General features: G+C 32.9%; 59 protein-coding genes and 2 tRNA genes (2 of these 61 cut by a window edge). 21 read left to right on the plus strand and 40 right to left on the minus strand.

What is annotated here, in order from left to right; translation table 11 throughout:
• The 5 genes from M9B42_04455 to M9B42_04475 form a co-directional block, all read right to left on the minus strand.
• Nucleotides 1–914 carry the 5' portion of a hypothetical protein gene (locus tag M9B42_04455; GenBank protein ID URQ64024.1) on the minus strand. 256 nt of this gene lie to the left of the window's left edge, so only the first 914 of its 1,170 coding nucleotides appear in the window; it begins with the start codon at nt 912–914; its stop codon lies off the left edge, out of view.
• Entirely contained in the window at nt 915–1,805 is an 891-nt protein-coding gene (locus M9B42_04460) for a Wzz/FepE/Etk N-terminal domain-containing protein (GenBank protein ID URQ64025.1), read from the minus strand.
• A 25-nt stretch (nt 1,806–1,830) separates the two neighbouring features.
• Nucleotides 1,831–2,910 (minus strand): glycosyltransferase, encoded by a 1,080-nt coding sequence (locus M9B42_04465; protein URQ64026.1) that lies wholly within the window; start codon nt 2,908–2,910, stop codon nt 1,831–1,833.
• Nucleotides 2,911–2,921: 11 nt separating this feature from the next.
• Nucleotides 2,922–3,008 (minus strand) — tRNA-Leu (locus M9B42_04470).
• 19 nt (nt 3,009–3,027) lie between these two features.
• The gene (locus tag M9B42_04475) at nt 3,028–3,897 is read right to left on the minus strand and encodes a hypothetical protein (GenBank protein ID URQ64027.1); all 870 of its coding nucleotides are present in this window, start codon (nt 3,895–3,897) and stop codon (nt 3,028–3,030) included.
• Nucleotides 3,898–3,969: 72 nt separating this feature from the next.
• On the opposite strand from M9B42_04475, the gene M9B42_04480 reads away from it, so the two are divergent.
• Nucleotides 3,970–5,724 carry a PQQ-dependent sugar dehydrogenase gene (locus M9B42_04480; protein ID URQ64028.1) on the plus strand — a complete coding sequence of 585 codons (1,755 nt, stop codon included), beginning with the start codon at nt 3,970–3,972 and terminating at the stop codon, nt 5,722–5,724.
• Here M9B42_04480 and M9B42_04485 read toward each other — a convergent pair.
• The 23 genes from M9B42_04485 to M9B42_04595 form a co-directional block, all read right to left on the minus strand.
• Nucleotides 5,715–5,788: transfer RNA gene (locus M9B42_04485), tRNA-Cys, on the minus strand. The genes M9B42_04480 and M9B42_04485 overlap by 10 nt on opposite strands.
• Nucleotides 5,789–5,808: 20 nt before the next feature.
• A complete protein-coding gene (gene ahcY, locus M9B42_04490) occupies nt 5,809–7,167 on the minus strand; it encodes an adenosylhomocysteinase (GenBank protein ID URQ64029.1) in 1,359 nt (452 codons plus the stop codon).
• Nucleotides 7,160–7,936, minus strand: coding sequence for an adenylyltransferase/cytidyltransferase family protein (locus M9B42_04495; GenBank protein ID URQ64030.1), 777 nt, complete (start codon nt 7,934–7,936; stop codon nt 7,160–7,162). The genes ahcY and M9B42_04495 overlap by 8 nt, the downstream gene beginning before the upstream one ends.
• Nucleotides 7,933–9,054, minus strand: a complete 1,122-nt coding sequence (gene metK, locus M9B42_04500; protein ID URQ64031.1) for a methionine adenosyltransferase — start codon at nt 9,052–9,054, stop codon at nt 7,933–7,935. The genes M9B42_04495 and metK overlap by 4 nt, the downstream gene beginning before the upstream one ends.
• Nucleotides 9,054–10,991, minus strand: coding sequence for a phenylalanine--tRNA ligase subunit beta (gene pheT / locus M9B42_04505; protein URQ64032.1), 1,938 nt, complete (start codon nt 10,989–10,991; stop codon nt 9,054–9,056). The genes metK and pheT overlap by 1 nt, the downstream gene beginning before the upstream one ends.
• Nucleotides 10,988–11,710 (minus strand): phenylalanine--tRNA ligase subunit alpha, encoded by a 723-nt coding sequence (gene pheS / locus M9B42_04510; GenBank protein ID URQ64033.1) that lies wholly within the window; start codon nt 11,708–11,710, stop codon nt 10,988–10,990. Before pheS ends, pheT begins: the two co-directional genes overlap by 4 nt.
• Nucleotides 11,710–12,057 (minus strand): 50S ribosomal protein L20, encoded by a 348-nt coding sequence (gene rplT, locus M9B42_04515; protein ID URQ64034.1) that lies wholly within the window; start codon nt 12,055–12,057, stop codon nt 11,710–11,712. The genes pheS and rplT overlap by 1 nt, the downstream gene beginning before the upstream one ends.
• A complete protein-coding gene (gene rpmI / locus M9B42_04520) occupies nt 12,057–12,248 on the minus strand; it encodes a 50S ribosomal protein L35 (GenBank protein ID URQ64035.1) in 192 nt (63 codons plus the stop codon). The genes rplT and rpmI overlap by 1 nt, the downstream gene beginning before the upstream one ends.
• Nucleotides 12,245–12,781 carry a translation initiation factor IF-3 gene (infC, locus tag M9B42_04525; protein ID URQ64036.1) on the minus strand — a complete coding sequence of 179 codons (537 nt, stop codon included), beginning with the start codon at nt 12,779–12,781 and terminating at the stop codon, nt 12,245–12,247. The genes rpmI and infC overlap by 4 nt, the downstream gene beginning before the upstream one ends.
• Before the next feature lie 103 nt (nt 12,782–12,884).
• Nucleotides 12,885–13,319, minus strand: coding sequence for a glyoxalase (locus M9B42_04530; protein ID URQ64037.1), 435 nt, complete (start codon nt 13,317–13,319; stop codon nt 12,885–12,887).
• Between the two features lie 2 nt (nt 13,320–13,321).
• A complete protein-coding gene (gene uvrC, locus M9B42_04535) occupies nt 13,322–15,073 on the minus strand; it encodes an excinuclease ABC subunit UvrC (protein URQ64038.1) in 1,752 nt (583 codons plus the stop codon).
• Nucleotides 15,073–16,335: a hypothetical protein gene (locus M9B42_04540; protein URQ64039.1), complete on the minus strand. Its 1,263-nt coding sequence runs from the start codon at nt 16,333–16,335 to the stop codon at nt 15,073–15,075. Before M9B42_04540 ends, uvrC begins: the two co-directional genes overlap by 1 nt.
• Nucleotides 16,332–16,985 carry an orotidine-5'-phosphate decarboxylase gene (gene pyrF / locus M9B42_04545; GenBank protein URQ64040.1) on the minus strand — a complete coding sequence of 218 codons (654 nt, stop codon included), beginning with the start codon at nt 16,983–16,985 and terminating at the stop codon, nt 16,332–16,334. Before pyrF ends, M9B42_04540 begins: the two co-directional genes overlap by 4 nt.
• 33 nt (nt 16,986–17,018) lie before the next feature.
• On the minus strand, nt 17,019–18,332 hold the full coding sequence (locus M9B42_04550) for a S1 RNA-binding domain-containing protein (protein URQ64041.1): 1,314 nt from the start codon (nt 18,330–18,332) through the stop codon (nt 17,019–17,021).
• Complete coding sequence (gene cmk, locus M9B42_04555; protein URQ64042.1) at nt 18,319–18,960, minus strand: (d)CMP kinase; 642 nt, start codon at nt 18,958–18,960, stop codon at nt 18,319–18,321. The genes M9B42_04550 and cmk overlap by 14 nt, the downstream gene beginning before the upstream one ends.
• Nucleotides 18,948–20,129, minus strand: a complete 1,182-nt coding sequence (gene aroA / locus M9B42_04560) for a 3-phosphoshikimate 1-carboxyvinyltransferase (GenBank protein URQ64043.1) — start codon at nt 20,127–20,129, stop codon at nt 18,948–18,950. Before aroA ends, cmk begins: the two co-directional genes overlap by 13 nt.
• The gene (locus M9B42_04565; protein ID URQ64044.1) at nt 20,126–20,848 is read right to left on the minus strand and encodes a prephenate dehydrogenase/arogenate dehydrogenase family protein; all 723 of its coding nucleotides are present in this window, start codon (nt 20,846–20,848) and stop codon (nt 20,126–20,128) included. The genes aroA and M9B42_04565 overlap by 4 nt, the downstream gene beginning before the upstream one ends.
• Nucleotides 20,845–21,108, minus strand: coding sequence for a chorismate mutase (locus M9B42_04570; protein ID URQ64045.1), 264 nt, complete (start codon nt 21,106–21,108; stop codon nt 20,845–20,847). Before M9B42_04570 ends, M9B42_04565 begins: the two co-directional genes overlap by 4 nt.
• The gene (serC, locus tag M9B42_04575) at nt 21,101–22,183 is read right to left on the minus strand and encodes a 3-phosphoserine/phosphohydroxythreonine transaminase (protein ID URQ64046.1); all 1,083 of its coding nucleotides are present in this window, start codon (nt 22,181–22,183) and stop codon (nt 21,101–21,103) included. The genes M9B42_04570 and serC overlap by 8 nt, the downstream gene beginning before the upstream one ends.
• A complete protein-coding gene (gene gyrA / locus M9B42_04580) occupies nt 22,173–24,713 on the minus strand; it encodes a DNA gyrase subunit A (protein URQ64047.1) in 2,541 nt (846 codons plus the stop codon). The genes serC and gyrA overlap by 11 nt, the downstream gene beginning before the upstream one ends.
• A 27-nt stretch (nt 24,714–24,740) precedes the next feature.
• On the minus strand, nt 24,741–26,132 hold the full coding sequence (locus M9B42_04585) for an NAD(P)(+) transhydrogenase (Re/Si-specific) subunit beta (protein URQ64798.1): 1,392 nt from the start codon (nt 26,130–26,132) through the stop codon (nt 24,741–24,743).
• On the minus strand, nt 26,132–26,404 hold the full coding sequence (locus tag M9B42_04590; GenBank protein URQ64048.1) for an NAD(P) transhydrogenase subunit alpha: 273 nt from the start codon (nt 26,402–26,404) through the stop codon (nt 26,132–26,134). The genes M9B42_04585 and M9B42_04590 overlap by 1 nt, the downstream gene beginning before the upstream one ends.
• Nucleotides 26,404–27,522 (minus strand): NAD(P) transhydrogenase subunit alpha, encoded by a 1,119-nt coding sequence (locus tag M9B42_04595; GenBank protein URQ64049.1) that lies wholly within the window; start codon nt 27,520–27,522, stop codon nt 26,404–26,406. The genes M9B42_04590 and M9B42_04595 overlap by 1 nt, the downstream gene beginning before the upstream one ends.
• Nucleotides 27,523–27,568: 46 nt before the next feature.
• On the opposite strand from M9B42_04595, the gene ubiG reads away from it, so the two are divergent.
• The 4 genes from ubiG to M9B42_04615 are packed head-to-tail and all read left to right on the plus strand — an operon-like array spanning nt 27,569 to nt 29,855.
• Complete coding sequence (gene ubiG / locus M9B42_04600) at nt 27,569–28,261, plus strand: bifunctional 2-polyprenyl-6-hydroxyphenol methylase/3-demethylubiquinol 3-O-methyltransferase UbiG (protein URQ64050.1); 693 nt, start codon at nt 27,569–27,571, stop codon at nt 28,259–28,261.
• Complete coding sequence (locus M9B42_04605) at nt 28,245–28,895, plus strand: HAD-IA family hydrolase (protein ID URQ64051.1); 651 nt, start codon at nt 28,245–28,247, stop codon at nt 28,893–28,895. The genes ubiG and M9B42_04605 overlap by 17 nt, the downstream gene beginning before the upstream one ends.
• On the plus strand, nt 28,892–29,626 hold the full coding sequence (locus M9B42_04610) for a YciK family oxidoreductase (GenBank protein ID URQ64052.1): 735 nt from the start codon (nt 28,892–28,894) through the stop codon (nt 29,624–29,626). The genes M9B42_04605 and M9B42_04610 overlap by 4 nt, the downstream gene beginning before the upstream one ends.
• Entirely contained in the window at nt 29,616–29,855 is a 240-nt protein-coding gene (locus tag M9B42_04615; GenBank protein ID URQ64053.1) for an SH3 beta-barrel fold-containing protein, read from the plus strand. Before M9B42_04610 ends, M9B42_04615 begins: the two co-directional genes overlap by 11 nt.
• Here the strand turns inward: M9B42_04615 and M9B42_04620 are convergent.
• From M9B42_04620 to M9B42_04630, 3 genes are read right to left on the minus strand one after another with little or no spacing between them, the layout of a single operon-like run.
• On the minus strand, nt 29,830–30,594 hold the full coding sequence (locus tag M9B42_04620; protein ID URQ64054.1) for an rRNA pseudouridine synthase: 765 nt from the start codon (nt 30,592–30,594) through the stop codon (nt 29,830–29,832). The genes M9B42_04615 and M9B42_04620 overlap by 26 nt on opposite strands.
• Nucleotides 30,578–31,159 (minus strand): SMC-Scp complex subunit ScpB, encoded by a 582-nt coding sequence (gene scpB, locus M9B42_04625; protein URQ64055.1) that lies wholly within the window; start codon nt 31,157–31,159, stop codon nt 30,578–30,580. Before scpB ends, M9B42_04620 begins: the two co-directional genes overlap by 17 nt.
• A complete protein-coding gene (locus tag M9B42_04630; protein URQ64056.1) occupies nt 31,149–31,628 on the minus strand; it encodes a segregation/condensation protein A in 480 nt (159 codons plus the stop codon). The genes scpB and M9B42_04630 overlap by 11 nt, the downstream gene beginning before the upstream one ends.
• A gap of 135 nt (nt 31,629–31,763) precedes the next feature.
• Here M9B42_04630 and M9B42_04635 point away from each other — a divergent pair, with 135 nt between their 5' ends.
• The 7 genes from M9B42_04635 to dxs are packed head-to-tail and all read left to right on the plus strand — an operon-like array spanning nt 31,764 to nt 40,739.
• Nucleotides 31,764–32,816: a 3-deoxy-7-phosphoheptulonate synthase gene (locus M9B42_04635; GenBank protein ID URQ64057.1), complete on the plus strand. Its 1,053-nt coding sequence runs from the start codon at nt 31,764–31,766 to the stop codon at nt 32,814–32,816.
• A complete protein-coding gene (locus tag M9B42_04640; protein URQ64058.1) occupies nt 32,809–33,612 on the plus strand; it encodes a DnaT-like ssDNA-binding domain-containing protein in 804 nt (267 codons plus the stop codon). Before M9B42_04635 ends, M9B42_04640 begins: the two co-directional genes overlap by 8 nt.
• 54 nt (nt 33,613–33,666) lie before the next feature.
• Nucleotides 33,667–34,644 carry an efflux RND transporter periplasmic adaptor subunit gene (locus tag M9B42_04645; GenBank protein ID URQ64059.1) on the plus strand — a complete coding sequence of 326 codons (978 nt, stop codon included), beginning with the start codon at nt 33,667–33,669 and terminating at the stop codon, nt 34,642–34,644.
• A complete protein-coding gene (locus tag M9B42_04650) occupies nt 34,644–37,760 on the plus strand; it encodes an efflux RND transporter permease subunit (GenBank protein ID URQ64060.1) in 3,117 nt (1,038 codons plus the stop codon). Before M9B42_04645 ends, M9B42_04650 begins: the two co-directional genes overlap by 1 nt.
• Nucleotides 37,761–37,804: 44 nt before the next feature.
• On the plus strand, nt 37,805–38,017 hold the full coding sequence (locus M9B42_04655) for an exodeoxyribonuclease VII small subunit (protein ID URQ64061.1): 213 nt from the start codon (nt 37,805–37,807) through the stop codon (nt 38,015–38,017).
• Nucleotides 37,980–38,873, plus strand: a complete 894-nt coding sequence (locus M9B42_04660; GenBank protein URQ64062.1) for a polyprenyl synthetase family protein — start codon at nt 37,980–37,982, stop codon at nt 38,871–38,873. Before M9B42_04655 ends, M9B42_04660 begins: the two co-directional genes overlap by 38 nt.
• On the plus strand, nt 38,874–40,739 hold the full coding sequence (gene dxs / locus M9B42_04665; GenBank protein URQ64063.1) for a 1-deoxy-D-xylulose-5-phosphate synthase: 1,866 nt from the start codon (nt 38,874–38,876) through the stop codon (nt 40,737–40,739). It abuts the gene before it with no gap.
• Here dxs and thiL read toward each other — a convergent pair.
• From thiL to M9B42_04685, 4 genes are read right to left on the minus strand one after another with little or no spacing between them, the layout of a single operon-like run.
• A complete protein-coding gene (gene thiL, locus M9B42_04670; GenBank protein URQ64064.1) occupies nt 40,736–41,632 on the minus strand; it encodes a thiamine-phosphate kinase in 897 nt (298 codons plus the stop codon). The two genes, dxs and thiL, sit on opposite strands and share 4 nt — an antisense overlap.
• Nucleotides 41,613–42,806, minus strand: coding sequence for a thiolase family protein (locus M9B42_04675; protein URQ64065.1), 1,194 nt, complete (start codon nt 42,804–42,806; stop codon nt 41,613–41,615). The genes thiL and M9B42_04675 overlap by 20 nt, the downstream gene beginning before the upstream one ends.
• 21 nt (nt 42,807–42,827) lie before the next feature.
• Nucleotides 42,828–43,139 (minus strand): hypothetical protein, encoded by a 312-nt coding sequence (locus tag M9B42_04680; GenBank protein URQ64066.1) that lies wholly within the window; start codon nt 43,137–43,139, stop codon nt 42,828–42,830.
• A 46-nt stretch (nt 43,140–43,185) separates the two neighbouring features.
• The gene (locus tag M9B42_04685; GenBank protein ID URQ64067.1) at nt 43,186–46,227 is read right to left on the minus strand and encodes a TonB-dependent receptor plug domain-containing protein; all 3,042 of its coding nucleotides are present in this window, start codon (nt 46,225–46,227) and stop codon (nt 43,186–43,188) included.
• 77 nt (nt 46,228–46,304) lie between these two features.
• Here M9B42_04685 and nth point away from each other — a divergent pair, with 77 nt between their 5' ends.
• The 8 genes from nth (at nt 46,305) to M9B42_04725 (ending at nt 52,350) form a co-directional block, all read left to right on the plus strand.
• The gene (nth, locus tag M9B42_04690) at nt 46,305–46,958 is read left to right on the plus strand and encodes an endonuclease III (GenBank protein URQ64068.1); all 654 of its coding nucleotides are present in this window, start codon (nt 46,305–46,307) and stop codon (nt 46,956–46,958) included.
• A gap of 62 nt (nt 46,959–47,020) precedes the next feature.
• Nucleotides 47,021–48,220 (plus strand): serine hydroxymethyltransferase, encoded by a 1,200-nt coding sequence (locus tag M9B42_04695; protein URQ64799.1) that lies wholly within the window; start codon nt 47,021–47,023, stop codon nt 48,218–48,220.
• Entirely contained in the window at nt 48,220–48,672 is a 453-nt protein-coding gene (gene nrdR, locus M9B42_04700) for a transcriptional regulator NrdR (GenBank protein ID URQ64069.1), read from the plus strand. The genes M9B42_04695 and nrdR overlap by 1 nt, the downstream gene beginning before the upstream one ends.
• Nucleotides 48,672–49,667 carry a bifunctional diaminohydroxyphosphoribosylaminopyrimidine deaminase/5-amino-6-(5-phosphoribosylamino)uracil reductase RibD gene (ribD, locus tag M9B42_04705; GenBank protein ID URQ64070.1) on the plus strand — a complete coding sequence of 332 codons (996 nt, stop codon included), beginning with the start codon at nt 48,672–48,674 and terminating at the stop codon, nt 49,665–49,667. The genes nrdR and ribD overlap by 1 nt, the downstream gene beginning before the upstream one ends.
• A complete protein-coding gene (ribB, locus tag M9B42_04710; protein URQ64071.1) occupies nt 49,660–50,739 on the plus strand; it encodes a 3,4-dihydroxy-2-butanone-4-phosphate synthase in 1,080 nt (359 codons plus the stop codon). Before ribD ends, ribB begins: the two co-directional genes overlap by 8 nt.
• Complete coding sequence (locus M9B42_04715; GenBank protein URQ64072.1) at nt 50,732–51,178, plus strand: 6,7-dimethyl-8-ribityllumazine synthase; 447 nt, start codon at nt 50,732–50,734, stop codon at nt 51,176–51,178. The genes ribB and M9B42_04715 overlap by 8 nt, the downstream gene beginning before the upstream one ends.
• Nucleotides 51,156–51,572, plus strand: coding sequence for a transcription antitermination protein NusB (locus M9B42_04720; protein URQ64073.1), 417 nt, complete (start codon nt 51,156–51,158; stop codon nt 51,570–51,572). Before M9B42_04715 ends, M9B42_04720 begins: the two co-directional genes overlap by 23 nt.
• Nucleotides 51,573–51,576: 4 nt before the next feature.
• The gene (locus tag M9B42_04725) at nt 51,577–52,350 is read left to right on the plus strand and encodes a pyrroline-5-carboxylate reductase (protein ID URQ64074.1); all 774 of its coding nucleotides are present in this window, start codon (nt 51,577–51,579) and stop codon (nt 52,348–52,350) included.
• Here M9B42_04725 and M9B42_04730 read toward each other — a convergent pair.
• Genes M9B42_04730 through M9B42_04750 form a run of 5 tightly spaced genes read right to left on the minus strand, consistent with a single transcriptional unit; the run spans nt 52,336 to nt 57,592 of the window.
• Entirely contained in the window at nt 52,336–53,598 is a 1,263-nt protein-coding gene (locus M9B42_04730) for an adenylosuccinate synthase (protein ID URQ64075.1), read from the minus strand. The two genes, M9B42_04725 and M9B42_04730, sit on opposite strands and share 15 nt — an antisense overlap.
• Before the next feature lie 3 nt (nt 53,599–53,601).
• Nucleotides 53,602–54,468 (minus strand): protease modulator HflC, encoded by an 867-nt coding sequence (hflC, locus tag M9B42_04735; protein URQ64076.1) that lies wholly within the window; start codon nt 54,466–54,468, stop codon nt 53,602–53,604.
• Nucleotides 54,461–55,477: an FtsH protease activity modulator HflK gene (gene hflK, locus M9B42_04740; GenBank protein URQ64077.1), complete on the minus strand. Its 1,017-nt coding sequence runs from the start codon at nt 55,475–55,477 to the stop codon at nt 54,461–54,463. Before hflK ends, hflC begins: the two co-directional genes overlap by 8 nt.
• Complete coding sequence (miaA, locus tag M9B42_04745) at nt 55,474–56,424, minus strand: tRNA (adenosine(37)-N6)-dimethylallyltransferase MiaA (GenBank protein URQ64078.1); 951 nt, start codon at nt 56,422–56,424, stop codon at nt 55,474–55,476. The genes hflK and miaA overlap by 4 nt, the downstream gene beginning before the upstream one ends.
• Entirely contained in the window at nt 56,414–57,592 is a 1,179-nt protein-coding gene (locus M9B42_04750) for a hypothetical protein (GenBank protein ID URQ64079.1), read from the minus strand. The genes miaA and M9B42_04750 overlap by 11 nt, the downstream gene beginning before the upstream one ends.
• Nucleotides 57,593–57,595: 3 nt before the next feature.
• Here M9B42_04750 and M9B42_04755 point away from each other — a divergent pair, with 3 nt between their 5' ends.
• On the plus strand, nt 57,596–57,671 hold the start of the coding sequence (locus M9B42_04755; GenBank protein URQ64080.1) for a hypothetical protein. The gene runs 785 nt beyond the window's last position; 76 of the gene's 861 nt are visible here — the first part of the coding sequence; the start codon lies at nt 57,596–57,598; its stop codon lies off the right edge, out of view.

Consider the following 57,671-nt stretch of genomic DNA (forward strand, 5'->3'; position numbering starts at 1 on the left):
ATTATTATGCCTAAGCCTCCTGTTTGCCATGGAAATGGCCTTACTAGTGAACCAACAAGTGCTTTGGCGGTTGTCCAAACAAAATCAAGATATTCTGTTGCCACAATGCCCCTATTGACTATAAATCGATCTATTCCAGCCTCTAAAGCAAACGCATTTCTGTAAAGATTTAAAAATGGTATGTATTCATCAAAAAAGATAAAGCTTCCTAAAAGTATTAAAGATATTAAAACAAGTAAACCTGTAATTGATTTATCTATTCGAAAAACTAAAACGCCGAAAAACATTATTAGAAGTGCAATACTATTTTGAATTTTGAAAATAAAAATTAAAAAAATACATAATAGTGAAACTAAATATTTCTTTTCAATTAGTGATATAAGAGAAATTACTGTAAAAAATATTATAAGAACCTCTCTTAAAGAAACCGAGCTATAAAGGATAAAACTTGGCAAAAGAAGTAATGCCAAAATTTCCCATGATTTAATCTTATTTCTTAAATATATATAAATTAAAAGAGTGTATATCTGATTTGCAAAAGCTACAGATGTTATAGTCAGATTTGAAAATAATGGAACAAATGAAAAAAATATTGATGATAGATTTGTAACTGAATTTCTAACAGCATCATAATTACTTAAACCAATCTCTGGAAGTCCGTCAGCTCTAATTTCATTTACAGTATTCGTGTAAATGTATTGATCTGGCATATATAGTGGATCAAATAAGACATAATTGCCAAAGAAAGGTGTTAGAAAATATAAACACCAAAAAATGAAGTATTTCTCTTCAACTAATTTAAACCTTGTAAGAATAATTAAAATTCCCACAACACAAAGATAATTTGCTATTTCCGAAATAAAAAAAAGGCTTGAAAATTCGTTTATAAATTCTGAATTTCCTGTATTGAACATTTAAGAGACTAGAATTCTCTTTCTAATGTACAGAACAAGCACTGAAAGCATAAAACCTATAAAAGTAAAGCCTAAATAAATGAACTGCAAGTTAATGAAGTCTGGATTTTTCGATCTTCTTGGCTGTTCAAGTACTTCTATAGAGTAATAATTATCTTGCTCCACAAGACTCTCATTAAGGAGTTGTTCTTTAAGGAGACCTATCATTGCATTCTTAATTTCAACATCTGAAACACTTGCAATTTTATCTGATAAAAAAACAATTTTGTTTGTATTTTTACTTCGCTCTCTCTGTTTGATGCTGTCATCAGTTACTCTTATTAAATCTGTTAACAAGGTCTCATATAAGTCAGGATTTCCGGTAGAAATTGTGAATCGCAATAAATTTTGCTCCTCGGTTAGATCCTCTAAATCTACTTCTGATTTTATATGGTTTCTTAAATCTACAAAGTTAATCTCATTGTTTAAATCATATCCAATGATCCATGATTTAATAACATCCCATAATTTTGGATTTCTTTTGAATGTCTCAGATTTTGTATCGAAGTTTGAAGAAAAAATTTTCTGATCGTATCCTTTCTCCCATAATTTCTCTGCAACTTCAGTTGAAAAAACAATATTATAAAAATCCCAGAAATTATTACCTGCTCCTCCACCAGTTATAAGACTAAGAACTGAACTGCTACTTGGCAAAGAGGCGTTTCCACTTTCATCTTTAAGTTTTACGTCAGCAATGATTTGATATTTTGGTGAAAGAGAAAAAGAATAAATAAGAGAAATAAATAAAAAACCAGCTGTTGAATATAAAACAAATTTGTAGTTTTCTTTAATAAGATTCAGTAAATTACTTAATATTTTCCCAATCTGGGTATTGCTTAGAAAGTTATCCATTTCCATAACTGATTATAGTAAGTAATTATTTAAATTCTTCCAAATATAATTTTGCACACTTTTCAATGGAGAATTCGTTTGCTCTCTTCATTAATACCTCTTTATCAATAGGGTTCAGAATTTTTTCAATAACTGCATTCGCCATTTGTTCCTCATCGCCCATTGGAATAAGATTACCAAATTCTCCATTATTTAAGATTTCTTTTGGGCCATGGGGGGTGTCTGTAGAAACAACATTTGTACCACAAGATAAGGCTTCTGCTATAACAAGTGCAAATCCCTCAACCTCCGATGAATGGACGAACAAGTCTGATGATGCCATGTATGGGTAAACATCTTTTTTGAAACCTAATAGTTCAACATCATTTTCCATATCGAGTTTTTTAATTACATCATTAATTTCTTCTCTCATTGGTCCGTCTCCCAAAATAAATAATTTAAGATCTTTATAGTTCTTCAACTTAAGTATGGATAAAGCTTTAATGATAGTTATAAAGTCTTTTCTTTGTTTTAAAGTTCCAGCTGCAAGAATTACCTTTTTATTGGTATTAAAAAGAGTTTTCTTATCATCTTTTAGGTTTTTAGGTATTGGAATACCGTTGTAAATGACCTTAAATTTGTTATTTGGAAGGATAGTAATTTTTTTTATGGAATTTTCCACTCCTTTGGAGACTGAAATCAGTTTATTAGCGAAAATATATGAAATTGTTTTAGAAAGTCCTATAGAAAATAAAGAATGACCTAATAATTTGGCAAAAATCTTCTCATATGCACAATGCTCTACAAGAAAAATCTTCGATTGTGAGCCTGAAAGTAACTTCGCTAAAATTGTGACTGTTGTTACTGGCCACATTGCTGCGACTATTTTTTGTGGTTTTATTGCTCTAATAGTTTTTATTAAAGGGTTAAGGGAAAAAAGGATTCTCTTACAATCAAGATCTATAACTTTAATTTTTTGGTCTATTAAATCGATTAAAGGACCTTTTTTTTCAAGAGCACAAAAGATAACTTCATGCCCAGATTTAGCCCACTCATTTGCAAGATTCACATGAATTCGCTCTGCTCCTCCGCCTTCAAAGTTTGGTAGAACAATTAAAATTTTCATAAGTCTTTAATTGGTGCCCAGGGCCGGACTTGAACCGGCACGGAGTCGCCTCCGAGGGATTTTAAGTCCCTTGTGTCTACCAATTTCACCACCTGGGCTAAAAAAGATATAGACAAATTATTCAGAATCTTTTACTACTGCCCTACCTAGAAGTTTTTCCCAATCTCTTTCTGGTCTAACTTCTAAATTAGTTTTCCATGCACCTTTGAGAACATTTAAGTCTATATTCTTCATATCACCAAAGTGTATCAATGCCTGAATATCTTTAGGAAAACAGCTTCCACCAAAGCCATATTTTCCGTCATGTCCTGGAACATTTGTATGAGAGTGGCCTACTCTTCCATCTCTCACAAAACCCTCAACTACTGTATCCCAATCAGCATCAACTTCATCTGAAAGTTTTTTCATTTCATTTAAAAAAGACACCTTCGTAGCAAAAAAAGTATTACATACATATTTGATTAACTCAGCAGTCTCATAGTTTGTTTCTATAACAGAGACAGATTGTCCAAACCTGTCTCGGTAGAGTTCAGCCACTTCTTTTGTATCACTTTCAGAGCCTCCTAAGACATATCTGCTTTGGGTTATAAAATCAAATGATGCGCTTCTTTCAGTCAAAAATTCAGGATTAAATACAAATCTCAGTTTTGGGAATTTATCTTGAATCATTCTTGATGTTCCTGGAACAATCGTTGATCTTAAGAGAAATATTGTATTTTTTGCTGAATTCTCATTAATCTGATTATCAATGCTCGAAATACAATCAAGAACCATATCAAGGTTTATTGAACCATCTTCATTACTTGGGGTTGGGACTGAAATGAATACAAATTTTGAATCATTTACAACTTCATCAAGAGTGTTTATTGTTCGAGTGGGGTCCTTATCAAAGATTTTTACCTCAGACTCATACCCAGAGTGTGGAGAGAAACCCTGAGCTACAGCTGTCCCCACAAACCCTTTTCCTATAATGCCTATCTTATTCATGAATCGTGTATTTTAATCCCTTTTTCTCTCTTTTTGAAATTTTATTGTTAAAATATGGGCGATTGGAAGAATATGCAAAAATTTAGAATTCTGTTGATATCAATTTTAATTTTAATTTCTCTAGGAGTGTTATTTTTTCTAGCTGACAAGGAAATTAGAAATAAAGAAGAATCAGGTTTCACTTATCAAATTTCTAGGCTCATTCCAGAGAGTGTAAAGGACTTTTTGAAAGAAACTCTTTTTGCAAAGTCGGCTTTAGAAAGCAAAATAGAAGTTTTAGAAAAGGAAAAACTTCTTACTGCGCAAGAAAATATAACTTTATATACAAATATTTCTCAAATTTTAAGGAGCTCTTCTGTAAGCAATATATCTGCTCCCCTTCAATCCGAAGAAAATATTGAAGAACTTGTAAATGTAAAAAAATTTAAAATAGATTTTCTTAGTAATGGAAAATCACTTTTTAGCAAGGCTTCAGCATACCTTGAAACTATTGATGAAAATGTATTAATTGTTTCCGCAGATGGAGTGGTTGGATATTTCAATATTAGTCAATTAGAAACAAGTAAATTGAGTATTACCTCGATACCAACCAATATCGAGAGTTTTATTGACTATGCTGAGTTTTATACCCAATCTTTTTTAGGAATAAAAGATGTTTTTGTCAATGATGGTAATGTTTACGTATCTTACACCAAGCAACTGGAAGAAGATTGCTTTAATATTTCAATTCTCAAGGCGAAAGTAGATTACAAAGAACTTATCTTTAATGATTTTTTTTCAGTAGATGAATGCACAACAAGAACATCAATCTACGATGATAATATGCATCATGCTGGTGGCAGAATTATTTCATTAAATGACACATTTTTAGTTTTAACAGTTGGAGATTTTGGAAATTATGAAGCAGTTCAAGATGATGATTCTTACTTTGGTAAAATCATAAAAATTAATATTGATACAAAAAACTATTCAATAATCTCAAAAGGTCACAGAAATCCCCAAGGATTAGCATTAGACGTTGTCTCAAATACAATTATAAGCACTGAACATGGCCCATATGGTGGTGATGAAATTAATTTGATTGATTTGGGGACATCAGAGCCTGAAAATTTTGGCTGGCCTGTATCATCATATGGTGAACATAACAGCTTAGGAAGGGTTGAGATCAATTCAAGTCTTTATGATAGGGCTCCACTAAACAAGTCTCATATTGATTATGGTTTTAAAGAGCCTGCAAAATTCTATGTTCCTTCAATAGGTATAAGCGAAGTAATTTTTGCTCCAGAAAATACTTTATTTAATGACAATGAAAGAAGAATTATTGTCTCCTCTATGGGCTATACACATGAGGGGTTTGATTTAGATGATTTCACCTTACACATTTTTAAAGGTGATTATAAAAATGGACTTCAGCAGGATGTAAAAATTAGGATTGGAGAGAGGATAAGGGACATAAAATATGTGAAAAGCATTGGAAAATACATAATGTTTTTAGAAAACTCTCCAGCGATTGCTCTATTGTCTAAAAAAGAATTGTTAGAGGATAAAATAACTAACCTAATATCCAGAAGTGGTAAAGAAATATACTTAAGATATTGTGCTGCCTGTCATACAAATGGGTTTGCTGGATCGCCTTTGTTAAAAGACGAAGCTGAATGGGATTTAAGATTATCATATAGAGGTCGAGAACAATTAATCTACAATGCATTTTATGGTTATAAGGCAATGCCTGCTAAAGGCGGTTGTGGCGACTGTTCCTATGAAGAAATAGAAAAATCAGTTGACTATATGTTGAATTTTAAAGACCCTGGACCTACTGGAGGCTGAGAACGGAATCGAACCGATGTTAACGGAGTTGCAGTCCGCTGCATAACCACTCTGCCACTCAGCCAGATTAGAGATTATAGCAAATTAGTAATTATAAGAGTCCTCTTTAAAAGGCCCTTGTTGTTCAACCCCAATATAGTCAGCTTGTTCTTTCGTTAATTTTGTTAAAGTTCCACCAAAACCTTTTACCATCAAAGAAGCAACTTCTTCATCTAAATACTTTGGAAGAACTTTAACTGATACTTTTTTCAATTTTTCTTCTTTTGATAAATCTGCAAACTTATCTTTATATAGAAAAATCTGTGCAAGCACTTGGTTACAAAAGGACCCATCCATTACTCTACTGGGATGTCCAGTTGCAAGTGCTAAATTAGCTAATCTACCTTCCGCTAAAAGTATAAGGTAATCCCCTTCTCCTCTGATAACTTTGTGTACACCTGGTTTAATTTCGTACCATTCATATTTTTTTAAGTATTTAACATCTATTTCATTATCAAAATGGCCAATGTTGCAAACAACACATGAGGATTTTAATGCATCAAGCATTAAGCCATTTAAAACTCCAGTATTACCTGTAGCGGTGACTACTAAATCATATTTTTTTAGCAAATCCTTATTGATATCTGAAGCATTATTACTAATTTCTCCATTCTTATATGCTGACACAATTGAGAATCCATCAAAGCATGCCTGCATTGCACAAATAGGATCAGTTTCAGCTACATCCACAATCATTTTTTGTTGATTTAGTGAATCAGCAGATCCTTTACCAACATCTCCATATCCTATTACTAACGCTTTCTTTCCGGATAGAAGCATATCAGTACCTCTTTTAATAGCATCATCTAAACTATGTCGGCACCCATATTTATTATCGTTTTTTGATTTAGTAATTGAGTCATTTACATTTATTGCAGGCACTGCTAATTTTCCTTTTTTTAACAAATCCTTAAGTCTATGAACACCTGTAGTGGTTTCTTCAGAAATTCCATGAATCTTCTCAAGCATTTCTGGGTAATCTTTATGAATCTTTGCTGTTAAATCTCCACCATCATCTAAAATCATATTTGCATCCCACGCTTGACCATTTTTAAGAATTGTTTGCTCTATACACCAATCATACTCTTCTTCTGTTTCTCCCTTCCAAGCAAAAACTGGAATGCCCTTATCTGCAATAGCTGCAGCAGCATGATCTTGAGTTGAAAAAATATTACAAGATGACCACCTAACTTCTGCTCCTAAATCAATTAATGTTTCAATTAATACAGCTGTTTGAATTGTCATATGTATACATCCTAAGATCTTAGCTCCCTGCAAGGGCTGTTCTTCTTTATACTGTTTTCTGAGATGCATTAAAGCCGGCATTTCATCTTGTGCAAGCAATATTTCTTGTCTTCCAAACTCCGCTAAATTAATATCTTTAACTTTATAGTCTTTATTCATTTCCGTCATAATACTTTATTCTTTCAATATCTTCCTCTGAGTTTTCTTCACCAAATTGAATTTCAATAATTCTACATTCTTCTTTGTAAGGATTAAACAATTGATGCCACTCTTCTTTTTTTACACTAAAAGTATCAAATGTATTAAGTGGTATTTCATCAATTTTGGAATGATCATTTTTGTGAAAATTTACACAACATTTACCCTCTGAAACAAACCAAATTTCACTTCTTTTAAAGTGTTTCTGGAGACTCATTCCTTTCCCAGGTTTAATAATGAGTTCCTTTAATTTTATTTTTTTATCTTGATATAAATTATAGAACTCACCCCAAATCCTTTCTTCAGATAATCCTTTCCATTGCTTTAGAATTTTACTACTCGAATTGATTTTACTTTCACCACCAACACCAAACTTTAATGATATATCCTTAACTTGCATTTCAGGAATATTGCCTGAATTTCTATCACCACCATTACAAAAAATTATTTCATCTTTAGGGAATTTTAATTTTATTTGTTCAAGTGCATTAATGCAGCTTCCAAAGTCGTCATCTTCAAAGGAGACTACCTCATCAACAAAACTAAAGGAACTCAGCACACTCAGTCTTTCATGATATGGCATAAACGGCTTTCCTTTTTTTAATGTAAGCCAATTATCTGAATTTAATGCCACTATTAAATAATCACCAATATTTTTTGCAGCTTTTAAATATTCAATATGGCCAGAATGAACAGGATCAAAGCCACCGCTTACAACAGATATTTTCATTTTAAGTTTTTGGTTTTTTCCCAACTGAAATTTTGATCTTCTCTTCCAAAATGACCATATTTTGCAGTACTAAGATATATTGGATTTAAAAGACTTAAATCGGAAATGATTCCTTGAGGAGTAAGATCAAAGTTTTTGTTTATAGTTCTATTGATTTCTTCAAGTGGAATTTTTTCACTCTCAAAGGTATTTGTGTAAATAGATACTGGATTTTCAACTCCAATTGCATAAGAAACTTGAACTTCGCAATAATCACATAAATTTTCATTGACTAACGTTTTTGCAACTTGTCGCATTGCATATGCTGCAGATCTATCCACTTTTGAAGGGTCTTTTCCAGAAAATGCTCCACCTCCATGTCTGGCCATTCCACCATAACTATCAACAATAATTTTTCTTCCCGTCATGCCGCAATCTCCAACTGGACCGCCGATGCTAAATTTTCCAGCAGGGTTTATAAAGAATTTAGTATCATCATCTATTAATTCGTCAGGGATAACTTTTCTAATTATTTCTTCCAAAATAAATTCTCTTAAGTTGTTAAGATCAAAGCTTGGACAATGTTGTGCTGAAAATACGATTGCAGAAATCCTCTCGGGTTCATAATTATCAGAGTATTGTACAGATACTTGAGATTTAGCATCCGGCCAAAGTTTATTATTTATATTCCTTATAGTTTTATGTTTTTGCATCAGTTTATGTGCTAACGAAATTGGAAGTGGCATTAATTCTTTTGTTTCCTTACAAGCATAGCCAAACATTAATCCCTGATCACCTGAGCCCAAAATATCACCTTTTGATATTCCCTGATGAATATCTTCACTTTGTTTACCAATTAGACTTTTAAAATTAATTGACTCATGGCTAAATCCCATTTCTTTGTTGTTATATCCAATATCTTTAATTACTGATTTAGCAACCTCTTTATAATTAATATCAGCTTTTGAAGTAATTTCGCCCCCAACTATGACATGATTATTTTTAATCATGGTTTCACAAGCAACTCTAGAGTATTTATCTTGTTTTATGCACTCATCTAAAATTGCATCTGAAATTTGATCACAAATTTTATCTGGATGTCCCTCCGAAACAGATTCAGATGTAAAAATATATGACATTAAAGACCCTCAATTTTTATACCTTTTATTGAAAGCGTGTCTTTATTTATTTTTTTCATTATTTCATCAATTTCTCTATCTGTTGGGCTTTTAGTTGATGATTGAAATTTAAATCTATAACCCACTTTAAGAATATTTAGTTTTTTGTTATCAAAATAATCGAAGACAAACGCTTCCTGAAGTAATTTGAAAGATTTCACATTTTTTTCAATTTTTTTCTCAAGGTTTTTTAAAATATCTAAATTTTCTAAACTATATGACATATCTCTATATGAAGCTGGGTAATCAGAAATGCCGATATATCTTTGTGACGGTACTGAAAGCGAATCAATATCAATTTCAAAAGAATAAACTGGCGTTTTTACTTTTGATTTTAAGAAATTTTTTGATAGTTTACCTATCCTCCCTATATTTGTTCCTTTAAACATAATTGTTTCTCGAAAATCATAATTCTCAGATGAGGATGAAGAAAATGTTAGTGCAACATTCATTGTTTCATTAAAAATTGTTTTTAAAAGTCCTTTAAGATAACCATAATCCAACATTGAGTTGAATTCTTTATGGTTTTTATTTATTCGTCCCGAAACAATAAGACTTAGCTTCCTAGATACTCCTAATTTTGTGTAAATATCAGAGAATTCAAAAAATTTTATCGAATCTTTTTGTCTGTTTTGATTATAAACGAGATTGTCTTTCAAAGATTTTGTTAAGCAAACGCGCATCTTTGCTCTTTGCTTATCTAATGGATTGTCTACAACAATTGCTGATTCATCATTGTTATCATTGAAAGGGAAATTTATTACTTCAAAGAATCCATTATTTACAAGATAATTCCTGCAAATTAATTCAAAACTTCTATTTAAATTTTTTGCTTTCACAGGAAGCTTTAAAGCTTTTGAAGGTATATTGTTGTACCCAACTACTCTAGTGATTTCTTCAGCTAGATCATTAATTTGGTCAATGTCAGATCTATGAGCAGGAACAGCAACTTTTTTTCCATTAATAAATCCTAGTGAACTAAGAATGGCCTTTTGTTCTTTTTCATTTATATCGCAACCAATAATCTCATTAAGCTTCTTTGAATCATAAGGCACACTTTTTGTGTTATTTTTTTTATTTTCCGAAATAAATTTAAGTGATTTAATTTCAGCATGATCATCAATAATTTTAATAAACCTTCTCAAAACATTTTCTTGTCCAAGAAAATCAACGCCTCTTTCAAATTTATAAGCTGCTTCAGAATTAAGGTTATATTTTCTAGCCTGACCTAAAATTTCTTCTGGTTTAAAATACGCGCATTCGATAAGAACTTTATATGTGTTTTTGCCACAAGCTGTACTTGCGCCTCCCATTACTCCTGCAAGGCTTATGACTTTGCCGTCAAGAGTAAAAACTAAATCATTTTTTTCTATTTCAATTTCTTCATTCAGCAATGTCAAAAACTTAGATTTCTTTTTGTTTTTTTCTAAAGCAAATATCCCATTCATTTTTTCTGCATCAAAACAATGGGTAGGCTGTCCACTTTCATAGGCAAGGTAGTTTGAAATATCTGTAAAAAAATTATTTTTATTAATTTTCAAACTTTTAAAGTATTTTTCTAAGTAGTTTTTATAAGGCTTTGTTTTGCCTACAATTTCAACTTCTAAAAAGGAGATATTTGGACATAGATCTTTTGTTTTATTTTTAAAATTCAAATTTAGTTTCTGAATTTTTTTTGTAAATATTGGCTTTTCAATTTCTGCCTTGTAAAAATAGTTTAAATCCCTCGCCAAACCTTTCAAAGAGAGACAATCTCCCCTATTTGGAGTGATTTCAAAATCTAAAATACCTTTATTGAGTTCGTGTTCATGGCCAAGCTGGAAAAGTCTTTCTGATAATTCTGATACTTTCGGTTTATTTTTAAAATACTCCAAAAGTTGTTGAGCAATAATTTTCATTTAAATTGCCTTAAAAAATCTAAGTTTGATTTATAAAATTCTCGGATATCTTTAACACCATATTTGAGCATAGCAATCCTTTCAATGCCCAAACCAAATGCCAAACCAGAGAATTTTTTTGGGTCTATTTTACAATTACTAAGAACTTTTGGATTTACAACCCCACAACCTAAAATCTCAAGCCATTTTTTTCCAAAAAGTATATCCACTTCAGCCGATGGTTCTGTAAATGGAAAGTAAGAGGGCCTAAATCGTATTTTTATTTTTTCTCCAAATAAGGATGAGCAAATTTTATAAATCAGGTCTTTTAAATGTGCAAAACTCACACCTTGGTCGATATAAATACCTTCAATTTGATGAAACATTGGTAAATGTGTAGAGTCATCATCTTTTCTATATACTTTGCCAGGCGATATGAATGATATTGGAGGTTTGTTTCTTAACATGCACCTCACTTGCACAGGAGAAGTATGAGTTCTTAAAACATTTTTCTTACCACCTACATAAAAGGTATCATGCATTTCTCTAGCAGGATGTGTAGCTGGTATATTAAGCATATCAAAGTTGTTTTTTTCACTCTCTATTTCAGGTCCTTCAGCAACTTCAAAGCCAAATGAGGTAAGTAATTTTATAAGTTCGAACTTTACTTGATTTATGGGGTGGATAGAGCCTAATTCTCTATCTAAAGTTGGTATGAAAATATCTTTTGGCTCTGACATTAATCTATAGCAGTTTTTACAACTTTTTCAAAAGTTGCTTTATCCTGTATAGCTAACTCTGAGAGCATCTTCCTGTCAAGTTCTATGCCCTTTTTATTCAGTCCATCTATGAATTTTGAATATGAATATCCTAAGTTCCTCACTTCTGCATTGATTCGAGTAATCCAAAGCCTTCTAAAATCTCTTTTTCTATTTTTTCTGTCTCTGTAGGCATATTGCATTGATTTAATTAGCGATTGCTTTGCTGTTTTAAAGAGTCTAGATCTTGCGCCATAATGCCCTTTAGTTTTTGCCAAAACAGCTTTATGTTTTTTTGATGCTAAGTTTCCTTTCGTTGTTCTTGGCATTATGCCTCCAATAATTTATTGATGACTTTAAGATTTGCACCTTCTAAATTAGATGTTCCTCTAGCATGTCTTTTTTTCTTAGTTGAGTGTTTTGACAAAATATGATTCCTTCCAGACGAGCGCATTTTGAGACCTGAGCCGGTCGCTTTAAACCTTTTTTTTGCACTAGAATGATTCTTTAATTTTGTCATTTCATTTTCTTTGATGTCAGTAAAGCACTATATGTTCTATTCTCAAACTTCGGCTCTACTAAGACAGTTGCAATATCTTCGGTTTCTTTAATGATACTGTCAAGTAAACTCTTACCAAAAGAAGTATTTCCAAGCTCTCTTCCTCTGAATACTACAGATATTTTTACATTTGCTCTTTTTTCTAGAAAACCAAAGATTTTTTTAAGTTTCACATCTATATCTCCTTTATCGATATTAGGACGCATTTTTATCTCTTTCTGCTCAATTCTCTTTTGATTTTTTTTGGCCGCTGACTGTTTCTTCTTTTGATCAAATTTATACTTCCCATAATCAATTATCTTTGCAACACATGGCTCTTTATCAAATGTAATCTGTAAAAGATCTAATCCCTCGTTTTTGGCAAGATTAATTGCCTCATCTTTGCTATAGGTACCCAACTTTTCACCTGAACTTGAAATGACTGTTAATTTATTAGCCCTAATAAACTGGTTTACAGGCGCTGGTGGTGGCTTTCTTCTTCTTTGTGGTCTCAAAATTGTTTTAGATTATAAAAGATCGAATGCATGCTGATTAGCATTTGGAACAATTTAATTCAAATTTCATAGAAATGTGATATTAACTGATTAAATAATTTTATCAAGAGTTGATTTCCCAAAGCGACTCAGGAACTTTCATCGTTTTAATCTCTAGTGCATTTCCACTTGGGTCTCTAATAAAAAAAGTTTCTTGCTCTCTATCATCGTCTTTAAATCTTAAATAAGGCTTATCAAGATAATTATGCTGATCGCTTGCATCAATTCTTTTTTTAACTTCATCAAAAGCATCTCTAGAAAGATGAATTCCAAAATGAGGAACACATACTTTTCCCATATCAACATGATGTCGCTGGGTGGATTTTATTTCATCTTGATGTTGAGCTTCATGTAAAGTTAGCTCATTTCCCCAAAAATTAATATCTAGCCATTTACCATCTTCAAAATTTCCTGATTCACATCCAAGAAAGTCACAGTAAAATAACCTTGCTTCTTCTATAGATCTTACAGCTATCGCTAAATGAAATCTTGCACTCATACTTAATTATAGATTTCTTCTAAAGAAGTTTGTATTTTTTTTGCAATCTTTATGTTGAGACCTAACTCTTCTGATACCTCTTTAGCTGAATATTTTGTTAAATTTTCAAGAGTTACATAATTTTTATAAATCTTATCGATTGTTTTAGGTCCTATTCCATCAATATCCTGTAAAAAATGTTTAGTTAGATTTTTTCTTTTTACTGACCTAAAGTTCTTGAGAGCAAACCTATGAGCTTCATCTCTGAGATCAAGAAAAATCTTTGAAATTGAATTGTTAGTTCTAAACTCAATTCTCTTATCCTCATAGAATAGATTCTCAATACCATATTTTCTTTTCTCGCCTTTTCCGACCGATACAAATTTAGCTTTTACATTCTTTAAATTTCTTTTGATGTAATTTAAATGTGTTTTGCCACCATCGATTAGAATTAAATTCACTTCGAAATTATTTTTTAGGTATCTCTTAATCCCGAACAACAATGCCTCGAGATCTGATTCAGAATTTTTTATTGGGACTCTGAAAAATCTATATTTCGACTTATCAGGACCTGAAGAATTGAAAAATACGCATGATACAGTTTGTATGTCTCCAGCTCCTCCACTTACGTCAAAACCTACCATACCAATATTATTTGTATCTAAATTTAAGTTATTTTTTATAAACTCCATTGAAGATTCGTATTTTAGACCTCTCTGCAACCTCAAACTTAGCAGATTTCGGGCATTTCTATTTGCCATTTCAGCCCACTTAATTTTTTTACCACCAGAAGGCTTAGTAAAGGTTATGTGTGGAAAAAATGGAGAATTAATTTCTTCTCCTGCAAAAACAATCTCTTTTATTTGTGGATTTGCAAGAACTAAACGACTTATAAATTCCTCAGTAATTTCTTTAGAATTTTTTTCGAGTTTATTTTTAAATGAGTATTTTTTAATATTTGAAAAGGAGTTTTTTATCACATCTATTACAACAAACGAAACCTCATCACCTTCGCAGGCCATGCCTATCACTTTTATTTGATCACCGCCAGAAAAAATAATTTGGGTTTCCTCAACTCTTTTTAGCGCTTCAATTTTCCTTTTAATTTCTCCAGCTTTCTCGAAATTTTCTATTTGTGAGTTAAAGTTCATTTCAGATCTTAACTTTGAAATAATCTTTGAAAAATTTCCTTTAAGTGCTTCTTTTGCACCAAAAACATCTTGTTCATAATCTCGTTTCTCTATCAAACCAACACAAGGGCCTGAACATTTTCCAATTTGATATTGAAGGCATGCCCTTGATCTATTGGAGAAAAATACATCATTACATGTTCGTAAATTAAATATTTTTTGTATTTCGCTTATAGCAAGCCTTGTAGCACTAGCACTAGTAAAAGGTCCAAAAAGATTTTTTTCAGATTTTCTTGTTCTTTTAAAAAAAATTCCAGGAAAATCATGTTTTTCAGTGAGTTCTATATAGGGAAATGTTTTATCGTCCCTCAAAAGTATATTAAAAGGAGGTTGTTCAGTTTTTATTAAATTTTGTTCAAGCAATAATGCTTCTGTCTCATTATTAGTTTCAATAAAATCCATACCAGTTATCTGGTTTACAAGCTTTTGTGTTTTAAATTCTTTTAGTGATTTTCCAAAGTAAGTTTTTACCCTTTTTTTAAGTGATTTTGCTTTACCTATATACAGAATCTTCTTATTTTTAAAAAATCTATAGACACCTGGGGAGTCAGGGAATTCAGATGCTTTTTGATTTAAACCATTCACTATAAAAACTTCTTAGTATTTTTTTTCCCAAGTTCAACTCCAAACTGATCAAAAGCATTTGTACTATAGTGAAGACTGTTAAAAATCGATTTATTTTCCCAAAGAGCGAACAGTTGTCCAATGCTGTAAGGTGTTAAATCATCTAATTCAACTACTGTTACTGGCTGTTTTCTTGTCGATAAATGTGGATTTTCTACATTATTAGAAATTTCTATCTCTGGATTTCTTAGTGAATGAACTTGGGCTTTCATTTGTTTATAGTTTAGATTATCTGTTTTTTCTGCTATGAAGTAAGTATTAATATATTCAGATCCTTGAAAAAGACTTTGAAAAAACGAATGCTGGCATTTTGGTCCATATCCACCAAATAATAAGTAAGTATTATTTTTTACAAACTCATTATTAATATTGAAAGATTTTCCATTAGACTCCATCTCAATTTGCTGAGCAAATTCAAAAAAGTTTCTTAACTTGAAATCATAATTTAAAACTACAATGGAATTAGAAGATTTTCTAATGAGCACATCACTAACACTCAACAATAAAGCAGGATTATTCTCGTTATCTAGACAAATTTTATCCATTTTTAAACCGCCATCTAAAAATGAATTGAAACCATCCTTCCCAATTAAAATTGGTAATACTATATTTACTGGACTCCATGCTGAAAATCTTCCACCTGTATCATTATTGAGTTTCAAAATATTATTTTTAGGAATACCGAAATTAGTAGCTGCACTAATATTAGATGTAATTGCAAACGTATTTTTTAATACTCTTTTTCCACATACCTTATCGTATGCGTCTAAAGTTTCTAATGTTGAAAAAGATTTTGAAGCAATTACTGCTATATCACTGTCTGAAACTTTAATACTTTCAAATTCTTCAGGGTCACTGCCAGTAATAAAATGAAATTTATTATTACCTTTGTCTTTATAAAGATCATAAAAAATTTTTGGTGCTATATTTGATCCACCAATTCCAAAAAAATAAACATTTGCCTCAGATTTCCGAATATCCTCAGCAAAATTTAATAATTCTGCATGATGTTTTAGAAACTCCTCTTCGGTTCGCTTCTTGTAATTAAAATGTGATGCGGCTTTATTTTCAGTAAAATTACAAAGTGAGCCATCATATATTTCATTAAATTTTTTAACTAATGAATTATCATCAGAAGTTGAATTCTCCTCAAGATTAAATTCAATTTCAATATTTTCAAATTTACCTTTTTTAAATTTATTTGAATTTTTTAAGATGCTCATAGATATTTTTTATATTCCTCTGATGGATTTTCAGAATTGATTATTGGTCTTCCTACTACTATGAAATCTGCACCGTTCGCATATGCTGCTTTAGAAGACATTATTCTTTTTTGATCGTCTGAAACATCAACATTTCTTATTCCAGGAACAACTTTAATAAGGTTATTATCACTAATTTTAACAAGCTCATGAGAGCTACATACTATTCCATGCGTTTTTGTATCTGTTATAACTTTGAGAAGCATTTCGAATTGTTTTTCAAAATCATTGTCATATAGTCTTGAAACATCTTGCTTATCTAAACTTGTTAAAAGGCTTACAGCAAGGATCTTTATATCATTTGACTGGTCAAGAGCAGCATTTATCATTTCAACTCCACCTTGAGAATGAATTGTGGTCATTTTTATATTAAATTTCTGAATTTCTTTAATCGCTTTAGCGACTGTATTTGGAATATCATGTAGCTTTAAATCCAAAAAAATTTCAAAACCTTGCTCGCTCAAAAAGTCTAGAACTTCTTTTCCGTGTGCAATATATAACTGAAGACCTACTTTCATTAAACATAATTTTGGATCAAAAAAAGCACTTAGTTTTTTAACAAGATTTAAGTCATCTGTATCTAGAGCAATTATTAGCCTTTTAGATATCATAAGAAAAATTGTATTTTAAAGAGTCTTTGAAATCTAGGAAAGAAGAGTTAATGAAATTCTCTCCCTCTCTGAGTCCATCCCACTAATAGAGACATTTATAGCTTGTCCCTCTTTATAGACTTCTTCTATTGATTGAGTGCCTGTATCGATTTCAGAGTGGTGAATAAGGCCATCTATTCCTCCCTCAAGATCGACGAATATTCCAAAATCTGTAACCGACTTAATTTTTAATCCTTCTAAAACATCACCATTATTATGCTTATCTTCAAAGGCTTTCCATGGATTTTCGGAAGTATGTTTTTTACTCAAAGATATCTTCCTTTCTTCCATATCAATTTCCATAATTTTTACTTCAATTTTATCGCCTTTATTTAATATAGAAGATGGATCAATATTCTTATTTTTCCAGTCTAAGTCTGTGATATGCACTAGCCCCTCAATGTGTTCTTCAAGTTTTACAAAACAACCATAATCAGTGGTCAGTGTTACCTCTCCCTCGATGACTTGTCCTACATGATATTTTGTTTCAAGTTCTTTCCACGGGTCTTCTGTAAGTTGTTTTAAACCAAGAGAAACTCTCATTTTTTCTTTATCGAATGATAAAACCAGAAATTCCATTTTCTCACCTACTTTCAAAATGTCTTTTGGTTGAGCGACACGCTTCCACGACAAATCAGTAACATGTAAAAGACCGTCCATGCCACCCAAATCTATGAATGCTCCATAGTCGGTAAGATTCTTTACTGTTCCTTCAATTTTTTCTCCCTCTTTTATAACTTTAAGAAGCCTTTCTCTTTCTTCAGAATTTTGCTCTTGTAGAACTGCTTTTCTTGAAAGGACAATATTTGTTCTTTTCTTATCAAACTTCATTACTTTAAATTCAAGGGTTTGTCCGGTTAAATCTGGATAGTCCTTACCACCTTTTGGATCTATAAGAGATCCTGGTAAAAAGGCTTTTACCAAATCAACAAAGACTGTAAAGCCACCTTTTACTTTATTGGTGACCTTTGCCTCTACATATTCACCATCGCTATGAGCTTTCTCAAGCTTGTCCCAGGTTTCCTGTTTTCTTGCCTTTTCGCGTGAAAGCCTAATTTCTCCAAATCCATCATCAAGTGCATCAAGAATAACTTCTGTTTCATCTCCTACTTCTATTTCTATACCATTTTTGTGATCTTGAAATTCTTCCAGTGGAACAAGCCCATCAGATTTAAAACCTACATCAAGTGTTACCCATTTTTTGCCAATTTCTAAAACGCTTGCTTTCACAAGTGAACCCTGAACTAAATTGAACTCGCTAAAACTCTTATCAATTAAATCTTTTAAAACTTTTTCAGTATCTTTCATTTATTAATTCTTCTATAACTTCTAAGGTTTCCTCAACGCTTTTGGAAGTATTATCAATGAGAATGGAATCATTTGATTCTCTCAAAGGTGAAACTTCTCGGTTGCTATCTTTAAAGTCTCTTGCCTCAATCTCACTTTTAAGTTTTGAGATATTAACCTTTTGTCCTGCATTTCTCAACTGGTTTGCCCTTCTATTAACTCTTTCATTAATACCTGCAGTGAGGAAAATTTTTACTTTTGAGTCTGGAAAAACTCTAGTAGACATATCTCTACCCTCAGCAACAAGACCTGGTTCCTTTAGATAGGATTTTTGTATTTGTAACAAACGCTCCCTGACATCACTTTTTTGAGATAATTCAGATGAAAGAGTAGTTATATCAGGACCTCTTATAATATTTGTAATTTTATTTCCATTGAAAGAAATTTCCTCTGAATCTTCATCATAGGAATGTTCGATATTAATAATTTCCTCTTCTACATTCTTAAAACCTTCAGAAAATAAGTAAGCAAAACATCTGTATATGAGACCACTATCAAGATAATTCCATTTCTTTTTTATAGCTAAAGCTTTTGAAAGTGCTCCTTTACCAGAACCTGATGGACCATCTATTGTTACTATTGGTACCATTTTTTTAATAATTCAAAAAAATTTGGAAAAGAAGTTTCTACACATCTTTTATCATCAATGTATATTTTTTTCTTATCTTTAAGTGAGGCTATCATAAAGCTCATTGCAATTCTGTGATCTCCTTGAGTTTCGATTTCAACAGGACTATTACTTTCATTCAACTCAGGAATTATATCAAATCCGTCATCATACTCATTGATGGTTGTGTTTGGATTGAATTTTTTAATGTTTGATAACAATAGACTTATTCTATCCGATTCCTTGTGCCTTAGTTCTTTAGCATCTCTTATCGTTGTTTTTCCAGTTGCAAACATAGCTAGTGTGCCAATAAGAGGAATCTCATCGATTAGATTTGGTATTTTGTCTCCATAAATTTCAACACCCTTAAGCTCTTGCTCACAATTAACCATAATATCAGCTCTAGGTTCATTTGATTTTGATGATTTATTTTTTAAAGAGACTATTGCTCCCATTTCTTCAAGTGTACTCAAAAAAGCTATTCTGGTAGGGTTGACGCCTACATTTTCTAAGATTATTGATTTTTTTGTAAGCAGATTAGCTGCCAGTAGATACGCTGCTGATGAAAAATCTGTTGGGATATCAATGAATTTCTTTTGAATTTTTTTTCTACCATCAAAAATTATTTTATTTTCTTTCCTCGTAATATCAGCTCCGCATTCTTCGAGAATTCTTTCTGTATGGTCTCTTGAAGGAATTATCTCTGTAATTTCAATTTTTGATTGAGAAGTTAAAGCTGCCAGCAACATACATGATTTAATTTGTGCGCTTGGAATATTTAAAGTGAATTCAAAATTATCCTTTAAAGAAGACTTAGAAATATCAATTGGTGCATACCTATCTGCACGCAATCTAATATTTGCTCCCATACTATTTAGTGGATCTGCTATTCTGTCCATAGGTCTTGATGAAAGTGAGGCATCGCCCTTTAAAATACATTCCTTGCCTGTTCCTGCGATGTATCCAGTTAACAATCTCATTCCCGTACCAGAATTTCCAAGATCTAAGACTATTTTTTTGTCACTCTCCGAAAATTCCTTTGCAGCTTTCAAAGTGCTCTTTATGTCCTCGCCAATTGTATCTTTATTAAAATCTAGACCTAGGATTGCGCATCTCTGTGCTATTGATTTATCTACAGGTAATTCAATCACTTCAAATATTTATTTACTTTTTCTACCAAGAAATCCAGATTTTCTTTATTATCTGAAAAGATTTCATCCCACAAATCTTTATCTGATTCTGATAAGCGTAATATTTCTTTTAAACTGTCGCCAGATAAACGTTTGTAATCAATTTTTTCTTCCTCAAGAATTTTTTTATAGATAAAGCTGAAATAATGAGGGAAATGGCTTAAAAATGCGTATATTTTATTATGTTCGTCTATATCCATGTATGTGACTTTTGCTCCAATTGAATTCCAAAATAATTCGATTTTTTCTGATAAAAATTTATTAGGATTTGATATGACTATTACTTCTTTATTTTTAAAAAGCTCACCATCGGAGTATTGAGGACCTGTATTATGACTTCCACAAATTGGGTGAGAAGAAATAAAATTTTCTGGCATATTATATTTTTTTAAAAAGTTCTTTGAGCTTGAAATTTCTGTAATTATTGAACTTGGGTATTTTTTTGAAACCTCATTAATCTTATCAGGCACTGATTTTTGTCGTGAACAAATAATTATCAAATCAAACTCTCTATCTCCTACTTCATCAAGAGAACTATATATATTCTTATAAATATCTCGTTCTATTAAGAAATCTTTAAATGGCGAGTGTTCTTCAACACAAAAGGTGTTTCTATTCCCTACAGCTAAAGCAATCGAAGTGCCCATAAACCCTGAGCCAATTATTAAGATATTTTTCATTTCTCTTGGTGTTTTAAGGAGGTTTTTAAAATAATACTAAAGACAGCTTTTAAATCTTCAATAGGATAATTAGTTTTAAGTAATGCTAATTTTTCCATTATTTGATCATGTCTTTCCTGATCAAAAAAATCTCTACTATTATTTTTTTTGAATTTTCCTATCTCAGCCGAAATTAACAACCTGGATTCCAATAAGCTCACAATTTCCATATCAATAGAATCTATTTCCTCTCTCAGTAATGCCAAATCAGTTTCATCCATATTTTTTTTCAAAATCAATCATATACTGTCCTAAGCGCTCAACATGCTCAAACTCAAGAGGATTATATATACTTGCTCTCATTCCACCAACACTTCTGTGACCTTTGAGATAAAACAAACCATTTTCTTCAGCACCTGATAAAAATTTGCTCTCCAGTTCATCAGTTTGAAGTGTGAAAACAACATTACAAATTGACCTCTGCTCTTGGAATACAGGATTTATGTAAAAATCAGAATTATCGATTATTTGGTATAGATGATTTGTTTTTTTAATACTATTTTTTTCCATTTCTTTTACACCTCCATTTTTCTTGTACCAGTTAAATATTTTACCAGCCACGTACCAACCAAAAGTATTTGGGGTATTTAACATTGAATTTTCTTTTGCATGAGCATCATATTTAAGAATATTTGGAAGGTCTTTATTTGATTTTTCTAGCAATTCTCTCTTTAAGATAATTAATGTGATTCCAGATGGCCCAAAGTTTTTTTGTGCACATGCATATATAAAATCGTATTTTTTAATATCTATAGTTTCTGAAAAAAGGCATGATGACATATCAACAAAGAGTGGATAATTAGTCTCTATGTCATGATTTACCCTTACTCCTTGTATGGTCTCATTTTTACAATAATGAACAATTGAAGTATCTTGAACTATATTCCATTCATCGAAATTTTCTATCTTTGTAAAATTATTATCTTTTGATGAGGTGCATACATTCACCTTACAAATATTACTTGCTTCCTTAATAGCTTTTGATGACCATGATCCAATTTCTGCGAAGTTTGCCACTTTACCAAGATATGAAAAATTTAAAGGAATCATTGAGAACTGCAAAGTGGCTCCACCTTGAAGAAAAATCACCTCATAATCATTCGGTACATTGAGCAAATCTATAACATCAATTTTTGCTTGGTTTGCGATATCAACGAAAGTTTTATCTCTGTGACTGATTTCAATAATTGATGAACCAATATTTTTATAGTTTAGCAATTCATCTTTAACTTCTTGTAAAACTTCTTGTGGAATTGCTGCTGGACCAGCACTGAAATTTGCAATCTTACTCTTCATCAAGAGTTTCTTTAAACCCTACTGCATCAACAAGACTTTCTTCATCTCTAGTTGATACTACTTTTACTCCTTGGGTATTCCTTCCAATAACACTTATTTGGTCAACCTGTGTTCTTATCAATGTTCCGCGGTTTCCAATTAACATAACCTCATCTCCATCAACTACTTGAACTGCTGCAATCATTTTTCCATTTCTTTGTGACGTATTTAGTGCTATAACACCTTTTCCACCTCTTTTTTGCCCACTAAATTCTGAAATATTTGTTCGTTTTCCATAACCATTCTGACTAATGGTTAAAAGTTTAGCCTCAGGAATTACTTTCATAATAGAAATCACTTTATCCTCTTTGTGGATATTCATTCCCTTTACACCTCTCGTAGATCTTCCCATTGGTCTTACATCAGTCTCATTAAATCTTATTGCTTTCCCAGATTCAGATGCTAAACATATTTCATCCGAACCATTTGTAATTACTGTACCGATAAGTTTATCGCCGTCATCTAAATTTATTGCTCTGAGTCCTGGAGCGTATTTTTTTTCAAAAGCTTTTAAAACTGTTTTCTTTACTACTCCGTTTCTTGTAGCCATTAAAATGTAATGTCCATCTTTATACTCATCTACAGGTAAAAAAGAGGTTACTCTTTCATCATCTTCTAAAGGAAGTACATTTGAAATAGGTCTACCTTTTGCAGTCCGAGACATTACGGGTAATTTATAGATTTCAAGCCAATGTACTTTACCTTTAGTTGTAAAACAAAGAACTTGAACATGAGTGTTCAGAACTAAAACTTGTTTAATAAAATCTTCGTCTCTTAAAGCTGAAGCTGTTTTTCCAACTCCACCTCTTCGTTGAGATCTGTATTCTGCAAGTTGTTGAGTTTTTACAAACCCATTATTTGATATAGTGAATACTCTCTCTTCCTCTGGTATTAAATCAGCGTCATCAATTGTTAGTCGTTTTTCGATTATTTCAGTTCTTCTTTCATCGCCAAAATCTGATTTAATTTCTTCTAGTTCTTTTTTTACAACTTTTATAAGAACCGACTCTGTTGAGAGTATCTCTTGAAGTCTTTTGATTTCTTTAATTAGTTCTTCGTATTCCTCTTTCAACTTATCAGTTTCAAGAGCAGTTAATCGACTTAATCTTAACTCAAGAATTGCTTTAGCTTGAACAACAGACAATTTATATTTTTTTCCGTTGAGGCCAAAACCTTTTTCAAGTCCCTCAGGTTTACATATATCTGGATCAGCTACCTTATCTAATAAAGGCTTGATTGTATCAGCTGACCAATCTCTTTCGCAAAGCTTCTCAGAGGCAACCTTAACATTTTCAGATTTTTTTATGATATCAATAACTTCATCTATATTTGCAATTGCAACAATTAAGCCCTCAACAACATGCCCTCTCTCTTTTGCTTGTCTTAATTCAAATAATGATCTGTTTGTTACTACTGTTTTTCTATGTTCAAGAAAAATATTTAGAAGTTCTTCTAAGTTACATAATTTCGGCCTACCATCTACTAGAACAACATTATTAATTCCAAAAACTTGTTCTAATTGTGAATTTTTAAATAAGTTGTTAAGAACAACCTCTGGGACCTCACCTTTTTTTAATTCAATTACAGCTCTAATTCCATCTTTATCAGATTCATCTCTAATTTCACCTATACCCTCTAGCTTTTTCTCTTTCACTAGTTCAGCTATTCTTTCGAGCATACGCGCCTTATTCACCATGAATGGTATTTCAGTAATTACAATTGCTTCTTTACCGCCTTTTATTTGTTCAAATGATGTTTTTGCTCTTGTATAAACCTTTCCTTGGCCTGTTCTATATGCTTGTTCAATTCCATCTATACCAGTAATAATTCCACCTAAAGGGAAATCAGGACCTTTTACGATTTTAAGCAGATCTTCAATAGTGCAACTAGGGTTATCAAGGATATGAATACAAGCATCTAAGATTTCCGTAGCATTATGTGGTGGAATATTTGTTGCCATACCAACTGCAATTCCAGAAGAACCATTAATCAAAAGATTTGGGACTCTTGTAGGTAGAACATCGGGTATATCTTCAGTCCCGTCATAATTTGGAGAGTAGCTAACTGTCTCCTTTTCAATATCTGCAAGAATTTGATCAGTAATTTTCTGCATTCTAATTTCTGTATATCTCATTGCCGCAGCTGAATCGCCATCAATACTTCCAAAGTTCCCTTGACCCTCCACTAGTGGATAACGAAGTGAAAAATTTTGAGCCATCCTAACAATTGCATCGTAAACAGCAGTATCGCCGTGTGGATGATATTTCCCTATTACCTCTCCAACCACTCTTGCAGACTTTTTATAGGGTTTGTTATATGTATTTGAGAGCTTATGCATGGCGTACAAAATTCTCCTGTGGACAGGTTTCATTCCATCTCTAGCATCAGGTAATGCGCGACCAATAATGACGCTCATGGCGTAGTCTAGATATGACTTTTTTAACTCGTCTTTAACGTCTACAGAAAGGACTTCTTTAGCAAAATCTTGCACGAATTAATTTTATCATAATAGCTAGTACTAATCTTTAAATTCAGCTACTAATTTGGAGATACTTTCCTTAGCATCACCGAAAAGCATTCTGCTATTTTCCTTAAAAAATAAAGGGTTTTGGACCCCTGCGAAACCAGATGACATTGATCTTTTTAAAATAATAACAGTCTTTGCTTTATGAACTTCTATTATTGGCATTCCATAAATAGGACTACCAGGCTGCTCGGTTGCAGAGGGATTTACAACATCATTAGCACCAATAACTAAGACTACATCAACAGTGCTCATTTTTGGATTTATATCTTTTGGTTCAAGTAAGTTATCGTAGGGAACATTTGCCTCAGCCAAAAGTACATTCATGTGTCCGGGCATTCTGCCAGCTACAGGATGTATGCCAAAATTTATCTCGCATCCATTCTCTTCGAGAAGATCCCCAAGTTCTTTTACAACATGTTGTGCTTGAGCAACAGCCATTCCATACCCTGGTACAACTAATACTGAACTTGCGGATTCTAAAATTAAAAAACTATCCTCAGCACTAATGGGCTTAACTTCTCCCGAAACTTCTTGAGCATCGCCTTTAGAAGCTGCATATCCAACAAAGAAAATATTGTATAAAGATCTATTCATAGATTTTGCCATGATTAAGGTTAGGACAAGTCCAGAAGCTCCAACTAAACATCCAGCAACAATTAATGCAGTATTCGAAATAACAATTCCTGCAAAAGCAGCTGCGACTCCAGATAATGAATTTAATAATGAAATTACTACAGGCATATCTCCACCGCCTATTGGTAAAACAAAAAATATTCCAGCAAGAATTGAGACAATAAGTAAGACTATAAATCCATCACTTACAGCTAAAAGATTTGGTCCAAAATTAAATAAATCCAGTAAAACAGTTACAGTAAAAAATCCGAGATAAATAAATGATGTAATAAGAAATACTCTGGAAAATTTATCTAAAAATACAGGGGATGATTTTAAGCTCTCAGATAACTTTAAAAAAGCAATCACACTTCCAGAGAAAGTCACACCACCAATAAATACGGTTAAAGAGGTGATTAATATTAAAATATTTATTTCAGATGTTGATGTAAATTCAGACCATGCCAAAAAGAAAGAGGATAAACCTCCAAAACCATTAAATAATGCAACCATTTCGGGGATTGAGGTCATTTTTACTCTTAATGCAAACAGGGCACCAATACTTCCACCAAGTAAGATTGCAACTAAAACTAGTATTGGATTAATAATGTTAGTGACAGTAACTAAAATAGCCAAAAACATACCTATGGAAGATACAAGATTACCTCTGGCTGCAGAGCTTTCCTGACCCAACATTTTTAGTCCAAAAATAAATAAAATAGCTGCTAAAATGTATCCAAATTCCTGTAAGAAAATATAATTAAAATCCATCATTTTTTCTTAAACATCCTCAACATTCTATTTGTGACCAGATAACCTCCAACTACATTTATTGATGCAAATGTAATAGAGCAAAATGCTAAAACTATTTGAAGTGTGTTGCCAGTTTCAAGTGTAAGAGCACCTACAAGTGTAATTCCACTTATCGCGTTTGCACCAGACATAAGAGGTGTATGGAGGGTGCTTGGTATTTTTGAAATTAACTCTAAACCTAAAAAAACTGCCAAGACTAATATAAATAGTAGCAATAACATTATTTCCATTAATCAAACTCCTTTTTAAGAATTTTTCCGGCACTTACAACAGTAGCACTTTGTAAAATTTCGTCCTCTAGATTTAAATTAAAAGATTTTTTTTCATTATCATAAAAATCTGAAATGAGATTGATAAAGTTATTGCTCAAAGCAAAGGATGCATGACTCGAAACATACGATGGTAAGTTACTAAATCCAACAATATTTACACCATTAATATTTTCTATTGAGTCAACCTTTGAGCCCTCCACGTTTCCACCAGATTCAATTGCCATATCAAAAACAACACTACCTTCCTTCATTGCTGTTATTGTGTTTAGATCAATTAATTTTGGAGCAGGCTTTCCAAAGATTTGTGCCGTTGTAATTACGATATCAGATTTCTTACAAACATCTGCTTGTAGATTTTTTTGCAATTTAAGTTGTTCTTTTGTTAATTCTTGAGCATAACCTTGCGAAGTTTCACCAGTGTTGCCAAGATCTATCTTCACAAACTTTGCCCCCAAAGATTTTACTTGCTCCTCAACAATAGGTCTTGTATCAAAAGCTTCAACTTTAGCTCCTAACCTTTTTGCAGTTGCAATAGCTTGCAAACCAGCTACACCTACACCTATTACAAAAACATTTGCAGGCTTTAATGTTCCGGCTGCTGTCATCATCATTGGTAAAGCTGCATTCAGCAATTTTGCTGATTCAATTACTGCTACATATCCGGCCAAGTTAGATTGACTTGATAAAACATCCATTTTTTGAGCCCTAGTTATTCTTGGTATAAATTCCATACTAATGGCAGTATTCCCTCTCTTTTTAAATTGTTGAAACTGCTCCCTATTAGTGAAAGGATTAAGAAGACCCATAAAAATTGAATTACTTTTCATATCCATGATTTCATCGTCATTCAATTTTCCAGGAGAAAGCAAAATATCAGATGAACTAATACAGTCATGTCGTGATTTGCTTTTAGCACCAATTTTCTCGAATTTACTGTCAGTCGCGCTAATCCCATCGCCAGCTCCACTTTCAAAAATGACTTCTATACCCATATCAAGAAGATATTTAATAGTGTCAGGATGAATAGCTGATCTTAAGTCTTTTTTATCGGTTGATGAAATTGCTCCAAGGATCATAAAAGTTTAAAAGATTTATATTTTGACATTAATTATACTTTAACCAATGGAAAATTTTGATAAATCAGAAATAGAAAAGTTTAGTTCTTTAGCTGATCAGTGGTGGGATCCATCTGGTAAGTTCAAGCCTCTTCACCTAATTAACCCTCTAAGAGCTGATTACATTTCAAGTAAAGTTAATTTAAAGAACAAAAAAATTCTAGATGTAGGTTGTGGTGGAGGTATTTTAGCAGAGTCTTTGGCGTTAAAAGGAGGGAATGTGAAGGGAATTGATTTAGCTGATGGCCCTTTAGAAGTCGCAAAGATACGGGAGCAAAAAAGAAATCTTGGAATAACTTACGAGAAGATCGAAACCTCCAAATTAATAAAGAAAAAAGAAAAATTTGATGTGATCACCTGTTTAGAAATGCTAGAGCATGTCCCCGATCCAGAAAAGACCGTTAAAGAATGTTCAGAATTATTGAATAATAATGGCGATATTTTCTTTTCAACAATTAACAGAAATCTAAAAGCATTTACTTTAGCAATTCTTGGAGCTGAATATATATTAAATATACTGCCAAAGGGTACACATGACTATGAAAAGCTCATCAAACCCTCAGAGCTCTTAACTTACATAGATAAGGGTGGTTTAGATTTCTCAGAAATTAAAGGTATGACATATATTCCCTTTTTCGATATTGTAAAATTATCGAATGATCCATCCGTTAACTACATAATTCATGCCCGAAAAAAATAAAGCGCTAATTTTCGATCTTGATGGAACACTTCTCAATTCTGCAATCAATTTCCATAAAATTGTTAATGAACTAAAGTCAGAGAAAGGGCAGAAAGAATCTGCATTTGATGATGTTAGAAAATTTTCTTCACGAGGAGCATATCTTGTTTTAAGAAACTGTTTTAAAAATGAAAGTGAAGAAGAAATAAATCATCTAAAAAGAGAGTTTTTAAAACGCTATCATTCTTCAATGGTTGAGGAAATTAACTTATACCCTGATGTAGATGATTTAGTTAAGAAAATGACTGAAGAAAAAATACCCTGGGGAATAATGACTAATAAATCAAATACATATACTACGCCTATAATGCAAAAATTAGGATGGGATAAACTTACATCTGCCATCGTTTGTCCTGAAGATGTATCAGAGGCAAAACCAAGTCCGGAGGGAGTTTTAAAATGTTTACAGATACTAAATGCAGATGCTAAAAGATCATTTTATATTGGCGATCATGAGAGGGATATAATTACGGGTAAAAATGCTGGACTACGAACAATTGCATGTACTTATGGTTACTTTGAATCCGATCCATTAACTTGGCAAGCTGACTTTTTTGTTAATGAGCCAATCGAACTGCAAGAGTTTTTAAAATGAAAATACCAAAATCTAAACTTAGTAAAAATTCTCTCAAAGAAAGGGCAATAGTGGTGACAGGTGCAGGTTCAGGAATTGGAAGGGCTCTTTCTTTTGAGCTCGCTAAAAATAATGCAGATTTAATTTTATTATCAAGAGATCAGATAAAATTGGATTCTTTACAGGATGAAATTAAAGAGAAATTTGGAATTGAACCTCTTACAGTTGAATTTGACTTCTTTAAAGCAAAAGAAAAGGACTATAACTTTCTCATTGAAAATCTTATAGATAATTACACAAAAATTGATGGGTTAGTTCATGTGGCTGGAATCCTTGGTTATTTATCTCCATTTACAAGCACATCACCTTCACAGCTTGAAACTGTCATGAAAATTAATTTTGAAAGTAATTTCTTGCTAACAAAAGCTTTGATGCCATTATTAGAAAAATCAGAGTGTCCATCAGTAATATTTACATCTTCGGGAGTAGGAAGAAAAGGGAGAGCGTTTTGGACATCCTATTCAATCTCAAAATTTGCTGTAGAGGGATTAATGCAGGTACTCGCAGATGAATATGAAGGTCGAGTTAAATTTAATACCTTTAACCCAGGTCCAACAAGAACTAAAATGAGAGCACAGGCCTTTCCTGCAGAGGATCCTCTTACATTAAAGAGCCCCCAAGATGTTGCGGAATGTTATTTATGGTTACTGTCAAAAGAATGTAAAGAAACAGGAAAAAGTTATGACTATTGAAGATATGATTGACTCCCTCAAAAAAGGTGTAGTGAATATAACGTTTAAAAAAATTGACTCCGGCGAGATAAGAAAAATGCCCTCAACTCTTAAACAAGACCTAATACCAGACGGTACAAAAATTCAAAGCATTTCATCTAACAGTGACACCATAATGGTATGGTCGCTTGATAAAAATGCGTGGAGAGATATAAGAGTTGATACTATAAGCTCTTGGGAAGCTGTATAGAGTATTTTTTTAAAAAACTTTCAATATCTTTTTTTGCAATATTTTTCCATTGTCCTTTTTTCAGTGTGTCTGGTAAAAAAATTGAGCCAAATCTTACTCTTATAAGTCTATTAACCGTCAACTTTTGTGTTTCCCAGAGTTTTCGAACTTCTCTATTTTTTCCTGAAAAAATACATACATAGAACCAATTATTTTTTGATGATCCAGATTTTTTTACTGGCGCTATATCAGAAAAACTGCAAAGCTCTCCCCCAATTTTTATACCTTCAACTAAATTTGATAATTTTTTATCTGTGGTTTCCCCATAAACTCTACATAAGTACTCTCTATCAATACCTGAGCTTGGATGCATCAATATATTTACTAAGTCGCCATTGTTTGAGAATAAAATTAATCCTGAAGTATTTACATCAAGACGCCCAACCATAATCCACTTGCCATTTTTTCTTTCAGGCAAATGATTAAATACGTTGTCATGAGATTCCTTATTGGAATTTGAACAAATTTGTCCTACAGGCTTATGATAAATTAAGATTTCTGTCTTTGGATTTAAGTCAACAATAATTTCTTCGCCATTTACATTAAGTACGTCACCGTCAGAAACAAAATCTGTAAATCTTGCATTTTTTTTATTTAAAAGAATTTTTGAACTTTTGAAGAAATCATCTGTATCTCTTCTATTTGTAAAACCTAAATTAGAAAGGTATTTGCCAATTTTTTCTTTAGACTTCTTTCTCATCAACCTGATCTGTCTTCACCTCTAATGCTAGCTCAGGACTAATATCGATTGGATCTGGCAATTCGGGTAGTTTTGGTAAATCTTCTAAATCTTTCATTGAGAAATCATCTAAAAATTTGTTAGTAGTTATAAAAAGAGCAGGTCTTCCAGGAACATCTCTATATCCTTTAATTTTAATCCAACCTTGATCAATTAGAAGTTTGACAACATTTGTAGCAACATTAACACCTCTAATATCCTCGATATCTCCTCTAGTGACAGGCTGCATATAGGCAATTATAGAAAGTGTTTCAAGAGTTGCTTTAGAGAGTCTTAATGGTTTAATTTCCCATAATTTGGCAATATCCTCTGAAAATTCTTGTTTAATTTGCAATCTGTAACCATTAGAAACTTCTACTAAATTACTAGGTCTATTTTCATATTCTTTTTGAAGATTAAAAATTGCATTCAAAATCTCCGACTCCTCCTCTTCCGAAGAAATTTCTAACATTTCTTTGAAATCAATTATTGATAGAGGTCTATTTGCAGCTAAAAGTAGTGCTTCAATTCTTGATTTAATATCCATTAAATTCTGGTATTTTAGCGGACGCAGGAAAAATATCTCTATCAATTCTAGGCATTGAGTCAATTTCCAAAGATATATCCTTAAACCTTTTATACTCTTGAAGTCTTCGAATTAATTCTGCTTTCGGATCATCTCCTTCCTCTTCATTTATTTCTTCACGTGGTAAAAGAATTCTTGATTTTACTTCAGCTAGATATGCAGCCATTGCCAAATAATCTCCAGCAAGTTCATATTCAAAGTCTTCCATCATATCTATGTATGCTATATATTGATCTGTGATTTCAACCAGATTTACCTCTAAAATATCAAGGTTTTTTCTTTGTACAAGATACAAAAGAAAATCCATTGGGCCCGAAAAAACATCAAGGAGAAGTAGCAGAGCTTTTGGAGGTATATATAAATTTTCTGGAAGAGAGTCTACGGTACTCCCTTTAACTTTTGGTAAAGCTATTTCCTGAGCTATATCCATACACTACATATTGTATATAAAAATCAATTTAAATACTAAATATTGTGTTTTAATTTTTTTTTGGACTTTTTTTTAAAAATAACACCATAAGTAAACATAATCTTAATTAGTAGGGTAAAATTTACCTTCTTAAACATGATGTATATAACTGACAATAGCAGAATTTTATCAAGAGAAGAGCTTTCGACTCCTGAAGAGATTACAAATGAGATACCTCTTGATAAAGAGTCCTCAAAATTAATATTCGGAGCAAGAAGCAATATAAGCAAAATTCTCCATGGTCTAGATGACAGAATTATTGCTGTTGTAGGTCCATGCTCTATCCACGATCCAAAGGCAGCAATTGATTATGCAAAAAGATTGAAGCCACTTGCTGAAAAAATTGAAGATGAAGTAGTTATTATCATGCGAGTATATTTTGAAAAACCTCGTACGACTGTAGGGTGGAAAGGTTTGATTAATGATCCAAGAATAGATAATTCTTTTAAAATAAATGAAGGGCTAAGAGTTGCAAGGAAGGTCTTGAGAGATATAGCGAATGTAGGTCTTCCTGCAGGAACTGAATTTTTAGATCTAATATCTCCACAATATATTTCAGACCTTGTTAGTTGGGGAGCAATTGGTGCAAGAACCTCTGAGAGTCAAGTTCATAGAGAGCTTACATCAGGTCTTTCATGTCCTGTTGGAATAAAAAACTCAACAAATGGTGAGTTTAAAGCAGCTATTGATGGAATGAAATCTGCACAATATCAACATGTTTTTTTAGGAACTACTAAGCAAGGAAAGGTCGCTATATTCAAAACCTCAGGAAATGATGACACACATATAATTTTAAGAGGTGGCAAGCAGCCAAATTACGAGGCTGAAGATATCCAAAAATGCTTAGAAGAACTTAAAAAATCAGAAGTAAATCAATGCATTATGGTTGATTTTAGTCATGGTAACAGCCAAAAAATTCCTAGCAATCAAAAAAAGGTAAGCCAGTCAGTTTGCAAACAAATTGAGACTGGTAATAAAAATATTGTAGGTGTAATGATTGAAAGTAATATTGAAGAAGGTAATCAAAAAATATCTGATAATATGGAGTATGGAAAAAGCATTACTGATGCTTGTCTTGGATGGGAAGATACTGAAATTTTATTAAATGATCTGTCCTCTTCAGTAAAAAAGAGAAGAAATATTGGATAAAAAATTTTCATTTTCGAAGGATATCGCTACAACAATAGGTTTAGAGTGCGCGGTAATCTACGAGTTCTTAAAAAATAAAAAAACTGATTACATTTCAATAAGTGAATTAAACGACGAGCTAAATTTTTGGCCTAATCAAAAAATAATTGAATACGTCGCCGAGTTAGATCAAAAGGGTTTAATAAGTTTTGACTTAAAAAGGGGAAGATTAAGCATAAAAAACAAAATTAGTAAAACTAAACTCCAAACTCCAAAATCATTTGATAAATCAGAAATGGGGATAAATTGGCAGCCATCAGATGATGTTGTTGAGATTTTGCTTAAAGCAGAAATTAGTGAAGACTTTATTCACAACTTAATTCCTGAATTTAGAGTTTATTGGATGGAGAAACCTGGAATTCATGTGTCATATAATTCAAAGTTCATTGAATATGCTAGGTTCAAGTGGGCTCAATACACTGCAGAGGTAGATACTAGAACGAAACCCTTTGCGATTGATGATAGCTGGCAACCATCAGATGAGTGTAGAGAAGTATTGTCATTATCTGGAATATCAGAGGATTTTGCTAATGAAAAAATTCTTGATTTTATTTTATATTGGAAACAAGACGGCAGAGCTTTCAATACATGGGATGTAAAATTCTTAAATCATGTAAAAACTTGTTGGAATAAAGAAGTTGAAAAAATTAAAAAAGAGCCCAAAATTAATATCGATTTTTATGAAGCTGAAGAAAAACCAAAATCAAAGAAGTCAAACTTAAATCTGAAAAAATACAGAAAAAAATACAATATCTAGCAACTAAAAATAGTTTTTATTGGTATTAAGAACATGAATAAGAAAAATATAAGAATGGCAGCGATTATACTTGGTGGTGTTTTCGTCTGGATGCTTTTAGGACTCTTTGCTCCAAGTGAGAGGAAGCCTGAGATTAGAGATGTTGAAAAACAAACGGTTCTAACTGTAAATTCAGAAGCTCAAGACTATAGTCTGCCAATAAGCATACAGTCAATTTCAGAGGCATTTTCAAAAGTTGATTTACGATCACAAACATCAGAGAAGGTAAAAAAAATTCATTTTCTTGATGGTGAGTTTGTGGAAAAAGATCAAGTTATTTGTGAATTAGAACCAGGACAGAAATATGCAAACTTTAAAAAATCTGAAATACAATATGAGTCATCAAAAAATCTTTATGATAAAGGACTTATTTCTGAATCGGGGTTAGTAACTTCTGAAGCTACATATGAAGCATCTAAAGTTGATTATGAAAGAACAAAAATCAAAGCCTCTTTTAATGGTTTTGTAGAAAACCTAGCAAAAGAAGGGCAGCTCCTTCAGAATGGACAGCTATGTGCTTCTTTGATTTCTTTATCTCCATTAAAGATTGTTGGAAATGTTTCTGAACTTTTAGTTAATAAAGTAAAAATTGGACAGGATGTTACTGTGACATTCCTTTCGGGGGAGGAGTACAAATCAAATTTGACCTTCATAAGCTCTTCAGCTGATAAACAAACTAAAACATTTCAAGTCGAAACTGAAATTGAAAATGTTTCGAACCTTATCAAAGACGGTTTGACCGGCACAATGACAATCTTTACTGACCCAGAAAAAGCACACTTCATTCCAACATCAGCTTTTTTACTAGCCGATAATGGAAATGTTTCGCTAGCTTTAGTTATTGATGGAAAGATAGAAATAGTTGTTGTGAATATTCTTAGAGACACAATTGAAGGGGCTTGGGTTAGTGGGCTGCCAAACTTATCAAGAATAGTAGTAGCGGGTCAAGGATTCGTTACACAGGGCGAAGAGGTAAATTTTAAGGATAAATAATGGGAATTGTTTCAACAGCAGTAACTAAGTTTAGAACAAGTATCTTGATAATGATTTTTTGTGTTCTTGCTGGGATATTAGGTAGAGCAAGTATGCCTATAGCATCAAATCCAAACGTTACATTCCCATGGGTTAATGTTGTTGTTACTCTTGCAGGAGCTTCTCCGGAAGACATGGCAAGACTTGTTGCAAAACCTATCGAAAATAGATTCTTAAGACTAGAGGGACAAGAAGAAGTCTTTTCAGTAAGTGGACAAAGCTATACCTATGTTAGAGTTAAATACGATATTGATTATGATATTGATCAAGCAATATTAGATGTTGAAAGAGCTGTTGGAGAGGTAAGAAACCAACTACCTCCTGAAGCAGAAGATCCGAGAGTTGTTGAATATGCTGATAATGATCAACCAATACTTGTCTATAGTATTAGTGGCTTTTCAAATTTAAGGGCTGGCTATCAAGTTGCGAAGAATATTGAAGAGCGATTAGAAAAAGTTCCGGGTGTTCTGGAAATTTCTGTTGATGGAGTGCCAGAAGAACTCCTTGAGGTTTCTGTATCAAAGTCAAAACTTGAGGGTCTCGGTGTAACTCTTGGTGAAATTGCTAATGCCGTTAGGTTTAACAATGTATTAATTCCAGCAGGTTTTCAAGATACAGGTTCAGGCAGATTTGCTGTTGAGATTCCAAGTGTTTTTGAAACTAGTGAGGATGTTTATAACCTTCCAATCAAAGCGTCAGGTTCCAAGGTTGTTAAGCTTGGAGATGTTGCCCAAATAAAAAGAACATTCAAAGATCCCTCAAGTTTTTCAAGAGTAAATGGAAAAGATGCAATCACTCTCTCCATTAAAAAAAGAGTTGGATTTAATGAACTTGATATTGCAAATACTGTAAGAGAACAAATTGATGGTTTTAAATCTGAATTACCTCAAAAACTTTTAATTACTCCTGGACTAGATACAACACAATTTGCTGGAGACATGGTAAATGAATTACAAGGCAATATCATTACTGCTGTTGTTTTGGTAATGGTTCTTGTAGTTGCCACTCTAGGCTTGAGAAATGGAATTATAGTAGGCATCGCGATTCCTTTTTCTTTTCTCGTAACTTTTGGAGTTCTTTATTACGTTCTTGGTTATGAATTCAATTTCCTAGTAATGTTTGGAATGCTACTAGGTCTTGGTATGTTGATAGATGGTGGAATAGTTATTGTCGAGTATGCGGATAAACTTATTGATAAAGGCCAAAACAGATTAGAAGCTTATAAAAATTCTGCTCAAAGGATGTTTACCCCAGTCGTTGCTTCTGTTCTCACAACGGTTGCTGCATTTACACCACTAATGGTTTGGCCCGGCATGTCAGGTAAATTTATGAGATATTTACCAATAACTGTTTTTGTTGTTCTGATGGCCTCTTTAGCCTATGCATTAATATTTGCTCCTGTCATCGGTTCCTTATTTGGTAGAAGAAAAGGACAAAAAGATGAGTCAAACGATAATGAGGATACATTTCTCAAAAGAATATATAAAAAAGCAATCAACTTTTCTCTTAAAAACCCTCTTGAAACAATTGCATATACATTTTTCTTTGTGCTGCTGGTTATTCCTTTAGGAATAGTAGGAAATTATGGAAAAAGTTTTGTCTACTTTCCAAGTGTTGATCCATGGATAATAAATGTCAATATTCAGGCAAGAGGAAACATTTCCCCTTATGAGGCAAAAAACATGGCTTTAGAGGTCGAGGATAAAATTATAGGCCTCAAAGGGGTTGATGATGTTCTAATGACAGTTTCAAATTCTGACTGGGGTGGAGGCTCAGGTGTTGCAAGAGGATATATTCTTGTTGAAGATCCTAAAACATTGGACATAAGTGGTTTTGAAGTTTTAGATAACATAAGAAATCAGTTTGATGATAATGCAGGTTACAAGGTAACTGTTAGAGAAGTTCAAGAAGGGCCCGGGCAATTTACAGCGCCAGTTGAAATAAGACTCCTTAGTGAAAATAGAGCTTTAATAGATAAAAAGACTCTTGAGTTGCGAGACTACATTGAAAATAATATTGATGGCTTAACTGGCCTATCAGACACAACTCCAAAATATAAAATTGAATGGAAATTAGATGTTGATAAAGAGCGTGCATATCAGGCTGGAATAAATTTATTTGAAATTGGCTCTGCAGTCCAGATGGTTACAAATGGAATATTATTAGGAGAATATCGACCAGATGATTCACGTGAAGAAATTGAAATTAGAGCAAGATTTCCTGCAGATCAAAGAACTCTCTCAAGCTTGGATCAAATTTCAGTAAATACAAGAAATGGAGCTGTTCCTGTTTCAAGCTTTGTTAAGGTTGATGCAAGACAGAATGCTACATCTTTAAATAAAATTGATGGGAAATATTACCATGAGATAAGTGGAATAAATAAACCTGGATATAACCTCTATGATGAGATATCAAAAATTAAACAATGGATGGAAGATACTGATTTTGAGGACTCTAGAATGGAAGTTAGATTTGGAGGATTAACTCAACAAGGTGATGAGGCTACGAACTTTCTCCTTTTAGCAATGGTAGGAGCATTATTTCTGATGTTCATTATTTTAGTAACCCAATTTAATAGCATATCCCAACCTATAATCATTTTAATGTCTGTAATTTTTTCAACTTCTGGAGTCTTCTTGGGACTTACTATTTCACAGGTTGAGCCCTCAACAATAATGACTGGAACAGCAATAGTAGGTCTTGCCGGAATTGTTGTAAACAACAACATTGTTTTAATAGATACTTATAATCGACTAAAAATAGATTTTCCTGATAAAAATATCGAAGAGCTCATCACAGAAACTTGCATGAGTAGATTGCGACCTGTTCTTCTTACAACAATTACCACAATTTTTGGTCTTATTTTCCTTGCTTCTGGATATAGTATCGACTTACTAAATCAAACAGTATATGAAGGAACTTCGACTGTAAAATGGTATCAAGCATTTGGAATCAGTATTTGCTGGGGCTTAGGATTTAGTACAGTGATTACACTTATAGCTACCCCTGCTCTTCTTATGATTCTTGAAAAATTTACCAACTGGTCAAAGAATTTACGTGGTGGTTATAGCGGCTGACTATATTTCAAATAGTTTTATAGAATTTAAGGTAAAATATTTTTATGGCAAAGTTTGAAGAATCAATTAAAGAACTAGAAAAAATTGTTAAAACACTTGAAGATGATGATCCTAGCTTAGAGGATTCATTAAAGAAATTTGAGAAAGGTGTAGCCTTAATAAAAGTGTGTCAAAAGGAACTTGAGACAGCTGAAAATAAAATTAAAGAGCTTACTGAAAATGGCGATACAAAAATCTTCGACGAAAACAGCTCTTGATCTTGGTAACTTTGAATCAGTTGTTGATGAAAAACTAAATTCAATATTTCAAAGGTTAACAAACAATCAAACCATTATAGACAAATCCATTAGTTACGCCTTATCTAACCAAGGCAAAAGAATTCGACCTACTCTAGTCTTTCTAGTAGGGAACTTTTTGGGAATAGAAACATCACGCCTAGAAAGCATTGCTGGTGCAATCGAATTAATACATACTTATTCTTTAGTCCATGATGACCTGCCCTGCATGGATGATGATGATTTAAGAAGAGGAAAACCTACCCTTCATAAAAAGTTTAATGAATCAACTGCTGTTCTTGCAGGTGATGCGCTACAGACATTAGCCTTTAATTTAATTCTAGATGATATAAATTTAAATATTTCTGAAAAACACGATCTACTTAGTGACTTAGCAAAAAGGATAGGTCCTGAAGGAATGGTTCTAGGACAAAATTTAGATATTGAATATGAAAAGAAAAATCCAAGTTTTGATGAAATCATGGAAATGAATAGATTAAAAACTGGATTATTAATAGAATTTTCGATTTTATCCCCATTTTATTTAAAAGGAGACTTAACTAAAGATTGGTACCAATTAGCTAAAAATATTGGAATAAGCTTTCAATTAATTGATGATATGCTTGATTTATCAGAGACTACAGAAAAAATTGGTAAAACAGCAAAAAAAGATCTTAAGAATAATAAAAAAACTATTCCAATATGTTTTGGAATCGACAAAACAATGATTGAAGTAGATAAATTCAAAGATAGTACAATGGAAATATGTGAAAAACTTTGTTTAAATAACCATCCTCTATCAGCTTTTATTGATAGTTTGTTTTCAAGAAAATTTTAAATGAAAAAGTTTGATAAATTTCCTTTAAAGGAACCTGTTTCTGAATTTTTAAAAGAAATAAATTCTCCAAAGGACTTAAAAAAGTTAAATCTGCAACAACTCAATATTCTTGCTGATGAATTAAGAGAATTTTTGTTGTATTCAGTCAGTCAGTCTGGAGGACATTTTGGAGCAGGATTGGGCGCGATTGAATTGACTATTGCTCTTCACAGTATCCTTAATCTGCCTGATGACAAGATTGTCTGGGATACAGGACACCAAGCATATCCTCATAAAATTTTGACTGGCCGTAAGGACAAGATGCACCTGATGAGGAAACTTAATGGTATTGCTGCCTTTCCATCTATAACTGAATCAGCTTATGACGCAATGAGCGTTGGGCACTCTAGTACTTCAATAAGTGCAGCACTTGGAATGAATGAAGCTAACTTAAGTAAAGATAATAAAAAAAATGTTTTTGCTGTTATTGGTGATGGTGCAATGACAGCAGGTATTGCTTTTGAGGCAATGATGCATGCTGGTCATCTTGATAATAATCTAAAAATTATTCTAAACGATAACGATATGTCAATTTCTAAAAATAAGGGTGGACTATCAGATTATCTTGCCAAAATTTGGGCATCAAAATCATATAAAAAACTTAAATCTAGTGGTAAAAGTGTATTGAGCAAACTTCCTTATGCTCTGCATATTTCGAGAAATTTAAAGGATGGAATTAAGTCGGCAATAATGCCAGGAAATCTTTTTGAGGATATTGGAATTAATTATATTGGTCCAATTGATGGTCATGACATTGAATTGCTTCAAAAAACAATTAAAAGAATGATGGAGAAAGACTCTCCATATTTACTTCATATAATCACAAAAAAAGGTGCTGGATTTATACCTGCTGAAGAAGAAAGAATCAAATTTCATGCGATTTCAAAGATTGAACCCGAGAAAAACAGCTCAAAACCAAAATTCCAAGACATTTTTGGTGATTGGTTATGTGATAAGGCAGAAACTGATAAATCGCTTGTGGGTATCACACCTGCAATGAAAGAGGGTTCTGGAATGGTGAACTTTGAAAAAGAATATCCTGAAAGATTTTATGACGTTGCAATTGCAGAGCAACATTCTGTAACTTTTGCTGCTGGATTATCTTTAGAAGGCTTAAAACCAGTTGTGGCAATATACTCAACATTCTTACAAAGAGGATATGACCAATTCATACATGATGTATGTTTAGAAAATATCGATGTTACTTTTGCAATAGATAGGGCTGGCATTGTTGGAGAAGATGGTCCTACACATACAGGAAGTTTTGATATTAGTTTTATGAGATGCATTCCAAATATTGTGATTTCTTGCCCATCTAATGAACATGAGCTTTGGCATCTTTTGAATATTTGTTACGAACATAAAGGACCTGCTGCAATAAGATATCCAAGAGGATCTGGAATTGGTGTTCAGCCAATACCTAATGAAGTCGAAGGTTTTGAAATTGGTAAAGCTAAAAAAATAAAAGATGGTCAGTCTGTTTGTATTTTAAATTTTGGGGTTTTGATGGATCAAATAGATCAAATTGCTGAGAAAAAGGATTACACCTTATATGATATGCGATTTATTAAACCGATTGATCAAGATGCATTAGAACACGCTATGCAACATGAGACAATTATTACCTTAGAAGACAATACCCTACTTGGCGGATGTGGTAGCGCTATTGGTGAGAAATTACACAAACAAAAATTTAAAGGAAATTTACTATCAATTGGATTAAAAGATGAGTTTCCAGCTCATGGAAGTAGAAATGAAATTCTTAGACAAAATGGATTGGATGAAGAGAGCATTCAGAAAACAATCGATAATTTCTTAAGAAATTAAATAAATGAATCCCAACCTAATTTATTGAAATTTAATCTATTCTTTTTTTGATCAAACACATCAAGTTTTTGTTCTTTTGTAATCTTACCTACATAGTGAGCATCTGGTAGCATTTTTGTTAAGTCTTTTTCATCTAAATTTGATGTAAAACACAAAACATAATCATCCCCACAAATTAAGTCTTCTTTACCATTTGTGCAAAAATCTTCATTTAAAAAGATATCTGCACCAACTTTCGATGAAATTAATATACGTTTTAAATCTATGAGAAAGCCATCTGATACGTCAATACAAGAACTTGCAACTTCTCTAATTTTATCAATGTCATGTATAGGAATTTTTGGCATTAAAAAATGATTTAATTTTGTGTCAAGTTCTCTATATTCTAATCGTCCAAGATAACCTCTTCCTAATGATCCTGAAATAAAAATATTCTCATTTACTTTTGCGCCATCTCTTTTAAGAATTTTATTATTTGTTTTTCCTACTACTGTGACTCCAATATTTAAATTTCCTTTTGTAATATCACCTCCAAGTAATGACATTTTATGCTGTTCTAAAAATTCATTTATACCATTTGAGAATTCTGCAAACCATTCATCAGAGGGCCTATTAATTGTTATAGACAAAAGACATCCCTCAGGTTTTGCTCCCATAGCTAAAATATCACTAGCAGCAACAGCTATAGATCTGTAACCAATGAAAAAAGGATCTAAATCTTTAGGAAAATGCTGTCCTTCTACGAATGAATCAACACTTATCAGAGAATTAAAATTAATCAGAGAAGAGTCGTCCCCATTAGGAATGGGGAATGATTCATTTTTTTTTGAAAGAGGTTTTAAATATTTCTCAATGAAATATTCTTCATTTTTTTTATGATGGGTATCTTTCAAGAAGGCCTGCTGCTCCCATTCCACCACCGACGCACATTGTCACCACTCCATACTGTGCATCTCTGTTATTTAACTCTCTAATCATATGTCCTGCAAGCCTTGAACCTGTCATGCCATAAGGATGACCAATCGCAATTGAACCACCATCAAGATTTAACTTATCCATTGAAATGCCTAGCTCATCTCTGCAATATACTACCTGAACTGCAAAAGCTTCGTTTAATTCCCATAGGTCTATATCTTCTATAGATAATTTATATTTCTCTAACAATTTTGGAATAGCAAAAACAGGACCAATGCCCATTTCGTCTGGACCACAACCAACTGTAGTGAATCCTCTAAAATATGCTTTTGGTTTCAAGCCTAAATCTAACGCTTTTTCTTCAGACATTACCAATGTAACAGAAGCTCCGTCTGATAACTGAGAGGAGTTCCCTGCTGTTACACTTCCATTTTCAGGATCAAAGACTGGTTTCAAACCAGATAGTCCCTCAATTGTGGTTTCAGGTCTGTTGCATTCATCTTTCACACATTCTGCATCTACAACTTTCTGCTCACCTGTCTCCTTGTTTGTCAGAAGCATTTGAGTTTTCATAGGAATTATCTCGTCATCATACCTGCCCGCCTCCTGTGCCTCAGCACATCTTAGTTGGCTTTGCAAAGAATACTCATCTTGTGATTCACGAGAAACTTTGTATCTTTTCGCAACAACTTCAGCAGTTTGACCCATAGGAAAATATATACCCGGTTCATTTTCATTTATTTTTTCATTAACAAAGCCATTCATGTTTATTACAGGTTGTGTTTGGGTTATTTGCTCAACACCACCTGCCATAATGACATCATAGCCGCCAGCCATTATTTGTCCTGCTGCCATAGAAATAGTTTGAAGACCTGAAGAACAGTACCTATTTACAGTAGTTCCACTTGTTGAAATTGGAAGATTTGACAAAACAACTGCATTTCTCCCTATATTGTGGCCCGTAGGACCCTCTGGATTACCACAACCCATAATAATATCTTCAACACTATTTGGGTCTAAATTTTTATTTCTATCCAGTAGGGCATTAATACAGTGAGCAACCATATCGTCACCTCTAGTCATATTAAAAGTACCTCTAAAGGATTTACTGAGACCTGTTCTTACGCTATCTACAATTACAACATTTTTCATTTTTAAATTCTCCGGAAAAATTTATTCTAACTTGTTTTCATCATTATTTAAATCAAGCTTTTTATACCAATTAGGAATAATATCTACTTGGTGTTTTTTTGCTAAACGAATGAAGAATGGTATTGTGACAGGTGAAAAAGGAATAATTAATAAAATACCAAGGCCAGCACTTTTTAAATTTTCTCTAAATTGTGTATTAGCTGAATCGAGCGCATCCTCATTACCTGTTTCTAAATAATCAAAATATGCGTGAAGCATATTTTCGTTTGCCTTCGTTTCATTTGAAAGTGAAAGCGCTATCTTTTCAAGATTTTTCTTAATATCAAATAACATAAAAAAAGCCTCCCGAAGGAGGCTTTAATTTTAGCAAATCTTTCTACTAGTATCTTACGAAGAACTGTAAGTTAGTTGCTGTAGGTCTAAGCTGATAATAATTTATCACCCCACCATTAAGCTGTGAACTTACGTTTCCTCCGATAATAAGATCTTCATCAAGCAAGTTGTAAACTTTTAGGTTAAATCCAAATCTATCTGAAGAGTGGACATACCTTAATGAAAGGTTTGAGAATTGATAAGAAGGTAACTCCATCTCATTAAATTCTGTTACAAATCTTTCACCTACAAACATATGCTCAAATCTTAAGGTCATTGTACCTGCTGCATTATTCATTATGTCTTGTTCAAGACCAAACTTATACGCTAGCTCTGGTACATATTGAACCTTATTACCACTTAAGTCTTGGTTGATACCTGCGTTTGGACATGTCAGTGCAAACACTGTATTACAGTATGATCCGAACTGTGAAAATACCGGTCCAACGTCTGTCATACCGTAAGTAGTAATTGCATATATTGCACCAGCATTATTACCAAAAGCTTGTGCAAGGGCTGCATGATTTAAGTTAAGGTAGTTTTGACCTACACCAGGGATACCCGCTGCTGCAAAAGCTGCATTATTGAAACTTTGAATTAATGTTCCATCAGCTCCAAGCGGAAGTAGTTGTGTTGCTCCAAATGGGTTTCTTGGGTTTACACCTTCTGCATTTGTATAAACGTGGTCATTACCAGAAATACTTGCATCAAGTCTAGTGTTTTCACTTAAGAAAGCAAAAGCCTCAACTTCAAAACCAGTGTTTTCTGTGTCACCGTTATATGTAGTTGTAGCAAGTCCAGCAAGTCTCTGCAATTGGTTGCCATTAATAGTATTTTGATAAGCATTTAAATTTAATATCAATGCACCGCCAAAATAGCTTCCTTTAGTACCAATTTCAAAAATGTCATGCTCTTCTGCATCAACTAAAATATCATCTCTTTGAACAGCACTTTGTGTATCAACCGCAGGCTCATAACCACCAGGTTTTGTACCTCTGTTGAATCCAAAGTAAAGTAAAGTATCTTCATCGATTTGGTAATCAAATATTACCCTACCGGTTACTGTTTCAAAGTTAGCTCTGTTTTGAGGTAAAGATGCATTAGCCTCAGCTTCTGTTACATAATGAACGCTTTGGAATTGGTTAATATCTAAAACACCACTTCTTGCTAAGCTATCTTTTCTTGTGTCCATCCATCTAACACCAAGTCTAACTTGCCATTTATCTGAAAGGTCATAATCCATTTCCGCAAAAATAGCTTCTTCAACATTCTTTGCTTCTTGATCACTAGCAAATTTATTTTGCCATTCACTGAAAGCAGGTTTGAATGTTGCAAGACCTGAAGCTTCTAAAAACTGCACTGTGCCAGCTGCTTGAGCCATAGTACCTTGTACAGCTGCTCCTCTTAAAGCAGGATTGCTAAAGTTAGCTAAAACTAGTTGACCTGTTGCTGCTGCCTGAGCTTGAGCTAAGGTTAAACCAGATGCCACTAATCCTGGTACTGCTGCTGCTATTGCTGCAAGTGATGCAGGATCAGATAAAACAAAATTTGTTGCTGCTGTTTGCAGATTTGAATAAATATTTGCATTATAAACTCCTGTGAATGCAGCCCAGAATGTAAGTCCACCTTTATTTGCTAAGGCAGGGAACATTTGACCAACAGGCCCAGCTCCAGCATTGCCAAAGTATTCTAAACCTGGACTTTCAAGTTCATAAATAGTTGTTGTTTTATAAACTCTTGAATAAAGACCAGCAACATAATTAAGTGGACCATCACTATCGGATAGCATTCTTAATTCCAGTTCTTGGTTTTTATTATCAGAATATGATCTGTCAACAACCATATCTCTTGTATATTGACCGCCATATTTACCTTGATAAAGATCAGCATTTATAACTGCTCCCATATGGTATGGTCTGTCCATTTGAGCTTCATTTAAAAGTCCATAGGAATCATATTCATGTTCATAATATGCATAGTTCAATACAAAATCATGTCCAAGCATGTTTTGCTCTAGATTAATGCTGAATAAGTTAGAGTCGATTTCTTTATGGGGTGTTAAAGGGTGACTAACTTTATAAGCATCAACTGGTACAACTGAGTTTTCGAAAACATTAATTAATGGATCAGAAATTAATCCATTTCCTGGGTATATACCTGTTAATAAATCAATGCTTGTGAAATATGAAGTAGTTGTATTAACCATTCCTCCTGGATCTGGAAAACCACCAGTTAATGTATGCTGGCAACCAAAAATAACTATACCATCACACGCAGTTTTCATTAACCTTCCACTCTTATCATCTCTAGATTGATGGAAAGCTGTAAACCTTAAAGTTGCGCCGTTGTCAAAGTCATACTCAGTAACCATTCTGGCTCCTAAATAGTCTTTATCATCAATTTTTTCTCCGGTTTGTAAGTTCATTACAAAACCATCTCTGTTAGTTTTTCTTATTGCAAATCTTGTTGCAGCTTTATCAGAAAAACGAACAGTGTGACCTAGAGTGAACTTTGCAAGCTCATGGTCACCCATTTCAAAATCAAAATAGTTATGTTTTGCTGAGGTAGGAGTTGCAGATGAAATAATAATTGAACCTGCAGGGTTACTACCACCAAATAGTGTTCCTTGAGGTCCACGAAGTACTTCGAGAGCTTGGACATCAAACATCTCTCCGTCAGCAAACCAAGCTGCGGTTACATTAGAACCATCCATTCTGTAGGAAACATTTCCTGAGAAAGATGCTCCTGCGCCACCTATATTTGGCACACCTCTAATAGATACTGCTGCTCCTGTAAAGACACCTTGAGTAAAGTATAGCCCTGGTGCTTGGAATTGAGCATCTTCGAGGTCTCTTATACCTCTTTCATCAATATCATCACCAGTTAAAACTGTAACAGCAACTGATGCATCCTGTACTGTCTCTTCTTTTAAAAGAGCAGTCGTAACAACATTTTCAATTGAATCCTCATCAAAGCCTTCTTCAGCTTCTTGAGAAAACACGAACGAGCTTGTGACAAGCACAAGTAATAATAAAAAGATCTTTTTCATGTCTCTCCCCATAATTTAAGACAATATATAATTGCATATAATATACCAAATATATTAGTTAGCAAACTTTTGATACATTGAAAAAAAGCGAACGAGCAAGGAATATTTCGAAGATACTAGACAGAGTTTTTTCGACTCCGCCAGTCCCACTTGATCACTCCGATCCTTACACATTATTAATTGCAGTATTACTTTCTGCTCAATGCACTGATGAGAGAGTAAATAAAATTACCCCTAAACTTTTTAAAGTTGCAAAAAACCCTTTAAAAATGAGTAAATTAACTCAAAATCAAATTTATAAAATCATTAAACCATGTGGTCTTGGCCCCCAAAAATCTAAAGCCATAAAACAATTATCTTCAATTTTAGTTAAAAATTTTGACGGGAAAGTTCCAGATGACATATCAGCTTTAGAAAAATTACCTGGAGTTGGACATAAAACTGCCTCTGTAGTTGTTTCTCAAGCATTTAATATTCCAGCTTTCCCTGTTGATACACACATTCATAGATGTGCACAAAGGTGGGGTTTAAGTAGTGGAAAAAATGTTAAAACAACAGAAAATGACCTAAAGAATATTTTTCCTATTGAGGAATGGAATAAACTTCATATACAAATTATTATGTACGCTAGAGCATATTGTCCTGCTAGGGGTTGTTATGGTCTAGAATGTGAGATATGCAAAACTTGCTATCCAAAGAGAAAATCAAAGTTTAAACATAAAAAACCATGAACGAATTTAAATTAACACAAAATCAAAATATAGAAGAGTACGATCCTGATTTGGCAAACTTTATGGGACTTGAGTTGTCTCGGCAAGAAGAGCACATTGAGTTAATTGCCTCAGAGAACTATGCATCTAAGAGAGTGTTGGAAGCACAAGGCAGTGTGCTTACAAATAAATATGCTGAGGGTTATCCAAATAAGCGATACTACGGTGGATGTGAGCATGTAGATGGTGTAGAAAGTATTGCTATTGAAAGAGCAAAAAAATTATTTGGTGCAAAATTTGCTAATGTACAACCCCACTCTGGAGCTTCAGCTAATGCTGCAGTTTTTCTAGCATTATTAGAGCCTGGCGATACTATTTTAGGTATGGCTCTCGATCAAGGAGGCCACTTAACTCATGGTGCAAAGGTAAATTTTTCTGGAAGAAATTTCAATGCGATACAGTATGGTTTAAAAAAAGATACTGGAACAATTGATTATGAAGAAGTTGAGAAACTTGCTGATGAACACAAACCAAAACTAATAATTGCTGGTTTTTCAGCTTATATGGGTATAGTTGACTGGAAGCGTTTTAGGGAAATTGCTGATAGAAATAATTCTTTTCTTTTAGTTGATATGGCACATGTTTCAGGACTGGTAGCTGGTGGTGTTTACCCAAATCCTGTTGAATATGCGCATGTAGTAACTAGCACAACACATAAATCCTTAAGAGGTCCTAGATCAGGGATAATTCTCTCTAACGAAGACGAAGAATTTCAGAAAAAAATTAACTTTGGTGTTTTTCCAGGCTCTCAAGGAGGTCCGCTCATGCATGTTATTGCCGCAAAAGCTGTGTGTTTTAAAGAGGCCATGACGGATGATTTTGTAAATTATCAAAAGCAGATAATAAAGAATGCGAAATCAATGTGTGAAGATTTTCAAAAATTAGGGTTCGAAACCGTGCAACCTCAAACTGACAATCATCTCCTTCTACTAGATCTAAGAAATAAGAACATTACAGGGAAAGATGCCGAGGAATTATTAGGGAAAGTAAATATTACTTTGAATAAAAATTCCATTCCCAATGATCCTGAATCACCTTTTGTAACTTCTGGTGTAAGAATTGGCACAGCAGCAGTGACTACAAGAGGCTTTAAAGAAAAGGAATGCTCAGAAATTGTTAAACTAATTGGAGAAGCTATAGAAAATAAAGACAAACCAGAAATCCTTCAAAAAGTGAAAATGAAAGCCGCAGATCTCTGTTCAAAATTTCCAGTCTATAAATAATGATTTGCCCTTTTTGTACAAATAAAGAAACAAAAGTTATTGACTCAAGACTTGTATCAGAGGGTTCGCAAATTAAGAGAAGAAGAGAATGCACAAAATGTGGAGAAAGGTTTTCAACTTATGAAGAAGCTGACTTAGTTATGCCAAGAATCATTAAGTCTAATGGCAGGAGGGAGCCTTTTGATGAGGAAAAATTAAGAGCAGGGTTTCATAAAGCACTTGAAAAAAGGCCAGTTGAGTCTGATAAAATTGAATTATCCATACAATTCATCAAAGATGCTATAAGAAAAGTTGGTGAGCGTGAAATTCCATCACAATCAATTGGGAAGCATGTGATGAATCATCTAAAGGATTTAGATCAAGTTGCTTATGTGAGGTATGCATCTGTGTACCAAAATTTTCAAGACATTGAAGACTTTGTTGACGAAGTTTCAGAACTTTCAAAAAAATAATGGATGTAAAAAAATTAATGGCAGAGGCTGTAAAGCTTTCTGTTAAACACAAACATACAACAAAACCCAATCCAGTCGTTGGAGCTCTGCTCTACGCAAACGGAAAAATTGTGTCAACAGGAGCGCATGAGTATTTTGGAGGTCCCCATGCAGAGGTAAATTGTATAGACAGAGTTGATGCAGAAATTCAAAAGGAGGACCTAACTCTTTTCTGTACTTTGGAACCTTGTAACCACACTGGTAAAACACCTCCATGTACAGAAAAGATTATTAGCTCAGGAATTAAAAAAATTGTTATTGGAGTAGTTGATCCTAATCCTATAGTTTCCGGTCAAGGAATAAAGAAGCTGAAAGAAGCAGGTATAGATGTAACGGTAGGTGTTTTAGAAGAAGAAATTAAGTCTTCAAACGAGTTTTATTTTTTTAAACATGAGAACAAAAGGCCTTTTGTAACCATAAAAATTGCTCAAACGATCGATAACTACGCTGCAGATAATAATGGTAAGCCAATCAAAATTACATCAGAAAAATCAAATCATGACGTGCAAAATATTAGAGCTTTGCATGATGTGATACTAACCGGCGGAAATACGCTTAGAAACGACAACCCAACAATGAATGCTCGGGTAGACTTTGTTGCAAATCAGCCTAAAAGAATTCTTTTAAGTTCAGAAGCAAAGGCTGATTTCAAACTCAATTTTTTTAAAGATGATCATTTTCAAATTATTGATGATGTTGACCTGAAAAAGGTTGTGCAAATTATTTGCGAACAAAATTTTAACTCGATATTAGTTGAAGCTGGACCAAAATTAGTTGAGTCGTTTTTAAAAGATGGTTTATGTGATCGTTTAATTTCTTATCAGTCACCAGAACCTCTTGGTAATGAAGGTATCAGCTGGTCAGCAGTTTTAAATATTATTGAGAAAAATGGTTTTAATCTTACATCTTCCTATACAATTGACCGAGATATTAAACGAGTTTTTATTAATGATTAAAAATACAACACAAGAAATTATAGATGATCTTAAAAATGGTCAAATGGTAATTATTCTGGATGATGAAGATCGAGAAAATGAAGGAGATCTTATTTGTGCTGCTGAGCATGTAACACCAGAAATTATTAACTTTATGGCTAAACATGGAAGAGGCTTAATTTGTTTAGCTCTTAATGAGGATAAATGTAAAGATTTAGATTTAAGACCAATGACACAAAATAATATGACGACAAACAAAACAGCTTTCACTGTTTCAATTGAAGCTAAAGAGGGAATTACAACTGGGATTTCTGCAAAAGATCGGGCACATACAATCCTTACGGCTGTAAAGGAAAATTCATCAAAGAATGATATTGTCCAACCTGGTCATGTTTTTCCACTTCAAGCAATGAAAGGGGGAGTATTAGCAAGAGCTGGACATACAGAAGCAGCTTGCGATCTGGCAAGCCTTGCAGGCCTGAATGGTTCAGGTGTTATATGTGAGATTATGAATGATGATGGGACCATGGCTAGAAGAGATGATCTAATAAAGTTCGGGAAAGAATTTAACTTAAAAGTTGGGACAATAGCAGATTTAATTGATTTTAGATTAAGTAAAGAGTCAACAGTTGAAATGATTACAGAGAAAGAAGTTGAAACTGAGTTTGGTTTGTTTGACCTCAAGGTTTGGAGAGATGTTATTTTTGATGAATATCATTTTTCTTTGAGTAAAGGACAATTAGACAAGGCAGAACTTCCTCTTGTGAGAGTCCAAACACAAAGTGTTTTACAAGATACATTAGGAATTAATGAAATTGGGAAAAAATGGTCCATAAGAAAATCTTTAGAGAGACTATCTAAAGAAGACTGTGGAGTATTTGTTTTAATAAATCATAGAGATGCTAAATCATATTGGTTGCCTCTACTAAAAGATGAAGTTGTAGAACCAAAAAGAAATAGAAGAGTAATTGGAGTTGGATCACAAATTCTTAGATCCTTAGGATTAAATAAAATTAAAGTCTTAGGAACAACAACAAGATACAGTGGACTCTCAGGATTTAATATTGAGATTGAGGAATTTGTAAATGATTAAACGTAGGGTCCCATATCATCTAATTGTTCATACTTCTTGGTACAAAGAAGACATTGCAAAGATGATAGAAATTGCAGAAAAACAATTAGGTGAAGATACTTCGCTATTGAGCGTACCAGGATCTCTAGAGCTAGCAGCAGGAGCAAAAAGGTATATAGAAAATTTAGGTGAAGGAGTTTTGCTTCGTGGAATCATATTTTGTGGAATTGTGATTCGTGGAGAGACTTCTCACTATGATTTAGTGACACAAGAAACTTTCAGGGCTATTGGAAACTTAGCTTTAGAGTTTCCACATATATATATGGTAAATAATGTAATTTGTGTTGAGAATAAAGAACAATTAATTGAAAGACTTGAAAAGAATACAGTAAATAATTCAATTGCACTTATAGGAATGACTTTAAAAGATCTCTACAATGAAAAACCTAGCCAAACATAAGGATAAGGTTAATGCTAGAGAACTGTTAATTCAGGCGATGTACGAATTTTCTTTTGGACATAATAAATCTTCTGAAATAGAAAAGTCCTTCTTAAAAGATTTTACTAAAACAAAAGTAGACTATATTTTTTTTAAAAATGTTTTCTCACATGCAACAAAAAACTTCGAAAAAATTAAATTAATAATTAATGAAAAGTCTGAACTAGATTTATTTGGAATAAAAAAAATTGACCTTATGGAAGAGAACTTAATGGTATTGGCTATTTCAGAACAAGAGACAGAATCTACACCCAAGAGCATATTAATCGATGAATCTGTAAGATTGGCTAAGAAATTTGGTACAGAAAATTCTTATAAATTTGTGAACGCAACTTTAGAAAAAATATTAAACTGACACGATGTTAAATTTTGCTTTTTTAGGTTGTGGTCATATTGCTAAATCTCTAATTCAAGGTTTCCAAAAAAACACAGAAATAAAAATTTTTGGGTATGACATACTTGAACAAAATAAAGAATGGTTGGAGAAAAACAACCATAGCTCATGTTCTCTTGAAGAATGCATTGCAAAAAGTGACATTATTTTTATGTGTGTGAAACCACAAGATCTCAAAACGCTTTGTGATGAAATAATGGAATTTAATATAAGTTCTAAAACTTTTGTTAGTGTTGCAGCAGGGGTAAAAATCAGTGAATTAGAAAATTTACTACCAAGCTCTAAAATTTTTCGAGCTATGCCAAATGTAGGTGCTAAGGATAATTTAGGAGTAACAGCTATCTACTCTAATCATGATAATAAAGAGATGGTTGAAACATTTAAATTCATTGGTGAGTCTTACGAAGTTGAGAATGAAGACCAGATTGACCTTCACACTGTTTTGATAGGAAGTGGACCAGCTTTTTTTTATGATCTAATGCAAGAATTTGAAAATAGACTTGATGAATTATTGAATGATAAAGAGTCTAAGAGGCTTGTTTCGATTGTTTTTTTATCAAGTATTATTAACGCCATTAAAAATGGAGAAAATCTTGAACAACTTGTAGAGAGTGTAGCTTCAAAAGGTGGTACTACTGAGGCTGCTCTTCAAAAACTTGATGAAAAAGGTTTTAAAAAAATATTTTCGGAAGCAGTTGATGCTGGTATAAAACGAGCAAAAGAATTATCTATGAATTAGATCATTTCTTTGAGGACCATTTGAAATAAGACTTATTTTCACTTTAGTATAATCCTCAATGAATTCAAGAAACTCTCTTGTCTCCTTAGGTAGCTCTGAATAATTTTGGCACTGACTCAAAGATTGTTCCCAGCCCTTAAATGTCTTGTATTTTGGTTTGACTTTATGCAATTGCCTTGATTTATATTGAACAATTTCATTATCAATTTCATATTCATCACATACTTTTATTTCAGAAAATGAATCGAGGACATCAAGTTTTGTGACACATAAACTGGTTAGATTGTTCAGTTTTGCTGAGTATTTCAAAGCTACAAGATCTAGCCACCCACACCTCCTTGGTCTGCCTGTTGTGGCACCAAATTCATTTCCTATTTCTGCAATCTTCTCACCATACTCATCATGCAACTCAGTTGGAAAAGGACCCTCGCCTACTCTTGTTGTATAGGCTTTAACAACTCCTAATACATCAGCATAGATGCTTTTAGGAAATCCAGACCCCACGCCCACTGATGTAGCAAGTGTATTGGATGAAGTAACATATGGATAAGTACCATAATCTACATCAAGTAAAGTTCCTTGTGCGCCCTCATAAAGAATATGGTTTCCTTTTTCGTAAATTTCTTCGAGTGAATCTGTGACGTCTCCAAAAAATTTTGAGGTTTTGCTATAAGTCTCTTTGAGATTATCAAATACTTCTTGATGGTGAAATTTTTCAGCTTTGTGGATATTTTCTATTTGAAAATTATAGTAATCCAAAAGGTTTTTCAATTTGTCTTCCAGAAGAGAATCATCTTCAAGATCAAAAGCTTTAATACTCCTTCTAGCTGTCTTATCCTCGTATGCTGGTCCAATACCTCTTCTAGTAGTTCCAATTTTATTTTTTTTATCTTCTCTTAATTGATCAATCTTTGCATGGATGGGAAGCAAGAGGCTACAGTAACGACTTATGCGTAGTTTTCCATCAAGATTTATTCCTTTAGATTCGATTGTCTCAATCTCTTCGAGCAATGAATCCAATGATAAAATTACCCCTTGGCCAATAAAACAGGAAACGTGATCATAGAAAATTCCAGAGGGAATTAAATGTAATACAAATTTTTTCTCGTCATTGTAGATGGTGTGCCCGGCATTATGTCCGCCTTGGAATCTACAGACTGCGGAAAATTTTTCTGAAAAGTAGTCAACAATTTTTCCTTTACCCTCATCTCCCCACTGTGTTCCAACAAGGATTAAGGAATTTTTCATGAACTATTGTTGATCCGATTTATTCAAATATTTAAAGTAATCGCTATCAGGATCTATCAAGAGAATATCGCCTTGATCATTAAAAGTGCTTTTATACGCTTTTAAGCTTCTGGTAAAGTCATAAAATTCAGGATCTTGATTGAATGCTTGAGCATAAGTACCTGCTGCAATTGCATCGCCCTGCCCTCTAATTTTTTCTGCTTCTCTAGTAGCCTCAGCGAGAATAATGGTACGCTCTTTATCAGCGTTAGCTCTTATCTCTTCAGCTAACTCTCTACCTTCAGCTCTTAATTCTTCTGCAATCCTGTTTCTTTCAGTTTTCATTCTTTCAAATACTGAAGATCTAATTTCTCTCTCAAAGTCTATCCTTTTCACTCTGAAATCAACTATTTCAACCCCTAATTCTCCAGAATCTTCACCTAATGAATTTCTGAGTGCCAGCATTAAGCCGTCCCTATCTCCAGAAACAACATCTTGAAGGGTTCTTTTACCAAATTCATTTCTTAATTTATCTCTTACACGTCTTTGCAATGTATCCTCAGCAACTCTGTCCTGACCACCATTAGTAGATGTATAGAATGTTTCAGCGTCAACAATTTTATATTTCACAAATGAATCAACAAAAAGCGGCTTTGATTCTTCAGAGAGAACTCTATCTGGTTGAGTATCTAAAGTCCTTAACCTTGCCTCAAACTTCATGACGTCATCAATGAATGGAATTTTGAAACTTAAGCCAGGCTCGATTGTTCTCTCAAATGCTCCAAGTTTAAGTAAAATAGCTTTTTCTGTATCTCTTACTATCACAATGGTCTGCGAAGCGAGAAATATTAATACTAATGTTAATAATAGTGCTAGTGAACCTTTATTCATCTTCATCCTCTTGTTTTTTAATTAATTGATCTAATGGAAGGTATAGTAAATTATTACCACCCTCTACATCTATCATGACTTTAGTACTTGATGAGAGCACCTCTTCAAGTGCATCAATGTATAACCTTTCTCTAGTTACCTCTGGTGCCTTTTGATACTCTACTAAGAGAGCAAGAAATCTTTCAGATTCACCTTCTGCAATTGCTATTACTTTCTGTTTATAAGCCTCTGCATCTTGAAGAGCTCTCTGTGCATCACCTCTTGCAACTGGAACAATTGAAAGGGCATATTTCTGTGCTTCGTTTCTAAGTCTCTCTTTGTCTTCTCTTGCCGCAACAACATCTCTAAAGGAATCTATTACCTCCGCTGGTGGCTGTCTTTGTTCAATATTAACTTGTTGTACTGAAATTCCTGCATCATAAATTTGTAAATACTCATCCAGACGTAATTGTATTCCTGAACTAATGGCAGCTGCTCCTGAAGTTAATAGGTCGTCCATATTGTTTTCACCAACAACATGACGTAGCGCACTTTCTGTTGCCTGTCTTATTGTTATCTCTGGATCCTCCACGTTTAAGGCATACTTTTTGAGATCGCTTATTGTATATTGGACGTTCAACTCAACGTCTACAATATTCTCATCTTTTGTAAGCATATTTGTTGGAAGTACAAACGTTCTTATTCTTGAAATATTTTCAGAAGCAAAAACTTCTTCAAAGAAAGGAAAATGGAACTGCAATCCTGGGCCTAAAACTCTATTATATTTACCGAGTGTAAAAACTACTTCTCGATTTGCCTCATTTACTATTCTGACACCTAAAAATATATACAAAGCTAATAAACCAAGAATTAAATAGGAGAAGAATTTAAAATTAAATTTAAATGGCGCACCTTTACCTCCGCCGCCGCCAGAAAACATTTTTCTAAACTGATTTATAGCCTCATCGAGGTCGGGTGGGTTATTGTTTCTTTTACCCCATGGATCATTTTCGTTTGGATTCCAATTCATTTATTAAAGCTCCTTAAATAAGTGTTTATTGTATCAGAAAAAGTATCTGAATCATCGGCATACTCTGCATTCATTGAATTATTGAAATTAAATTTTTTCATCCAAGTAAGCTGAGTTTTAATAAGGTTTTTAGTAGCATCAAAGGCTTGTTCAAAAGCTGATTCTAAAGAAACCTTACCATCAAGATGAGCTAAGAACTGCTTATAGTTGATAGCATTCATACTTTGATGTCCAGCATTTAATTTATATTCCTTTTTCAGATTTTCAAGTTCATTTAATATTCCCTGATTAACCATAATTTCTAATCTTTTTTTAGCTAATGATTCCAAGGTTGATTTTTTGTTAAATATTCCTAAAACCAGACATTTGTTGTAGTCAAAAAATTTTTTCATTTCTTGTTTTTTTAATATAGATAATTTAGTTCCAGTTATTCTAATAATTTCAACTGCTCTCTCTACTCTTCTTAAATTTTTTAAATCTATAGATTTAAAGGTTTCCTCATCTATGAGTCTCAATTCATCAATAAGGAAATCGATTCCATTCTCTTTTACATCTTTTTGAATTTGTTTTCTAATATTTTCATCACTAGGAAAGTCGTGTATTCCATTAAGCAATACCTTTTGAAAAAGCATGGATCCTCCAACAAATAAAGGAATATTTTCATTTTTTAAAATTTCTTTTGTAGCTCTATGGGTTTCTTGTAAAAATAATCCTAAGTCGAAATTTCTATCAGGTGAAACAATATCGATTAAATGGTGTGGAATTCCTTTTCTCTCAAACTTTGTTGGTTTAGATGTTCCAATATCCATTCCCTTATACACCATTGCACTATCAACACTGACTATCTCAATTGGAAGATTTTCTGCTAAAGCAATGGAAGTTGCTGTTTTGCCGCTCGCGGTAGGCCCAATAAGAAAGATCGCTGGAAAGTTATATTTATAATTCATCTAAGGCCACTAAAACTGATTCATAAGAGCCAGAAATTTTTTCTAGTGCAATCTTTTGTTCATTTAATTTTTTTTGTCTTAATTCTGAATTTGTATATTTTTTTAGTAAAACTGAAAGCTCATTCTCTGTTTTGAAGGTTTCAAAAATTCCTGTATCGCAAAGCTTCACTTTCAAATCTTTGTAATTTTCAAGATTTTCTCCTGTTATCGAGGGGATATTTGCATAAACAGGCTCCATAAAATTATGTCCTTTTTTGAATATTATGCTTCCACCGACTATTGCAATATCAGCTTGAGAGTAAAGATCAAATAGACTTCCTACCTTCTCAAAAATATAAACATTTTTTTGATTTTTAAACACTTGTTTTACAAGTGAAATCCGTTCAGGATGTCTTGGGGCTAAAATGAGTGCTGAATTTTTTAGATTTTTCCAAGCATTAAAAACAAATTCTTCCTCTCCCTCATGGGAGCTACCTAAAACAACTTTAAATAAATTTTTATCATCAAAGATTTCATTAAATTTAAAATCTAAATTTTTATTAATTTCATAATTTTCTGGATTGATCTTGATATTGCCTAACAACTTTATTTTTTTTGCATCTAATAGCTTAAGTCTATCTACTGTTAACTGTGATTGGGCTAGATAAAGGTCGACTCTTCTAATCATTTTTTTAGCAAGTCCTTTTATAAGATTTAGCCTAGAGAAGGTTGAATCAGAAATAGAAGTATTTAATGACATGATTTTCAGTTTTTTTGGTGACGAGTTGAGAAGGTTTGGCCAGAATTCACTTTCAAATAAAACCAGCTTCTTAACATTAAATTTCTTTATAATTTTTTTGTAAATAAATCCTATATCATACGGAAAGGTTAAGATGCTAACTTCTTTTCCTCTAAATACTTTGTTAACTTCTTCCCTTCCTGTGTTTGTAGTTGTGCTAATTAGAACACTCTCTCCTTGATTGATTAGCTTCTTGGCCAGAGGACTCAGTATTTTTATTTCCCCAAGACTAACTCCATGTAACCAAATGGTAGGACTCTTTGATCCTGATATGTTAAATCCCAATTTTTTTGAAATAGTTGTTAATTTATTTTTTTTTATAACGATTAAATCTCTAAGAATAAGAACAGGCAGTAATAAAATATAAAAGAAGTTATATACAATAAGCATTACATGAATAATATCATTGTTTATTTGATAATTTTTTTAACAAGACTTATCAGTATAATTCCAAGAAATTTTTTTATTA

It is taken from the genome of SAR86 cluster bacterium (genome assembly GCA_023703535.1).
Classification (GTDB): domain Bacteria; phylum Pseudomonadota; class Gammaproteobacteria; order Magnimaribacterales; family TMED112; genus TMED112.

Bases quoted from the DNA above. Each gene is read 5' to 3' on its own strand.
- M9B42_04460 (URQ64025.1), bottom strand. From the start codon at position 1,805: ATGGATAACTTTCTAAGCAATACCCAGATTGGGAAAATATTAAGTAAT.
- M9B42_04465 (URQ64026.1), bottom strand. From the start codon at position 2,910: ATGAAAATTTTAATTGTTCTACCAAACTTTGAAGGCGGAGGAGCAGAG.
- M9B42_04475 (URQ64027.1), bottom strand. From the start codon at position 3,897: ATGAATAAGATAGGCATTATAGGAAAAGGGTTTGTGGGGACAGCTGTA.
- M9B42_04480 (URQ64028.1), top strand. From the start codon at position 3,970: ATGCAAAAATTTAGAATTCTGTTGATATCAATTTTAATTTTAATTTCT.
- ahcY (URQ64029.1), bottom strand. From the start codon at position 7,167: ATGAATAAAGACTATAAAGTTAAAGATATTAATTTAGCGGAGTTTGGA.
- M9B42_04495 (URQ64030.1), bottom strand. From the start codon at position 7,936: ATGAAAATATCTGTTGTAAGCGGTGGCTTTGATCCTGTTCATTCTGGC.
- metK (URQ64031.1), bottom strand. From the start codon at position 9,054: ATGTCATATATTTTTACATCTGAATCTGTTTCGGAGGGACATCCAGAT.
- pheT (URQ64032.1), bottom strand. From the start codon at position 10,991: ATGAAAATTATTGCTCAACAACTTTTGGAGTATTTTAAAAATAAACCG.
- pheS (URQ64033.1), bottom strand. From the start codon at position 11,710: ATGTCAGAGCCAAAAGATATTTTCATACCAACTTTAGATAGAGAATTA.
- rplT (URQ64034.1), bottom strand. From the start codon at position 12,057: ATGCCAAGAACAACGAAAGGAAACTTAGCATCAAAAAAACATAAAGCT.
- rpmI (URQ64035.1), bottom strand. From the start codon at position 12,248: ATGACAAAATTAAAGAATCATTCTAGTGCAAAAAAAAGGTTTAAAGCG.
- M9B42_04530 (URQ64037.1), bottom strand. From the start codon at position 13,319: ATGAGTGCAAGATTTCATTTAGCGATAGCTGTAAGATCTATAGAAGAA.
- M9B42_04540 (URQ64039.1), bottom strand. From the start codon at position 16,335: ATGAGCATCTTAAAAAATTCAAATAAATTTAAAAAAGGTAAATTTGAA.
- pyrF (URQ64040.1), bottom strand. From the start codon at position 16,985: ATGATATCTAAAAGGCTAATAATTGCTCTAGATACAGATGACTTAAAT.
- M9B42_04550 (URQ64041.1), bottom strand. From the start codon at position 18,332: ATGAAAGATACTGAAAAAGTTTTAAAAGATTTAATTGATAAGAGTTTT.
- cmk (URQ64042.1), bottom strand. From the start codon at position 18,960: ATGGTACCAATAGTAACAATAGATGGTCCATCAGGTTCTGGTAAAGGA.
- M9B42_04565 (URQ64044.1), bottom strand. From the start codon at position 20,848: ATGAAAAATATCTTAATAATTGGCTCAGGGTTTATGGGCACTTCGATT.
- M9B42_04570 (URQ64045.1), bottom strand. From the start codon at position 21,108: ATGGATGAAACTGATTTGGCATTACTGAGAGAGGAAATAGATTCTATT.
- serC (URQ64046.1), bottom strand. From the start codon at position 22,183: ATGAAGAGTAAGATTGCAAATTTCAGTGCTGGTCCAGCAGCAATTCCA.
- M9B42_04585 (URQ64798.1), bottom strand. From the start codon at position 26,132: ATGGATTTTAATTATATTTTCTTACAGGAATTTGGATACATTTTAGCA.
- M9B42_04590 (URQ64048.1), bottom strand. From the start codon at position 26,404: ATGGAAATAATGTTATTGCTACTATTTATATTAGTCTTGGCAGTTTTT.
- M9B42_04595 (URQ64049.1), bottom strand. From the start codon at position 27,522: ATGATCCTTGGAGCAATTTCATCAACCGATAAAAAAGACTTAAGATCA.
- ubiG (URQ64050.1), top strand. From the start codon at position 27,569: ATGGAAAATTTTGATAAATCAGAAATAGAAAAGTTTAGTTCTTTAGCT.
- M9B42_04605 (URQ64051.1), top strand. From the start codon at position 28,245: ATGCCCGAAAAAAATAAAGCGCTAATTTTCGATCTTGATGGAACACTT.
- M9B42_04610 (URQ64052.1), top strand. From the start codon at position 28,892: ATGAAAATACCAAAATCTAAACTTAGTAAAAATTCTCTCAAAGAAAGG.
- M9B42_04615 (URQ64053.1), top strand. From the start codon at position 29,616: ATGACTATTGAAGATATGATTGACTCCCTCAAAAAAGGTGTAGTGAAT.
- M9B42_04620 (URQ64054.1), bottom strand. From the start codon at position 30,594: ATGAGAAAGAAGTCTAAAGAAAAAATTGGCAAATACCTTTCTAATTTA.
- scpB (URQ64055.1), bottom strand. From the start codon at position 31,159: ATGGATATTAAATCAAGAATTGAAGCACTACTTTTAGCTGCAAATAGA.
- M9B42_04630 (URQ64056.1), bottom strand. From the start codon at position 31,628: ATGGATATAGCTCAGGAAATAGCTTTACCAAAAGTTAAAGGGAGTACC.
- M9B42_04635 (URQ64057.1), top strand. From the start codon at position 31,764: ATGATGTATATAACTGACAATAGCAGAATTTTATCAAGAGAAGAGCTT.
- M9B42_04645 (URQ64059.1), top strand. From the start codon at position 33,667: ATGGCAGCGATTATACTTGGTGGTGTTTTCGTCTGGATGCTTTTAGGA.
- M9B42_04650 (URQ64060.1), top strand. From the start codon at position 34,644: ATGGGAATTGTTTCAACAGCAGTAACTAAGTTTAGAACAAGTATCTTG.
- M9B42_04655 (URQ64061.1), top strand. From the start codon at position 37,805: ATGGCAAAGTTTGAAGAATCAATTAAAGAACTAGAAAAAATTGTTAAA.
- M9B42_04660 (URQ64062.1), top strand. From the start codon at position 37,980: ATGGCGATACAAAAATCTTCGACGAAAACAGCTCTTGATCTTGGTAAC.
- dxs (URQ64063.1), top strand. From the start codon at position 38,874: ATGAAAAAGTTTGATAAATTTCCTTTAAAGGAACCTGTTTCTGAATTT.
- M9B42_04675 (URQ64065.1), bottom strand. From the start codon at position 42,806: ATGAAAAATGTTGTAATTGTAGATAGCGTAAGAACAGGTCTCAGTAAA.
- M9B42_04680 (URQ64066.1), bottom strand. From the start codon at position 43,139: ATGTTATTTGATATTAAGAAAAATCTTGAAAAGATAGCGCTTTCACTT.
- M9B42_04685 (URQ64067.1), bottom strand. From the start codon at position 46,227: ATGAAAAAGATCTTTTTATTATTACTTGTGCTTGTCACAAGCTCGTTC.
- M9B42_04695 (URQ64799.1), top strand. From the start codon at position 47,021: ATGGGACTTGAGTTGTCTCGGCAAGAAGAGCACATTGAGTTAATTGCC.
- nrdR (URQ64069.1), top strand. From the start codon at position 48,220: ATGATTTGCCCTTTTTGTACAAATAAAGAAACAAAAGTTATTGACTCA.
- ribD (URQ64070.1), top strand. From the start codon at position 48,672: ATGGATGTAAAAAAATTAATGGCAGAGGCTGTAAAGCTTTCTGTTAAA.
- ribB (URQ64071.1), top strand. From the start codon at position 49,660: ATGATTAAAAATACAACACAAGAAATTATAGATGATCTTAAAAATGGT.
- M9B42_04715 (URQ64072.1), top strand. From the start codon at position 50,732: ATGATTAAACGTAGGGTCCCATATCATCTAATTGTTCATACTTCTTGG.
- M9B42_04720 (URQ64073.1), top strand. From the start codon at position 51,156: ATGAAAAACCTAGCCAAACATAAGGATAAGGTTAATGCTAGAGAACTG.
- M9B42_04725 (URQ64074.1), top strand. From the start codon at position 51,577: ATGTTAAATTTTGCTTTTTTAGGTTGTGGTCATATTGCTAAATCTCTA.
- M9B42_04730 (URQ64075.1), bottom strand. From the start codon at position 53,598: ATGAAAAATTCCTTAATCCTTGTTGGAACACAGTGGGGAGATGAGGGT.
- hflC (URQ64076.1), bottom strand. From the start codon at position 54,468: ATGAATAAAGGTTCACTAGCACTATTATTAACATTAGTATTAATATTT.
- hflK (URQ64077.1), bottom strand. From the start codon at position 55,477: ATGAATTGGAATCCAAACGAAAATGATCCATGGGGTAAAAGAAACAAT.
- miaA (URQ64078.1), bottom strand. From the start codon at position 56,424: ATGAATTATAAATATAACTTTCCAGCGATCTTTCTTATTGGGCCTACC.
- M9B42_04750 (URQ64079.1), bottom strand. From the start codon at position 57,592: ATGCTTATTGTATATAACTTCTTTTATATTTTATTACTGCCTGTTCTT.